This window comes from Thiohalocapsa sp. ML1, from assembly GCF_001469165.1.
Lineage (GTDB): Bacteria > Pseudomonadota > Gammaproteobacteria > Chromatiales > Chromatiaceae > Thiohalocapsa.
Genome location: NZ_JABX01000005.1, coordinates 113,722 through 169,807 on the forward strand (window position 1 = coordinate 113,722; position 56,086 = coordinate 169,807).

Annotated in this window: 53 protein-coding genes (2 of these 53 running past the window's edge); 34 read left to right on the forward strand and 19 right to left on the reverse strand. The window is 69.2% G+C overall.

The annotated features are described in order from the left end of the window. The 11 genes from ML01_RS04705 to ML01_RS04755 all read left to right on the forward strand — a co-directional run. Nucleotides 1–288 carry the final stretch of a hypothetical protein gene (locus ML01_RS04705; protein ID WP_058554244.1) on the forward strand. Its footprint begins 489 nt before the window's first position, so 288 of the gene's 777 nt are visible here — the last part of the coding sequence; its start codon lies off the left edge, out of view; it ends in the stop codon at nt 286–288. 147 nt (nt 289–435) lie between these two features. Then, complete coding sequence (locus tag ML01_RS04710; protein ID WP_058554245.1) at nt 436–651, forward strand: hypothetical protein; 216 nt, start codon at nt 436–438, stop codon at nt 649–651. Nucleotides 652–655: 4 nt separating this feature from the next. Continuing rightward, the gene (locus tag ML01_RS04715) at nt 656–1,216 is read left to right on the forward strand and encodes a DUF2934 domain-containing protein (protein ID WP_058554246.1); all 561 of its coding nucleotides are present in this window, start codon (nt 656–658) and stop codon (nt 1,214–1,216) included. Next, entirely contained in the window at nt 1,216–1,854 is a 639-nt protein-coding gene (locus ML01_RS04720) for an HPF/RaiA family ribosome-associated protein (protein WP_058554247.1), read from the forward strand. Before ML01_RS04715 ends, ML01_RS04720 begins: the two co-directional genes overlap by 1 nt. A gap of 90 nt (nt 1,855–1,944) precedes the next feature. Then, a complete protein-coding gene (locus tag ML01_RS04725; protein ID WP_216819106.1) occupies nt 1,945–2,181 on the forward strand; it encodes a YrhK family protein in 237 nt (78 codons plus the stop codon). Between the two features lie 89 nt (nt 2,182–2,270). After that, entirely contained in the window at nt 2,271–3,290 is a 1,020-nt protein-coding gene (locus tag ML01_RS04730; RefSeq protein ID WP_058554249.1) for a MoxR family ATPase, read from the forward strand. A gap of 101 nt (nt 3,291–3,391) precedes the next feature. Continuing rightward, on the forward strand, nt 3,392–4,387 hold the full coding sequence (locus ML01_RS04735; RefSeq protein ID WP_058554250.1) for a DUF58 domain-containing protein: 996 nt from the start codon (nt 3,392–3,394) through the stop codon (nt 4,385–4,387). After that, nucleotides 4,384–4,899: a DUF4381 domain-containing protein gene (locus ML01_RS04740; RefSeq protein WP_216819107.1), complete on the forward strand. Its 516-nt coding sequence runs from the start codon at nt 4,384–4,386 to the stop codon at nt 4,897–4,899. Before ML01_RS04735 ends, ML01_RS04740 begins: the two co-directional genes overlap by 4 nt. Continuing rightward, nucleotides 4,896–5,873 carry a VWA domain-containing protein gene (locus ML01_RS04745; protein ID WP_058554251.1) on the forward strand — a complete coding sequence of 326 codons (978 nt, stop codon included), beginning with the start codon at nt 4,896–4,898 and terminating at the stop codon, nt 5,871–5,873. The genes ML01_RS04740 and ML01_RS04745 overlap by 4 nt, the downstream gene beginning before the upstream one ends. A gap of 60 nt (nt 5,874–5,933) precedes the next feature. Then, entirely contained in the window at nt 5,934–8,036 is a 2,103-nt protein-coding gene (locus ML01_RS04750; RefSeq protein ID WP_058554252.1) for a VWA domain-containing protein, read from the forward strand. A gap of 207 nt (nt 8,037–8,243) precedes the next feature. After that, nucleotides 8,244–10,169 (forward strand): BatD family protein, encoded by a 1,926-nt coding sequence (locus ML01_RS04755; RefSeq protein WP_058554253.1) that lies wholly within the window; start codon nt 8,244–8,246, stop codon nt 10,167–10,169. Nucleotides 10,170–10,279: 110 nt separating this feature from the next. Here the strand turns inward: ML01_RS04755 and ML01_RS04760 are convergent, their stop codons facing one another. Then, nucleotides 10,280–11,437 (reverse strand): S1C family serine protease, encoded by a 1,158-nt coding sequence (locus ML01_RS04760; RefSeq protein ID WP_058554254.1) that lies wholly within the window; start codon nt 11,435–11,437, stop codon nt 10,280–10,282. A gap of 86 nt (nt 11,438–11,523) precedes the next feature. Here ML01_RS04760 and ML01_RS04765 point away from each other — a divergent pair, with 86 nt between their 5' ends. From ML01_RS04765 to ML01_RS04790, 6 genes are all read left to right on the forward strand, one after another. Beyond that, complete coding sequence (locus tag ML01_RS04765) at nt 11,524–12,273, forward strand: Nif3-like dinuclear metal center hexameric protein (RefSeq protein WP_058554255.1); 750 nt, start codon at nt 11,524–11,526, stop codon at nt 12,271–12,273. 321 nt (nt 12,274–12,594) lie between these two features. Beyond that, a complete protein-coding gene (gene petA, locus ML01_RS04770) occupies nt 12,595–13,215 on the forward strand; it encodes a ubiquinol-cytochrome c reductase iron-sulfur subunit (RefSeq protein ID WP_058554256.1) in 621 nt (206 codons plus the stop codon). A gap of 92 nt (nt 13,216–13,307) precedes the next feature. Then, nucleotides 13,308–14,498, forward strand: a complete 1,191-nt coding sequence (locus tag ML01_RS04775) for a cytochrome b N-terminal domain-containing protein (protein WP_058554324.1) — start codon at nt 13,308–13,310, stop codon at nt 14,496–14,498. Next, nucleotides 14,495–15,229 (forward strand): cytochrome c1, encoded by a 735-nt coding sequence (locus tag ML01_RS04780; RefSeq protein ID WP_058554257.1) that lies wholly within the window; start codon nt 14,495–14,497, stop codon nt 15,227–15,229. Before ML01_RS04775 ends, ML01_RS04780 begins: the two co-directional genes overlap by 4 nt. A gap of 380 nt (nt 15,230–15,609) precedes the next feature. Further along, a complete protein-coding gene (locus ML01_RS04785) occupies nt 15,610–16,215 on the forward strand; it encodes a glutathione S-transferase N-terminal domain-containing protein (RefSeq protein ID WP_058554258.1) in 606 nt (201 codons plus the stop codon). Between the two features lie 72 nt (nt 16,216–16,287). After that, a complete protein-coding gene (locus ML01_RS04790) occupies nt 16,288–16,701 on the forward strand; it encodes a ClpXP protease specificity-enhancing factor (RefSeq protein ID WP_058554325.1) in 414 nt (137 codons plus the stop codon). 70 nt (nt 16,702–16,771) lie between these two features. Here ML01_RS04790 and ML01_RS04795 read toward each other — a convergent pair whose 3' ends face one another. From ML01_RS04795 to ML01_RS04805, 3 genes are read right to left on the reverse strand one after another with little or no spacing between them, the layout of a single operon-like run. Continuing rightward, a complete protein-coding gene (locus ML01_RS04795; protein WP_058554259.1) occupies nt 16,772–17,113 on the reverse strand; it encodes a DUF3301 domain-containing protein in 342 nt (113 codons plus the stop codon). Then, a complete protein-coding gene (locus ML01_RS04800) occupies nt 17,110–18,246 on the reverse strand; it encodes an AI-2E family transporter (protein ID WP_082673958.1) in 1,137 nt (378 codons plus the stop codon). Before ML01_RS04800 ends, ML01_RS04795 begins: the two co-directional genes overlap by 4 nt. Before the next feature lie 9 nt (nt 18,247–18,255). Then, nucleotides 18,256–18,669, reverse strand: a complete 414-nt coding sequence (locus ML01_RS04805; protein ID WP_216819108.1) for a hypothetical protein — start codon at nt 18,667–18,669, stop codon at nt 18,256–18,258. A gap of 198 nt (nt 18,670–18,867) precedes the next feature. Between ML01_RS04805 and ML01_RS04810 the strand changes: the two genes are divergently transcribed. Continuing rightward, the gene (locus ML01_RS04810) at nt 18,868–20,112 is read left to right on the forward strand and encodes a TraB/GumN family protein (RefSeq protein ID WP_254045137.1); all 1,245 of its coding nucleotides are present in this window, start codon (nt 18,868–18,870) and stop codon (nt 20,110–20,112) included. A 22-nt stretch (nt 20,113–20,134) separates the two neighbouring features. Here the strand turns inward: ML01_RS04810 and ML01_RS04815 are convergent, their stop codons facing one another. Further along, a complete protein-coding gene (locus ML01_RS04815; RefSeq protein WP_058554262.1) occupies nt 20,135–20,713 on the reverse strand; it encodes a YqiA/YcfP family alpha/beta fold hydrolase in 579 nt (192 codons plus the stop codon). Nucleotides 20,714–21,600: 887 nt separating this feature from the next. Here ML01_RS04815 and ML01_RS04820 point away from each other — a divergent pair. From ML01_RS04820 to lptF, 11 genes are all read left to right on the forward strand, one after another. Further along, nucleotides 21,601–22,248, forward strand: coding sequence for an O-methyltransferase (locus ML01_RS04820; protein ID WP_058554263.1), 648 nt, complete (start codon nt 21,601–21,603; stop codon nt 22,246–22,248). Between the two features lie 92 nt (nt 22,249–22,340). Beyond that, entirely contained in the window at nt 22,341–22,607 is a 267-nt protein-coding gene (locus ML01_RS04825; RefSeq protein WP_058554264.1) for a hypothetical protein, read from the forward strand. 337 nt (nt 22,608–22,944) lie between these two features. Further along, nucleotides 22,945–23,883, forward strand: coding sequence for a D-hexose-6-phosphate mutarotase (locus tag ML01_RS04830; protein WP_058554265.1), 939 nt, complete (start codon nt 22,945–22,947; stop codon nt 23,881–23,883). Then, nucleotides 23,876–26,797 carry a bifunctional [glutamate--ammonia ligase]-adenylyl-L-tyrosine phosphorylase/[glutamate--ammonia-ligase] adenylyltransferase gene (gene glnE / locus ML01_RS04835; RefSeq protein WP_058554266.1) on the forward strand — a complete coding sequence of 974 codons (2,922 nt, stop codon included), beginning with the start codon at nt 23,876–23,878 and terminating at the stop codon, nt 26,795–26,797. Before ML01_RS04830 ends, glnE begins: the two co-directional genes overlap by 8 nt. Nucleotides 26,798–26,996: 199 nt before the next feature. Continuing rightward, a complete protein-coding gene (locus ML01_RS04840) occupies nt 26,997–27,917 on the forward strand; it encodes a branched-chain amino acid transaminase (protein WP_058554267.1) in 921 nt (306 codons plus the stop codon). Nucleotides 27,918–28,000: 83 nt separating this feature from the next. Next, a complete protein-coding gene (locus ML01_RS04845) occupies nt 28,001–28,228 on the forward strand; it encodes a zinc-finger domain-containing protein (protein ID WP_058554268.1) in 228 nt (75 codons plus the stop codon). A gap of 249 nt (nt 28,229–28,477) precedes the next feature. Next, a complete protein-coding gene (locus ML01_RS04850; RefSeq protein ID WP_058554269.1) occupies nt 28,478–29,875 on the forward strand; it encodes a DEAD/DEAH box helicase in 1,398 nt (465 codons plus the stop codon). A gap of 188 nt (nt 29,876–30,063) precedes the next feature. Further along, entirely contained in the window at nt 30,064–30,843 is a 780-nt protein-coding gene (locus tag ML01_RS04855) for an alpha/beta fold hydrolase (RefSeq protein WP_058554270.1), read from the forward strand. A 30-nt stretch (nt 30,844–30,873) separates the two neighbouring features. Further along, nucleotides 30,874–31,995, forward strand: a complete 1,122-nt coding sequence (locus tag ML01_RS04860; protein WP_058554271.1) for a DUF3616 domain-containing protein — start codon at nt 30,874–30,876, stop codon at nt 31,993–31,995. Nucleotides 31,996–32,039: 44 nt separating this feature from the next. Next, nucleotides 32,040–32,609, forward strand: coding sequence for a hypothetical protein (locus ML01_RS04865; protein WP_058554272.1), 570 nt, complete (start codon nt 32,040–32,042; stop codon nt 32,607–32,609). Nucleotides 32,610–32,998: 389 nt separating this feature from the next. Continuing rightward, on the forward strand, nt 32,999–34,117 hold the full coding sequence (gene lptF, locus ML01_RS04870; RefSeq protein ID WP_058554273.1) for an LPS export ABC transporter permease LptF: 1,119 nt from the start codon (nt 32,999–33,001) through the stop codon (nt 34,115–34,117). A 232-nt stretch (nt 34,118–34,349) separates the two neighbouring features. Here lptF and ML01_RS04875 read toward each other — a convergent pair whose 3' ends face one another. Further along, the gene (locus tag ML01_RS04875; protein WP_058554274.1) at nt 34,350–34,631 is read right to left on the reverse strand and encodes a hypothetical protein; all 282 of its coding nucleotides are present in this window, start codon (nt 34,629–34,631) and stop codon (nt 34,350–34,352) included. A gap of 373 nt (nt 34,632–35,004) precedes the next feature. On the opposite strand from ML01_RS04875, the gene ML01_RS04880 reads away from it, so the two are divergent. The 3 genes from ML01_RS04880 (at nt 35,005) to ML01_RS04890 (ending at nt 38,653) form a co-directional block, all read left to right on the forward strand. After that, a complete protein-coding gene (locus ML01_RS04880; RefSeq protein WP_058554275.1) occupies nt 35,005–35,991 on the forward strand; it encodes a MerR family transcriptional regulator in 987 nt (328 codons plus the stop codon). Nucleotides 35,992–36,125: 134 nt separating this feature from the next. Then, nucleotides 36,126–37,715, forward strand: coding sequence for an imidazole glycerol phosphate synthase HisHF (locus ML01_RS04885; protein ID WP_058554276.1), 1,590 nt, complete (start codon nt 36,126–36,128; stop codon nt 37,713–37,715). 17 nt (nt 37,716–37,732) lie between these two features. Then, a complete protein-coding gene (locus ML01_RS04890) occupies nt 37,733–38,653 on the forward strand; it encodes a hypothetical protein (protein WP_254045138.1) in 921 nt (306 codons plus the stop codon). Between the two features lie 100 nt (nt 38,654–38,753). Here ML01_RS04890 and ML01_RS04895 read toward each other — a convergent pair whose 3' ends face one another. The 4 genes from ML01_RS04895 to ML01_RS04910 all read right to left on the reverse strand — a co-directional run bounded on the left by ML01_RS04895 (nt 38,754) and on the right by ML01_RS04910 (nt 42,980). After that, the gene (locus ML01_RS04895) at nt 38,754–39,593 is read right to left on the reverse strand and encodes a hypothetical protein (RefSeq protein WP_058554277.1); all 840 of its coding nucleotides are present in this window, start codon (nt 39,591–39,593) and stop codon (nt 38,754–38,756) included. A 38-nt stretch (nt 39,594–39,631) separates the two neighbouring features. After that, nucleotides 39,632–40,600, reverse strand: coding sequence for a GNAT family N-acetyltransferase (locus tag ML01_RS30085; protein WP_216819109.1), 969 nt, complete (start codon nt 40,598–40,600; stop codon nt 39,632–39,634). A 248-nt stretch (nt 40,601–40,848) separates the two neighbouring features. Beyond that, entirely contained in the window at nt 40,849–42,066 is a 1,218-nt protein-coding gene (locus ML01_RS04905) for a cupin domain-containing protein (RefSeq protein ID WP_058554278.1), read from the reverse strand. Continuing rightward, nucleotides 42,063–42,980, reverse strand: a complete 918-nt coding sequence (locus ML01_RS04910) for a DMT family transporter (RefSeq protein ID WP_058554279.1) — start codon at nt 42,978–42,980, stop codon at nt 42,063–42,065. Before ML01_RS04910 ends, ML01_RS04905 begins: the two co-directional genes overlap by 4 nt. 307 nt (nt 42,981–43,287) lie before the next feature. Between ML01_RS04910 and ML01_RS04915 the strand changes: the two genes are divergently transcribed. After that, entirely contained in the window at nt 43,288–43,887 is a 600-nt protein-coding gene (locus ML01_RS04915; RefSeq protein ID WP_058554280.1) for an OmpA family protein, read from the forward strand. A 411-nt stretch (nt 43,888–44,298) separates the two neighbouring features. Here the strand turns inward: ML01_RS04915 and purB are convergent, their stop codons facing one another. Together purB and ML01_RS04925 are read right to left on the reverse strand one after the other, a co-directional pair. After that, complete coding sequence (purB, locus tag ML01_RS04920) at nt 44,299–45,681, reverse strand: adenylosuccinate lyase (protein WP_173865155.1); 1,383 nt, start codon at nt 45,679–45,681, stop codon at nt 44,299–44,301. 89 nt (nt 45,682–45,770) lie between these two features. Next, on the reverse strand, nt 45,771–45,971 hold the full coding sequence (locus ML01_RS04925) for a hypothetical protein (RefSeq protein WP_058554281.1): 201 nt from the start codon (nt 45,969–45,971) through the stop codon (nt 45,771–45,773). A gap of 348 nt (nt 45,972–46,319) precedes the next feature. On the opposite strand from ML01_RS04925, the gene ML01_RS04930 reads away from it, so the two are divergent. Continuing rightward, the gene (locus tag ML01_RS04930; protein WP_058554282.1) at nt 46,320–46,706 is read left to right on the forward strand and encodes a hypothetical protein; all 387 of its coding nucleotides are present in this window, start codon (nt 46,320–46,322) and stop codon (nt 46,704–46,706) included. 121 nt (nt 46,707–46,827) lie between these two features. Here ML01_RS04930 and ML01_RS04935 read toward each other — a convergent pair whose 3' ends face one another. From ML01_RS04935 to ML01_RS04965, 7 genes are all read right to left on the reverse strand, one after another. Continuing rightward, nucleotides 46,828–47,829, reverse strand: coding sequence for a hypothetical protein (locus ML01_RS04935; RefSeq protein ID WP_058554283.1), 1,002 nt, complete (start codon nt 47,827–47,829; stop codon nt 46,828–46,830). 5 nt (nt 47,830–47,834) lie between these two features. After that, nucleotides 47,835–48,959, reverse strand: coding sequence for a DUF3696 domain-containing protein (locus ML01_RS04940; protein ID WP_058554284.1), 1,125 nt, complete (start codon nt 48,957–48,959; stop codon nt 47,835–47,837). Continuing rightward, nucleotides 48,956–50,128 (reverse strand): DUF262 domain-containing protein, encoded by a 1,173-nt coding sequence (locus tag ML01_RS04945; protein WP_058554285.1) that lies wholly within the window; start codon nt 50,126–50,128, stop codon nt 48,956–48,958. Before ML01_RS04945 ends, ML01_RS04940 begins: the two co-directional genes overlap by 4 nt. Before the next feature lie 427 nt (nt 50,129–50,555). Then, nucleotides 50,556–53,219, reverse strand: coding sequence for an aconitate hydratase AcnA (gene acnA, locus ML01_RS04950; RefSeq protein WP_058554286.1), 2,664 nt, complete (start codon nt 53,217–53,219; stop codon nt 50,556–50,558). A 344-nt stretch (nt 53,220–53,563) separates the two neighbouring features. Continuing rightward, complete coding sequence (gene hflD / locus ML01_RS04955; protein ID WP_058554287.1) at nt 53,564–54,193, reverse strand: high frequency lysogenization protein HflD; 630 nt, start codon at nt 54,191–54,193, stop codon at nt 53,564–53,566. Between the two features lie 83 nt (nt 54,194–54,276). Further along, on the reverse strand, nt 54,277–55,422 hold the full coding sequence (gene mnmA, locus ML01_RS04960) for a tRNA 2-thiouridine(34) synthase MnmA (RefSeq protein ID WP_305825868.1): 1,146 nt from the start codon (nt 55,420–55,422) through the stop codon (nt 54,277–54,279). Nucleotides 55,423–55,548: 126 nt separating this feature from the next. After that, nucleotides 55,549–56,086 carry the 3' end of a SulP family inorganic anion transporter gene (locus tag ML01_RS04965; RefSeq protein WP_058554288.1) on the reverse strand. The gene runs 1,142 nt beyond the window's last position, so the window shows 538 of its 1,680 coding nt (coding positions 1,143–1,680); its start codon lies off the right edge, out of view; the stop codon is at nt 55,549–55,551.

The window sequence follows — 56,086 nt, forward strand, 5'->3', positions numbered from 1 at the left end:
CTGTTCCAGTTGAACGAGCACTGGATCGTGCAGGTCTGCCACGGCTGGCTGCCGGGTGTCGTCGCCGCACCGGTGGTGGCGGCGCTGATCGCGGCCGTGGTGGCCGCGAGCGTCTGGATGCTCGCCGGCACCGCGGCGGCGGCGCTCGACCTGGCCACCAAGAGTGCCGTGGACATGGTGCTCGCGGAGGTGCCGCGCGGCTTCGTCGGTGGCATGCTCGGCGGCGCCGTCACCGGGGTGGTGCTGGAGGTCCTGGGCTTTCGGCTGGAGGAACGGCGGACGGTGTGACTGGGCGCTGCCTCGATGAGGCCTGTGACTTGATGAGGCCTGCGACTTGCTTATGCTTTGGGTGAGCCCTTTCTGTGGCTCATCCGCAAGCACTCGTCGCCGTCAAGGCGTCCAGGTGCCCCCACCGCCCGGCAGGAGGAGCAGCCCATGGCCATGATTATCAGCGCCCTGTTCGATGAAGAGCGCACCATCGAGAACGCCGTGCAGGACTTGGTCGGCGTCGGCATTCCGCGGGACCGGATCGCGACGCAGCCCGAGCACAAGCGCGTCAGCGTCACCATCGGGGAGCAGGCGGAGCCGGAGATTACCGAGATCCTGAACCGCCACCAGCCGACCGAGCTGCACACGCGCACGCTGGCGTGAGCCCGTGCGGCCTCGCCCGCGGGAACGCTGCCGGCCCGCGACGCTCGGCCGCGAGCACCCGGTGCGCAGCCCGGTCTCGGCGCTTTTCACCCAAGCACCGGGCGATTTCGCACGGGCATACCCTGTCGTGCTGTCCGGCTTGGCCGCTGCGACCGACTGCGGCATGGCCGGCGGGCGGGTGGCGCGGCTCTTGCTGCCTGCAACAGGCACCCGCGTGCCGGGCGTCGGCCGGCTTGGCGGCGACCGGTTCACGCAGGTGCCGTCCTTCAATCCACTGACGGAGGCAGACCGCATGGCCCCGAGCAAGCGCATTCCGAGACAGCAGCAGCAGGCGCAGGCGATCGTTGCGCCGGACACCGTCGATACGTCTGCGGCCGAGACGTCCGCGGCATCGGACACCGCCGACGCAGCGGCGAGCGCCGCGGAGGTTCCGCGCTATACCGCCATCGCCGAGACCGCCTATTACAAGGCCGAGCAGCGCGGCTTCGAGCCCGGTAACGACCAACAGGACTGGTTCGAGGCCGAGCGCGAGCACGACGTGCACAAGCAGCAAGGGGGCACCTGATGCAGCAGCCGCTTGAGGTCAACTTCCATGACGTCCCGCGCTCGGACTGGAGCGTCGAGTTGATCCGCGAGCGCGCCGAACGGCTGGAGCAATACAACGACCACATCACCTCCTGTCGGGTCATCGTCGCGCAGCCGCACCAGCACCAGCACAAGGGCCGGTCATTCCGGGTCAGCGTCGCGGTGCGGGTGCCGCGCCACGCCGCGCTGGTGGCCGTCGAAGAGCCCACCGTCGTCGAGCAGGGGCGCGGCGAGCTCAGGCCAGTCATCAGCGCCGCCTTCGATGCCGTGGAGCGGCAACTGCGCACCCTGGGCGGTACCAACCGCCGCGACGTGCTCGCGCCCGCCGAGGGCGAGGACCGCGGGCTCGTGGTCCGGCTGTTCGAGGACGACGGCTACGGCTTCCTGCGCACGCCGGAGGGCCGCGAGGTCTACTTCCACGAGCACGCCGTGCTGCACGGCGACTTCCGGCGGCTCGCCGTCGGCACCGAGGTCCGCTTCGTGGCCGAGCAAGGCGAGGCCGGGCCCCAAGCGAGCACGGTGCAGCTCGTCAACAAGCCCGGCGAGCGCGAGACCGACGCCACCCGCGACCGCGACGACGTGCCGCCGGGCTGGCGGAACACCGACGCGCGCGCCTGAGCCCCTCGGCACCCACCGGGGCACGGCTCCCAGAGCCGTGCCCCGGCTGCCGCCTGTCGTCGATCCATCGTGCCGAACCCCGTCAAGACCTTGGTCCAGGACGATGGCTGGGTCCACCTGTCCCTCGGGCTCGCCGGGAACATCAGTTTCCTCTGCGGCAGCATCCTGTTCCTGCCGGGGGTGGAGCCCGATCGAACGATCGGCGTCTGGTGCTTCATCACCGGCTCCGGCCTCATGCTGATTGGCGCACTCGGCCGGCTCCTGGTCGAGCTGTGGATGGAGTCGCCCGGGTTAACGTCTCGTAATGCGCGGGAAGGGCGCGGTTAAGGGCGATTGCGGCACACTGTGCCCGCATATCGGCTGCGGAGCGCGCCTGCGCGCGGCCGACGTACCCTTATGACCTCTGAGGAGCACCGATGACCGACCCCAGTCCGCTCAGCGACCGACCGCGCGGCAGCGCCGCCCGCAGCGAGAACCAGGCCGCCTTCGCGCGTCTGCGGGCCGATCTGCGCGGGCGCATCGTCGGCCAGGATGCACTGATCGAGCGGCTGTTGATCGCGCTGCTCGCCGACGGCCACCTGCTGGTGGAGGGCGCGCCGGGGCTCGCGAAGACCACCGCCGTCAAGGAGCTGGCCGCGCGCATCGAGGGCGACTTCCAGCGCGTGCAGTTCACGCCGGACCTGTTGCCGGGCGACCTCACCGGCACCGATATTTATCGCGCTGAGACCGGCACCTTCGAATTCCAGCGCGGGCCGCTGTTTCACAACCTGATCCTCGCCGACGAGGTGAACCGGGCGCCGGCCAAGGTGCAGTCCGCGCTGCTGGAGGCGATGGGCGAGCGCCAGATCACCGTGGGCGGGCGCACCTATGCGCTGCCGGCGCCGTTTCTGGTCATGGCGACGCAGAACCCCATCGAGCAGGAGGGCACCTATCCGCTGCCGGAGGCGCAGCTTGATCGGTTTCTGATGCACGTGAAGGTCGGCTACCCGGACCCGGCGACGGAGCGCAGCATCCTGGACATCGCCCGCGCCGAGGCGCGCGGGCGGCTGCGACACGCCGGCGATGAGGCGCCCGTCATCGGCCATGCGCAGGTGCACGCGGCGCGCGACGAGGTGATGGACCTGCACATGGCCGAGCAGTTGGAGGAGTACCTGATTCAGCTCGTGCTCGCGAGTCGCGACCCGGCGCCCTACGACGCCGGGCTCGCGCGGCTGGTGGACTACGGCGCGAGCCCGCGTGCGACCATCGCGCTCGACCGCTGCGCCCGTGCCCATGCCTGGCTGCGCGGGGCGGAGTTCGTGACGCCGGAGGACGTACACGCGGTGGCTTACGACGTGCTGCGCCACCGCGTGCTGTTGAGCTACGCCGCGGAGGCGGAAGGCATGGATACGGATGCGTTCACCGCGGCGTTGATTGAGCGAGTCCCTGCTTTGTGAGGGGCTAGGGGCTAGGGGCTAGGGGCTAGGAGGGCCCAGCACCCAGCGCCCAGCACCTAGCACCTAGCACCTAGCACCTAGCACCTGACCCCCTAGCACCTGTGAAAGACATCCGCGTCGATGCCGATGAGCTGATCGGGCTGCGGGCTCGGGCCGAGCGGCTGCGGCTGCCGCCGCGCAGCACCGCGCGTTCGGCGCTGGCCGGTGGGCATGGCTCGCGCTTTCGCGGGCGCGGCATGGACTATCGCGAGTCGCGCCACTACCAGCCCGGCGACGACATCCGCAACATGGACTGGCGCATCACGGCGCGCGCCGGCGATGCGCACGTGAAGGTGTTCGATGAGGAGCGCGAGCGGCCGGTGGTGCTGCTGCTCGACTTCGGCCCCAGCATGTTCTTTGCGAGCCGGGGCGTGTTTAAGTCCGTGCAGGCGGCCAGGCTCGCGGCGCTCATCGGCTGGTCCGCCATCGCCCGCGGTGATCGCATCGGCGCGCTGATCTTCAACGGCGGCCACACGGAGCTGTCGCCGCGCGGCGGGCGCCGCGGCCAGATGCGGCTGATTCGGGCGCTGGCCGAGGCCGGTGATCCGCGGCGGCTACTGCACCTGGTGGAGAACGATGCCGACGGCGTCGGCGGCCGGCCCCACGGCGGCTCGGGCGGCGGCCTTGGCGACGCGCTGGTGCGACTGCGCCGGGTCGCGCGTCCTGGCAGCCTGGTCATCCTGTTGTCCGACTTCTACCGCATGGACGCCGACAGCAGCCGGCACTTGACGCAGCTCGCGCGGCACAACGATGTGCTCGCGGTGCAGATTCTGGACGCGCTGGAGCTGGCGCCGCCGCCGCCCGGGCGTTACGGCGTCAGCGACGGCCGCCGCCGCGGCCTGTTCGATGCCGCCGACCGGCGCGAGCGTGCGCGCTGGCAGTCGCACTTCGATGCCCACCATGCCGCCGTGACGGCGCTGACCGAGGGCAACGGCGTGCCGCTGGTGCGCTGCATGACCGACGCCGACCCCGCCGCGACCTTGACGGAGCTGATGCGCGCGCAGCGCCGCAGCGCGAGCCGCCGGGCCGGGGCATCGCAGCCGGAGTCCGCCGCATGAGCACGCCCGCCATGACCTCCCCGCCGCCCGGCCACGCGGCCGTCGCGCCGGCACCGCCACCGTCGCAGGAGCTTAAGCTGCGCGACATCCACGTCCCGGGCGCGCCGCCGGCTTGGCCGCCGGCACCGGGCTGGTGGCTCGTGGTGCTGCTGCTCCTGGGTGCGCTGGGCTACGGGCTTTGGCGGCTGCGCAAGCGCTGGCTCGCCCGTCGCCGCCGGGAGCGGATCATCGCGCAGCTCGATGGGCTCGCGGGCGAGCGTTGCGGCCCGGCCCTGGTCGGCGCCGTGTCTGCGCTGCTCAAGCGCGCGGCGCTGAGCCGCTACGCCCGCACCGACGTGGCGCCGCTCACCGGCGCCGCCTGGCTCGCCTTTCTGGATCGCACCGGCGGCGCCGGCGGCTTTCGCAACGGTCCGGGGCAGGTGCTCGCCGATGGCGCCTATGCGCCGACGCGCGACTGCGACGCCGAGGCGCTGCTCGCACTGGCCCGACGCTGGCTGAGGCAGAACCTGTGAGCTTCGAATTTGCACATCTTTGGGCGCTGTTGCTGCTGCCGCTGCCGCTGCTGGCGCGGCACCTGCTGCCGCCTGCCGAGACTGGCGTCGGCGCGGCGCTCTGCGTGCCGTTTTTCGGCGCGCTCATGGATGCCGAGCGCCGGCGCGTGCCTGCGCCGCGCCTCGTCGCGGTCCTCGCCGTTGCCGCCTGGGGGCTGTTGGTGCTGGCCGCGGCGCGCCCGCAGATGGTCGGCGAGCCGGTGGCGCTGCCGCTGGAGGGCAGAGATCTGATGCTCGCCGTAGACATCTCGGGCTCCATGCGGGAGGAGGACATGGTCATCGGCGGGCGCATCGTGGACCGGCTCACCGCCGTGAAGGCGGTCGCCGGCGACTTCATCGAGCGCCGCCAGGGCGACCGCATCGGGCTCATCCTGTTCGGCCAGCAGGCCTATCTGCAGACGCCGTTGACCTTCGACCGCAACACCGCCCGCACGCTCTTGTTCGAGGCCGCCGTCGGGCTCGCCGGGCGCGAGACGGCCATCGGCGATGCCATCGGCCTTGCGATCAAGCGCCTGCGCGACGCCGAGACCGACGAGCGGGTGCTGATCCTGCTCACCGACGGCGCCAACACCGCCGGCAGCATCCGCCCGCAGAAGGCCGCCGAGCTCGCCGCCGGCGCCGGCGTGCGCATCCACACCATCGGCGTCGGCGGCGACCCGCAGAGCGCCTTCGGGCTCACGCTCGGGCGCAATCCACTGGACGAGGCGACGCTCAAGGCCATCGCCGACACCACGGGCGGGCGCTACTTTCGGGCGCACGATGTCGGCGAGCTGCAAGCGATCTACTCCATGCTCGACGAGCTGGAGCCGGTGGAGTCCGACCGCGCGACCTTTCGACCCGTCGACGAGCTGTTCGGCTGGCCGCTCGGCGCGGCGCTGCTCGTGAGCGCGCTGGCGGCAGCGGGCCGCGGCGGGCTGCTCGGGGAGCTCGGCTGATGACTTCGGCTGTGTTGCTTCACCCGCTGGCCGCCGCCCGCGCGCCGAGGAGGTCCGGTCATGCTCGCTGACTTCCATTTCCTGCAGCCGCTGTGGTTCCTGGCGCTGCTGCCGCTCGCCGGCCTGCTCGTGCTGCTGCTGCGCCACCGCGGCGCCGGCGGCGCCTGGCGCGGGGTCGTCGACGAGCGGCTTTTGGCCGCGCTGATGGTCGCCGGCGACGACGGGCAGCGCCGCTGGCCGCTGGTGCTGCTCGGCGTGGGCTGGCTCGTGGCGGTGGTCGCACTTGCGAACCCGACCTTCGAGCGCATGCCGGTGCCGGCCTTTCGCGACGCCGCCGCGCGGGTCGTTGCGCTGGACCTGTCCCAGTCCATGCTCGCCGATGACCTGGCGCCGACGCGCCTCGCCCGCGCGCAGCTCAAGGTCGAGGACATCCTGCGTCGCAGCGCCGACGGGCAGGTGGCGCTGGTGGCCTTCGCCGGCGACGCCTTCGCGGTTGCGCCGCTCACCGACGACGCCGACACCATCCGCGGCATGCTGCCCGCGCTGTCGCCGGAGATCATGCCGGCGCAGGGCAGCCGCGTCGACTTGGGGATTTTGCAAGCGCTGGGGCTGCTGCGCCAGGCCGGCGCCCGCGACGGCGAGGTCGTGCTGATCACGGACGGCGCCGGCGGCCCGCGCGCCCGCGCCGCGGCGGCGGAGCTGCGCCGGGCCGGGCATCGGCTCGCGGTCATCGGCGTCGGCACGCCGCAAGGGGCGGCAGTGCCCGGCGTGCGCACGTCCCGGGGGAGCGTCACGGTGCGGCTCGACGACGGCGACCTGCGCTCCCTGGCCAGCCACGGCGGCGGCGACTATGCGCGCATCAGCGCGGATGACGCCGACCTGCGCGCGGTGTTGCGCAGCGGCGGCCAGGGCCGCGTGCGCGAGGACGGCAAGCCGATGCAGACGGACATCTGGCGCGAGCTCGGCCCCTGGGTCGCGCTGGCGCTGGTGCCGTTCGCGGCGCTCGCCTTCCGCCGCGGCTGGGCGCTGCCGGCGCTGCTGCCCGGGTTGTTGCTGCTGCAGTTGGGCCTGCTCGCACCGGCGCCGGCCTATGCGGACGCGGCGAGTGCCGCCGACGGCGGCGCGGCGCCGACGCTCATCGAGCGTTGGCGCGACCTCTGGCAGCGGCGCGACCAGCAGGCCGCCGGCGCGCTGGCCCGCGGCGACTATGAGCGGGCGCTCGGGCTGGCGGACGACCCGGCCCGCGCCGGTGCCGCCAGCTATCGACTCGGCGACTTCGGCGCCGCGGCCCAGTCCTTTGCGAGCGGCGACGGCGCAGTCGATCACTACAACCGCGGCAACGCACTGGCGCAGTCCGGGCGGCTCGACGACGCCATCGCCGCCTACGATGCCGCGCTGGAGCGCGCGCCGGACCTGGACGACGCGCGCTTCAACCGCGAGCAGGTCGAGGCGCTGAAGCAAATGCAGGAGCAGCAGCCCGATCCCGACGACAGCAGCCAGGACGGCGATCGGCAGGACGGCGGCGAGCAGGACGGCCAATCCGGCGACAGCGCCGGCCAACAGGGCGGCGAGTCCGACGGCGAGCAGTCCGGCGGCGGCGCGGACGGCGAGAGTGCCGACAATGACAGCGGCGACGGCGAGGACTCGGCAGCACCGGAGCCGGCCGATGGCCAGGGTTCGGAGCCCGCGCCGCAGCAGGCCGGCGGCGCCGAGCCTGACCGCGCCGGCGCCGGCGGTGGCGACGAGGAACAAGAAGACGAGGAACAAGAAGACGAGGAACAAGAAGACGAGGAACAAGAACAGGCGTCTGCCGACACCGGCAGCGAGCAGGCAACCGGAGACGGCAGCGGCGCGGAGCAGGGTCGCGAATCGGCCGAGGAGCGCGCCGCGCGTCAAGACCGTGAGGACCAAGCCGCGCAGGACTACCGCGACGAGGCGGCGGCAGCCCAGCCCGGCGACGGTGACAGCGCTGCCGAGGACGGCGCTGGGTCCGCCGGCGGCGACAAACTCGCCGCACGCGAGGAGCAGGAGGCCCGCCGCGCGGCGGACCAGTGGCTGCGGCGCATCCCGGATGATCCGGCCGGGCTGCTCAGGCGCAAGTTCCTGTATCAATATCAGATGCGTGCCGGCGGCGGCGGCGGGCTGGCGGAGGATCCCTGGTGAGTGATTTGCTCGTTGGCGCATTGAACCAAGGGGCAAGGGCCAAGGGGCAAGGGCCAAGGGCCAAGGGCCAAGGGCCAAGGGCCAAGGGCCAAGGAGGACTCCCTCGGCCCTTGGCCCTCGCCCCTTCCCTCAGGTGTCGTCGTGAAACTTGACTCATCGGCACGCATTCTGTGCCCCCGCGCATCGAAGATTCCGCGAGCTGGAACCATGCACAAGCTGCTCTATCCGAAGTCCCCGGCCGTTCTGCTCGCGCTGGGCCTGCTGCTTTGGGCATCCGCGGCCAGCGCCGCCGTCACGGCCCGCTTCGACCGCACCGAGGTCTTCGACGGCGACACCGTGACGCTCTTGATCGAGGCGGACGGCGTCGGCGGCGCGGCGCCGGATCTGAGCGTGCTGAACAAGGACTTCGACGTGCTCGGCACCAGTTCCGGCAGCCGTATCCAAATCGTAAACGGCAGGCAGAGTGCGACCCGGAGCTGGCAGGTAACGCTGGCGCCGAAGCGTTTGGGCGTCGTCGTCGTGCCGCCGATCGCGGTGGGCAGCGAGCGCACGCCGGCGCTGGAGCTCAGCGTCGCGGAGCAGCCCGAGACGCCGTCCGGCGGCCCCGGTGACGAGCTGTTCCTGGAGGTCGAGGTCGGCATGGACGGCGACACCGTGCTGGTACAGCAGCAGGTGCCGCTTGCGGTGCGGCTCTACACGACGCTGCCGCTGCGCGGCGGCGAGCTCAGCGAGCCGCGCCCGGAAGGGGCCGTGCTGGAGCGCCTTGGGGAGGACGTGCGCTACGAGACCACCCGCAACGGCCGCCGCTATCAGGTCATTGAGCGCCGCTTCAGCCTGAGCCCGGAGCAGAGCGGCGAGCTGCGCATCCCGCCCGTCACCTTCACCGGCGAGCGCGAGACGAGCGGCGGCCGACCCTTTGCCGACGACCGCCTCGCGCAGTTGTTCCGCGACCCCGTGTTCGAGCGCTTCGGCCACCGGCTGTTCGAGCGGGGCGAGCCGGTGCGGGCGCGCTCACGCGCCGTCACGCTCGAGGTCGAGCCGCAGCCCCAGGGCTTCGGCGGCCCGCATTGGCTGCCGGCGCAAGAGCTCGCCATCGACGACTCGTGGGAACGGGCTCCGCCCGCGCTCGCGAACGGCGAGCCGGCGACCCGCACGCTCACCATCACGGCCACCGGGCTCGCGGGCTCGCAGATCCCCGAGATCGACGTGGCGGTGCCGGATGGCGTCAAGCGCTACCCGGGCGACGTGGAGGCCGAGACCCGCACCGACGGCAAGGCGCTGTTCGGCGTCAGCCGCCAGCGCATCACGCTGATGCCGACCCGCGGCGGCACGCTCGTCTTTCCGGAGATCCGGCTGCGCTGGTGGGACGTGGATGCGGGCGAGGAGCGCGTCGCGGTGGTGCCGGCCCGGCGCTTGGAGGCCGCGGGGCCGGTGGATGGGCCCTGGCAGGCGGGCGTGCCGGAGCAGGCGGCTGCGGGAGCTGCCGCGGATGCTGGCGCCGCGGTGGCGGACGAGCCGGTGAGCCGGGTCACCGGGCCGCGGCGACCGCTCGGCTGGCTGGTGTCGATGGCGCTGGCGGCCGGGGTCGTGGGGCTGCTCTGGCCCTGGCGGTTCCGGCTCCTGGCGCTGGCGCAATGGCTGGGGGCCTTGCTGCAGCGGGGCCGGGAACGGCTCGCCGCCGTGGCGGCTCGGCCCACCGCGGCCACTGCCGATGCCGCAGCGGCAAGCAGGGTCGGCGTACCTGCCGCGGCGGCGGCCTCGTACCGCGCCGCGCGGAGCGCCGGCCCCGAGCCGCTCGCGGCAGTGCGCGCGGCCTGCGCCGCAGATGATCCACGGGCCGCGGCGGCGGCGCTGCTGGCGCTCGCGCGCCGGCGCTGGCCCGGTACGGCGCCGGCGAGCCCGGGGGCTGTCGCGGTTCGCCTCGCTGCGGAAGGCAATGCCGCTGCGCAGCAGGCTGCGGCCGAGGTGCGGGCGCTGGAGGCGGCGCTGTACGGCCCGGAACCGGGGGCATGGCGCGGTGGCGCGCTGATGGAGGCCCTGTCGGCGCTGCTCGCGGCGGACGGTCGCGCCCCCCGGCCGCCGGGCGACGTCGGCGACGCACCGCTCGCGCCGCTGTATCCGGATAGGCGCTGATCCATCGCGGATCGCTGCCGTGGGCGCCGTCGCCTGCCAGCGAGCGGACCGATTCCGGTTCGCGCAGTGATCACGGTGCCGCGCCGTGCCGCGCGCCGAGGGGCGAAGCGTCAGCAGCCGTCGCCGTCGGGGCCGGTGCAGCCGGGCCGGGCGGCGACCGCCGCGGGGCTGGGGGCAGTGACGGACGGCGCCGGGCGCAGGCCGGTGGTGATGCGGGTGGTCAGGCGCTCGCTGCCGCGCATCAGCTCGATCGCCAGCTCGGTGCCGTCGCCCGCGGCGCTGATGCGCTTGCGCAGCGCGGGCGACGACGGCACCGCTTCATCGCCGATTTTGACGATGACATCGCCGGCGCGGAGGTCCGCGGTGGCGGCGGGGCTCTCCTCCAGCACGCGCGTGACGAGCACCCCCTCGCGCGTGCGCAGGCCGAAGCGCTGGGCGAGCGTCGCATCCAGCGTGCGCGCGCCGATGCCGATCCAGCCGCGGGTGACGTTGCCGTGGGCAGCGATCTCGCGAACGACCTCCATGGCGCGGTCCGATGGGATCGCGAAGGCGACGCCCTCGGAGCGGCCGCTGTCCGACATGATGGCCGTGTTGATGCCGACGAGTAAGCCGCGGGTGTCGATGAGTGCGCCGCCGGAATTGCCGGGGTTGACCGGGGCGTCGGTCTGGATGAAGTCTTCGATCTCCGTCAGCCCGAGATCATCGCGCCCGGTGGCGCTGACAATGCCCTGACTCACGGTCTGATCCAGCCCGAAGGGGTTGCCGATGGCGAGCACGACGTCGCCCGGGCGCAGCCGTTCGGGCTCACCGACGGCGATGGCCGGGCCCACGGGCTCCGTGATGCGCAGTACGGCGAGGTCCGTCGCGGCGTCGACGCCGAGCAGCTCGGCCGCCTGAATGCCGTGCCCCGGTGCCTCGACGCCGATGGCGTCCGCGCCGATGACGATGTGGCCGTTGGTCACCAAGAGGCCGTCGTCCGACACCACCACCGCCGAGCCGCGGCTCAGGCCCGGGGTCGCGCCCGGCTGCGGCAGGGGCGTCGCGGCGGGGCCGAGCCGCTGGCCGAACACGCGCACCACCGACGGCGCCGCGCGCGCCACGGCATCGGCGTAAGATGCGGGGGCCGCGAGGTGCTCGGCGACCGGCGGGGCGCCGCCGAGCCCGCCGGCGCCCAGCACCAGCGCGAAGGCGACACAGAGCGCGCCGGCGCCGAAGCCGAGCCCGAAGGCGGCACTTAACGCGGCGATTGTTTTGAGCCGATCGGTCATGCCGGGTAAGCTAGCATGCTGTTTCCGCCGGCGCATGTCGGCCGCCGGGTGTGTCGCACCGAGTTTCCAGGCGTTGCTGTTCGCTGATGACTGACATCCATGCCATTGCCCGCCACTGCGACGAGCTCTTGGTCGTGGACGCGGTGAGCGACTACTGCCCGAACGGTTTGCAGGCGCTGGGCCGCCGGCCGGTGACGCGGCTTGTGAGCGGCGTGACGGCGAGCATGGCGCTCATCGAGGCCGCCGCCCGGGACGGCGCGGATGCGATCCTGGTGCACCACGGCTGGTTCTGGAAGGGCGATGACCCGCGCCTCATCGGCATGCACGGGCGGCGTGTCGCGGCATTGCTGACGGCGGGGCTGTCGCTGTTGGCCTATCACCTGCCGCTCGACCGGCATCCCGAGCTGGGCAACAACCGCCAGCTCGCGCGCGTGCTCGGTCTCCATGACCCCGGCCCCGCCGATGCCGACGGGCTGCTTTGGTGCGCGGAGCTCACAGCGCCGCTGTCCGGCCCGGCGCTCGCGGCGCACGTGGCGGAGCGGCTTGGCCGCGCCCCATTGCATGTGCCCGTGATCGAGCGCGATGTCCGCCGCATCGCCTGGTGCACCGGCGCCGCGCAGCGCTTCATTGAGCGTGCGGCGGACCTGGGCGCGGACCTGTACCTGAGCGGGGAGGTGTCGGAGCAGACGGTGCATCAGGCGCGCGAGCTCGGCATCGACTACATTGCCGCCGGCCACCACGCGACGGAGCGCTACGGGGTGGCGGCGCTCGGTGACCATGTGGCGGAGCGCTTCGGGCTCGTGCACCGCTTCGTGGACATCGACAATCCGGCCTGACGAAACAACTGACGTGGATGGGCTTTTCTGCTCTAAATCAGTGGTTTTGCGCTTTGTCGTCGTGCGACGAGACACTTTTGCGTGCAATGGAGGTCTCTTGGGCGGGGCGCGCAACCGTGCCGGACCGGCGGCAGGAAAACCTCATCGTCGCGGGGCCATCCTTGACCGGGGCTGGATCGATCACGGAAAATGCCCGATCCGTCGTGAAGAGCTTTCCGATATTCTGATTTTTTTCAATTCTCAGCCCGAAATTGCCTTGGATTCGGCTGGCTTAGGCCACCGGATCGCGGCAGATCGGGCCCAGCGGGGGTCGACCTGACAATGAACGCACAAGGTGTGGAGACCATGGATTCGCCTCCGGCGGATCCGAAGCGCAGACGGGTGCTGATCGCCGCCACGAGCGCCCTCGGCGCCGTGGGCGTAGGCTTCGTCGCGGTACCCTTCATCTCCTCGATGAACCCGAGCGCGAAGGCGCGCGCCGCCGGTGCGCCGGTGATGGCGGACGTGAGCAAGCTGGAACCCGGCGCCTTGCTGCGCGTCAAATATCGCGGCCAGCCGATCTGGGTCGTGAATCGCACCGACGAGATGCTCGCGGCGCTCCCGACCATGGACCCGAAGCTGGTGGACCCGGCCAGCGAGGTGCCGCAGCAGCCCGAGTATTGCCAGAACCCGACCCGCTCGATCAATCAATCCAAGTATTTCGTCGCCATCGGCATCTGCACCCACCTGGGCTGCGCGCCGACGTATCGCCCGGAGTTTGCACCGGACGATCTAGGCAAGGACTGGAAGGGCGGCTGGTTCTGCCCCTGCCACGGCTCGAAGTTCGACCTCGCGGGGCGTGTCTTCAAGGGTGTGCCGGCACCGACAAACCTGGTGATCCCGAAACACAAATACGTCAACGAGAACACCATCCTCGTCGGTGAGGATGAAGGAGCCGCCTGATGAGCAGCACTGAAACCACTGTCGGGAGCGAGCCCGGCATATCGCCGGCGCCGGGGGGGCTCCTCGGCTGGCTGGACAAGCGCTTCCCGGTGATGTCGGTCTGGAACGACCACCTGGCCCAGTACTACGCGCCGAAGAACATGGGCTTCTGGTCCTTCTTCGGCTCCCTCGCCCTGGTCGTCCTGGTGCTGCAGATCGTCACCGGTCTGTGGCTCGCGATGTCCTACAAGCCGTCCGCCACCGAGGCCTTCGCGTCGGTGGAATACATCATGCGCGACGTCAACTGGGGTTGGCTGATCCGCTACATGCATTCCACCGGATCGTCGTTCTTCTTCATTCTTGTGTACCTGCACATGTTCCGCGGACTCATGTGGGGCTCCTACAAGAACCCGCGCGAGCTGTTGTGGATGATCGGCGTGATCATCTACCTGGCGATGATGGCCACCGCGTTCTTTGGCTACCTGCTGCCCTGGGGCCAGATGTCCTACTGGGGTGCGCAGGTCATCGTGAACCTGTTTGCGGCGGTACCGGGTATCGGTCCGGATCTGTCCACCTGGGTGCGCGGGGACTTCGTCATCTCCGATACGACGCTGAACCGCTTCTTCGCGTTCCACTTTTTGATCCCGTTCATCCTCGTGGCGCTCGTGTTCCTGCACATCGTCGCGCTGCACACCGTGGGCTCCACCAACCCCGACGGCATCGAGATCAAGAAGGGCCCGAAGGGGAACAAGTGGAGCAAGACGGCGCCGGCGGACGGCATCCCCTTCCATCCGTACTACACCGTGAAGGACATCGTCGGCCTGATCGTGTTTGCGGCCATCTTCTCGCTGGTGGTGTTCTACGCACCGGACTTGGGTGGCCTGTTCCTGGAGCCGCCGAACTTCCAGCCGGCCGATCCATTGAAGACGCCCGAGCATATCGCCCCGGTGTGGTACTTCACGCCCTACTACGCAATGCTGCGCGCGGTGCCGCCCATCGGTGGCTCCCAGTTCCCGGGCGTTGTGGTGATGTTCGGCGCGATCTTCATCTTGTTCTTCCTGCCCTGGCTGGACCGCAGCCCGGTGCGCTCCATGCGCTATAAGGGCGTCCTGTCCAAGGTGTTCCTGGCCGCCTTCGCCGTGTCCTTCGTGGTGCTGGCGTATCTCGGCCTGAAACCGTCTAGCGATCTGTACACGCTGCTCGCGCAGATCTTCACCGTCGTGTATTTCGCGTACTTCCTGCTGATGCCGATCTACACCAAGCTGGAAAAGACCAAGCCCGTGCCGGAAAGGGTGACCTCATGAGACAAGCACTGATCGCAGGCCTGCTGCTGCTGCTGCCGTTGACCGCCGGTGCCGCCGGTGGCCATGGCCCGGACCTGCAGGATGCCAACATCGACCTTAAGGACAAGGCATCCCTGCAACGCGGTGCCAAGTACTTCGCCAACTACTGCTTGGGCTGCCACTCCCTTCAGTACATGCGCTACAACCGCATGGCGGAGGATTTGGGTATTCCGGACGATGAGTTGCGCGCGAACCTCATCTTCGGCGACTCCAACCCGGGCGACCTGATGACCATCGCGCTACGGCCCGAGGACGGTGAGAAGTGGTTCGGTACCGCGATTCCGGACCTGACGCTGGTCACGCGCTGGCGCAGCCCGGACTGGGTGTACACCTATCTCAAGAGCTATTACGCCGACGAGTCGCGTCCCTACGGCGTCAACAACATGTTGTTCCCTAAGGTCGGTATGCCCGATGCGCTGGCTGGCCTCCAGGGTGTTCAGAAGGCCATCTACGCGCACGGACATAGCAGCGGCGATGAGCATGTCGTCGGCGTCGAGCTGGTGGAGCCCGGCGCGCTGACGGAGCAGGAATACGACACCATGGTCAGAGACATCACCAATTTCCTGACCTACGTCGGCGAGCCCATCCGGCTGGAGCGTCGGAGCCTCGGCTTATACGTGCTCCTGTTCCTGGGTCTCATGTTCATCGTCGCCTTCTACCTGAAGAAGGAGTTCTGGAAGGACGTCCACTGACCGTGCGCTGGAGCCTGCGCTGAGCCGTTTCCCGCGCTGAGCTCAGCCCCGCGTCGGACGACCGCCGGCGCGGGCCTTCCCGGGGCAGGGCAGCCCCCCTCTTCCTGCATGGGTACCGTGCCCGTGCGTCAGCAGTCATCCCGCCAGCCCCACACTGAGACCATTGGACCGCGAGCGGTTCTGCCCTGACAGCGGATTGGATCGGTCCGGGCAGACCGATTTGCGATACCCGAAAGGGTGTATCCTAGCGATTCGAGGCCGTCGGCGGCTCTAAGCCCGCCCGCGCCGTCGAGCCTTGTCTTGTTCTGATTCTGCCGCGGGACGCCGGCGCCCGCTTCGGCATTGATGTGACGCCGGTTGCCACCGAGAGTTGAGGTGTGATGACGCTCTTCTCAGATCCCAAGTGCCCTTACTGCCATCGGGTGCGCATGGTCCTTGCCGAGAAAAAGATCAACATCGACGTTGTCGACGTGGATGCGCAGGACCTGCCCGCCGAGGTGATCGGCGCGAATCCCTACGGGACCGTGCCGACACTGGTTGACCGGGATCTCGTGCTCTACGAATCGCCGATTATCTTGGAGTATCTCGACGAGCGCTTTCCGCACCCACCGCTGCTCCCGGTCGACCCAGTGGCGCGGGCCAGCGCGCGCCTTTTCATGTTTCGGGTAGACCGCGACTGGTATTCGCTGATGGGGCAGATCGTGCACGGCGACGCAGAGACCGCGGCCCGTGCGCGGGACGATCTGCGCCGAAGCTTGACCGAATCTGCCGCCATCTTCGGCGCACATGCATTCTTCATGAGTGACGAGTTTTCGCTCGTGGACTGCTACGTCGGGCCATTGTTGTGGCGGCTGCCGGTGCTGCGGGTGGACTTGCCCGCCGCGGCGGCGCCCGTGACCGAGTACGCCGCCCGCCTGTTCGAGTGGCCGTCCTTCCGGCGCAGCCTGTCTGAGGCCGAGCGGGAGATGGTCTCCGACCTCGCCTGACGACCGCGGGCTTACCCTTTCGCGCAGCCGAGCCTAGCCTTTTCGCCATCACCGTGCCCCTCGGTGACCGTCATGACCTCGAACCGACCCTACCTGATCCGCGCCATCTACGATTGGATCATCGATAACGGCATGACGCCGCACCTGATGGTGGATGCGGAGCATCCTTCGTCCATCGTGCCGTTGGAGTTCGCGGACGAGGGCCGCATCGTGCTCAACGTTGCGCCGCATGCGGTGCATGGCTTCCACATCGGCAATGACCTGATACGGTTCTCGGCCCGCTTCGGCGGCCAGCCGTTCGCCATCGAGCTTGCCCCGCAGGCCGTGTTGGGTCTGTTCGCGCGGGAGAACGGGCAGGGCATGCTCTTTCCGGAAGAAGATCTGCCCGCCGACAACGACAGCAGTGCCGGGGACCCGGGGCAGGGCGAAGACGATAACGACGCCCCGAAGAAGCCCTCTCGGCCGAACCTCAGGGTCATCAAGTAACGCCACCGGCGCCCAATAGGAACGCGAAAATCGAAGGATCTCGCCGGTCTGACTCGATCCCCCCCCGCGCTCAGGGCTCGAAGCGCCCCTCTCCCGTCTCGGGCTCGGGCTCGGCATCACCCAGGCTCAAGGACTGTAGCCGTAGCCCAAGCAACACGAGCTGCCCGGGCTGGCGCTCCACCCCGTCCGCGCTGAGCTCGAAGCCATAGGTCCGACGCAGCTTGAGCCCGTCGGCCGTCCAGCGCAGCGCCAGAGCACGCAGCACCACCGCCTGGTCCAGCAACTGCACGTCGGCGCGCTCGCAGGCCCGACGCGCGTAGGCCAGCGCCAGCTCGTGCGCCCGGAGCGTATTCAGCCAGAGCCAGCCCGCCAGCAACACCAGCAAAAGCGCGCTCAGGTTGCCGACTGTCATACCCGTTCTGCACCTTCACGGCTGGCCTGCTGTTGGTCGCGCCGCGGCGAGCACAGCGGCAGGGCCTCGCCATGCCCCGCCGCCATCGCGGCTCGCGCCTCCTCTGCCGGGCCCAGCATGATGGCGATGGGATAGGTCTGCGGGCTCGCGCCAAAGGCGATCTTCAGCGCCATCGTCAGCGGCACCGACAGGAACATGCCGGCCGGGCCGAGCACGAAGCCCCAAAACACGAGCGACAGGAACACTACCAGCGTTGATAACCCGAGCCCGCGGCCCATGACGCGCGGCTCGATGAAGTTGCCGATGCCGATGTTCACGACCATGAAGCCGAGTGAGGCCAGCAGCGCGTCGTCGATGCCGAGCTTGATCAGCGCCAGCAGCACCGCCGGTACCGCGGCGATGATGGAGCCGATGGTGGGCACGAAGTTCAGCAGGAACGCGAGCATCCCCCACATGGCCGCGAAGGCGACGCCGAGAAAGCTGAGCCAAGCCCAGATCAGCAAGCCGGTGACGAGGCTGGTGCAGGCCTTGATGAACATGTACCGGTTGATGGTGAACATCACCTCGCGCAAGTGGTCCAGCGAGGCCTCCGGCGCCCGCAGCGCGGCGCGCAGCTTGCTCGGCAGGCTGTTGGCCTCGAACAGCATGAACATGACCGTGAGCAGGATCATGAAGGCGTTGGTCAGCAACGCGCCCAGGCCGCGGATGAGCTCGCCGGCGAAGCCGAAGATCCGCATGGGGTCGAACAAGGCGTTCAGCGATTCCCGCGAGACATGGACGCCGACGCCGTCAAGCCAGGTCACGAGCTCGCCGGACATGACCCGCACGCGCTGCTGGTAGATGGGCAGGCTCGCGTTGAACTCGTTTACGGAGCCCGCGAACATCGCGAGTACGGCACCGCCGGCCCCCACCAGCACCGCGACGATCAGCAGCATCGCGGCCCAGGTCGGCATGCCGTGGCTCTGCATGTACTTGAGCGGCGGCACCAGCAGCATGGCGATGAACGCTGAGAGCAGAAACAGTGTCACCATAGTCGACGCTGCCTTGAGCCCGGCAACGACGACAACGAAGGCGCCCGCAACGAGCAGGAAGCGCGCCGCCGACGTGAAGCCAATCTCCTGCGTGCGGTGCATCGGGCCGCGTCAGAACGCCGGCAGGCCGCTGTGCAGCAGCCAGACCTTGCGCGTGTCGTCCCAGCGCCAGTCCTGGCGGTCCAGCACCTGCTTGAGGCGCTGCTCGTCCTGCAGCACGTAGTCGATGCGGGCGAGTCGTAACGACTTCCCCTCGGGCGTAATCTCCGACGGGCCCACGACCTCATAGCCCGTCACGCGCACGTTCTTGAGCGCCGTGAGGTCTAGGTCCTTGCGCGCGTCCGCGTGCATCAGCTCCACGACTGCCTCCCAGTAGCCCCAGCGCACGGCCTCATGGTGGGTGTTGGCGGCGGCGAGCAGCGCCTCGGCGCGGCGGTCCTCTTGGATGGTGCCGCAGCCGGTAAGGCCGGCCTGCAGAAGCACAAGCAGGGCCGGCAGGGCGGCGAGGCGCAGTGAATTCGGCATGGCGTCCTGGGGGTGGTTATAGCGCATACCGGCGCTGCGGCAGCCTGGGAACGGCGGGGACGCTTGATGATAAACGTCGCCGGGTCCGCGGCCAACGGCAGGCTCCGGCACTGCTTCCCGGATCGAGACCTGCGGGCGACGTTGCGGCCGCTGCGCTATCATGCTCGGCCACCAAGCCGACCCGTCCGATCCCTTATCGTGCCAGACCTTCAGGACGACTCCACCCCCGCTGTGGCCTCCGGCGAGCCCTCGCGCCAGCTCACGCTGAACGGCAGCGAGGTGCAGCTCCTCGGCACCGCGCACGTCTCCCGTGCCAGCGTCGAGCAGGTGCAGGCGCTGCTCGCGCCCGGGCCGGCGGGTGCCGGCTTTGATGCCGTCGCCGTCGAGCTGTGCGAGAGCCGCTTCGAGGCCCTGTCCGATCCGGACCGGCTGCATCGCCTCGACCTGTTCACGGTGATCCGCGAGCAGCGCGTCTACGTGGTCGCCGCGAACCTGGCGCTTGCCGCCTATCAGCAGCGCCTCGCGGACCAGTTCGGCATCGAGCCCGGTGCCGAGCAGCGCGCGGCCATCCAGCTCGCGCGCGAGCAGGGGCTGCCGGTGCTGCTGGTGGATCGCGACATCGGCGTGACCTTGAAGCGCGCCGCCGCGAACCTGGGCTGGTGGAAGCGGCTCAATCTGTTCTCGGGGCTCCTCGCCGGCCTGTTGTCGCGGGACGAGGTCACCGAAGAGGAGATCGAGCGGCTGAAGCAGGGCGATGTGCTGGAGACCACCTTCGCCGAGTTCGCGCAGGATCGCCGCGAGCTCTATGTGCCGCTCATCAGCGAGCGCGATCGCTTCATGGCGGCGCGACTGCGCCAGGAGCTCAAGGGCCATGGCTATCGGCGCGTGCTCGCCGTGCTCGGCGCGGGGCACCTCGCCGGCGTCGCTGACCACATGCAAGACCCCGCCGCGCCCGATCCGGCGGAGACCATCGCCGCGTTGGAGCAGGTGCCGACGCCGTCTGGGTTCTGGCGTGTGTTTCCGTGGCTCGTGGTCGCCGTCATCCTGGGCGTCTTCGCCTACGGCTTCACGCGCAGCCCGGAGCTCGGCTGGAACCTGGTCTGGGACTGGGTGCTCATCAATGGCGCGCTGGCCGCGCTCGGCGCGGCCATTGCGTTCGCGCATCCGCTGACGGTGCTGCTCTCCTTCTTCGCCGCGCCGCTCACATCCCTAAACCCAACCATCGGCGCTGGCATGGTGGCGGGTGCCGCCGAGCTGGCGCTGCGCCGGCCGAGCGTCGGCGACTTCGCGGCGCTGCGCGATGACGTGACGACGCTGCGCGGCTGGTGGCGCAACCGCGTGTCGCACGTGCTGACGGTGTTCATCCTGGTCAGTCTGGGCTCCGCCGTCGGCACCTACGTCGCCGGCTTTCGCATCGTCGGGCGGGTGATCGGTGCGGAGTGAGGCGTCGCCGCCGTCGTCGCCGTCAGGTTGCGTCGGCCGCCGCCCGGATCAGCGGCAGCGCCGGGTCGAGGTGCTGGAAGGCATGGTCGCCGCCGGGGAAGGCCACCACCCGCGCGCAGCCGCGATAGAGCGCCACGGATGCGCGCTGGTCGATGAGCTCGTCGCCCAAGTCCACCAGCAGCGTCGTCGGCGCGAGTAGCTGCGCGCAGGGGCGGGCAGGGGTGTAGGCGCGCGTCTGATCGATGCGCTCGCGGGTCAGCACGTAGCGCTCACCCGCCGCCGTCTGCTGTTCGCTGCCGATGAAATCGCGCAGATCCAGCCAGGGCCGTAGCGCCGGGTTGATCATGAACAGATGTGCGCAGGGTACGCGGGTGATGAGCCAGCGCCCGTAGAACCCGCCCATGGAGCTTCCCACCAGCACCGGCGGGCCGTTCGCGGCCGCCACCTGCTCCAGCATCGCGGTCAGCTCGGCGACCGCGTCGTCCGGCCGGTGCGGCGCGTAGTCCGGCGCCAGCACGGGTCGTGGCGCGAGCAGCTCCCGCAGCCGGGTGGCCTTGGCGGACAGGCTGGAGCTGTTCAGCCCGTGCAGGTAGACGATCATCGCGTGACTGACCCCGAGCGTTGGGACTCCGCATTTTAGCGAGGCTTCACCCCAGCCGACGAGTCATTCACGACGACAAGGCGCTTGCAGGCAAAAGGGCCGAGGGCCAAGGGCCGAGGGAGCCCGCCTCGGCCCTTGGCCCTTGGCCCAATGCGCCGACGAGCGGGCTGCGCAAGACGAGGCGCCGTGCCCTGGTCGGTCTGAGGCGCTGCCTGCCTAGATTGCTTGCCAGCGCCGAATGCTTGCAGATGAGTCAAGTTTCACGACGACAAGGCGCTTGCAGGCAAAAGGGCCGAGGGCCAAGGGCCAAGGGAGCCCGCCTCGGCCCTTGGCCCAATGCGCCGACGAGCGGGCTGCGCAAGACGAGGCGCCGTGCCCTGGTCGGTCTGAGGCTCTGCCTCGCTTGTGCTTCGCTGCCAAAATCCCGAGACCGTGGTTTTATCGTTGTCGTTGTCGTTGTCGTTGTCGTAATCGAACGTGCGCCGCGTTGACGGGCGTTGACTGGAGTGTTGACCTCCAGGTCAACACGGCGACACGAGCCGACCGGGAGGTCGGCTCTCCGGCCCGGCCCGGGCCGCTCTGGATCGGTTACCGACCCGCCCGCGACGACCCAAGACGGTCTCAAGACTTCCGCGCCGCTGCATTAGCCAGTCCAACGCCCCGTTCGAAACGTGACTCCTCTGCACACATTCGGCGCTGTCACGCATTCGGCGCTGTCACGCATTCGGCGCTGTCACGCATTCTAGCGGCGGACGCCGCTTGCGTGCGCGCCGACATGGCGCATTCAGCCGACGATGGGACCTTGCCCAGGTCTTGGAACGCGCAACGTGCTCATTGAGGTTGCTCCGGGACCACCGGAGCCCACGCCGTCTCTATCGGAGCCCCAGATGCCGGATACCGTGCTGCCGCTGTTGTTGCAGTCCTACCTTGATGAACTGGTGCCGGATCGCCCCCCCGAGCTCCGGGCGATGGAGGCGGTTGCGGTCGCCGAGGGCTTTCCGATCATCGGCCCCGCCTGCGGGCACTTCTGCTATGTGGTCGCGCGCATGATCGGGGCGCGGCGGGTGTTCGAGCTCGGCTCCGGCTTCGGCTATTCCACCGCGTGGTTCGCCCGCGCCGTGCAGGAGACCCACGGCGCCGCCGGCGAGGTGCACCACACGGTCTGGGAGGCGGAGCTGTCCGCTCGCGCGGAGCGCCACCTGCGGGCGCTTGGGCTTGCGTCGCAGGTGCGCTTCCACGTCGGCGAGGCGGTTGCGGCGCTGGCGGACGAGACGGGCGGATTCGACCTGATCTTCAGCGACATCGACAAGGAGGGCTATCCGGACTCGTTGCCGGTCATCGAGCGGCAGCTCCTGTCCGGCGGCGTGCTCATCGTCGACAACATGCTCTGGGGTAACCGGGTGCTCGACCCGCGCATCGATGATCCGGCCACCGCGGCAATCCGCTGCTTCACGCGTCTCGTTACCGAGAGTCCGCACTGGGCCGGCAGCATCCTGCCTCTGCGCGATGGGCTCCTCCTGGCGCTCAAGGCCTGAGCGCAGAGCGGCCTCGGCATTGTGTGGGTTTTGGCGGGAGGTCGGCTTCCGCCGTCGCTATACTGCTCGGCGAATCACGTCGGAGAGTCAAGATGGCCAAGCGTCAGCCGAGTCCCACCGAGCGCGTTGAGGCACTGTTCCACGAGCTGGTCGACCACTACGGGGCTGGCGATGAGCGCGAGCTGCGCGCCGCCGCCAAGCTGTTGCTGGTGGCGCTCGCTAAGTTCCGCGCCCACGGCGGCGAGCGCTGGTCCGCGTTGCTGGACGAGTATGTCGACATCGTCAAGCGCGACCCGGCCCGCTTCGAGCGCATGCTGAGGTCCAACAGCGGCACCTCGCCGGACGAGCTGCAAGCCTGAGTCGCGGGGGGGCGCCCCGGTGCGGCGCCGTGCCGGCTGACGGCCATGGCGACCGGCGCGGCGCTGCGCGCCATGGCCGACGGTGAGCGACATCGCACGACACAAGGGTTTCGCACTGCGACGCGGCTTGAGCCGGGATTCTGATTTTGATCCGGATACGGATACGGATACGGATCCCAATGAGTGGCGCGCAACGTCTGCTGCGCTTGGCCCTTGCGCGTATACTGCCCGCGCTCGCCGGGCCGCTCGCGTCGGGCGCGATCGCCCCCATCTCCACTGCGTCCGTCATCTTCCGACAACACTATGGCCCGCGGTCTGCGCCGCGCCGGGAGCCCCCATGGACATCACCCAGGCGAACGACGAGTTTGGCATTCCAGGTGTGCTCAGCATCTGCGCCGGCAACGGCGGCTTTCCGCTGATCTGCATCGACAACGACCATGCCCGTGCCGAGATCTCGGTGTATGCGGGGCAGGTGCTCGCTTACCAGCCGGAGCAGGAACAGCACGACCTGCTGTTCGTCAGCGAGCACGCGTTGTTTCAGCCCGGCAAGGCCATCAAGGGCGGCATCCCGGTGTGCTGGCCCTGGTTCGGCCGCGACCCCGACGACCGCGGTCGGCCGGACCACGGCTTCGTGCGCGCGCGCGGCTGGAAGCTGCTGTCCACTGAGACCATGGTCGACGGCGCCACCCGTGTGCGGCTCGGTTGCCGCGACGACGAGGCCACCCGCGCGCTGTGGCCGTATCGCTTCGCGTTGGAGCTGGAGGTCACCGTCGGTGCGACGCTGGCGGTGGCGCTCGTGACCCGCAACACCGGCCCGGCGCCGGTGACCATCACGCAGGCGCTGCACACCTATTTCAACGTCGGCGATGTGCGCCGCGCGCAGGTGCTCGGGCTCGCCGGTCACAGCTACCTGGACAAGGTGGCGCTGAGCGACCCGACGGCGACGCCGGCGGCGGACCCGGACGCCCCGGTGGAGCAGTCCGGCCCCATCAACTTCGACGGCCCGGTGAACCGTATCTATCTTGATACGGCTGATCGGCTCATCATCGACGACCCATCGTTTGGCCGGCAGATCCAGATCGACCGCGAGGGCAGCCGCTCCGCCGTGGTCTGGAATCCGTGGATCGAGCAGTCCCGGCAGATGGGCGACTTCGGCGATGACGAATACCTCGGCATGGTCTGCGTCGAGACCACCAACGCGGGCACCGACGCGGTGACCATCGCGCCCGGCGCCAGCCACCGCATGGCGAGCCGCTACGGCATCCTGCATGACTGACAGCGCCGGCGAAGGCCCAACCCATCACCAACAGGACCCGCACTGGTCAGTCTGGCTCGACTGGGCGCGTGCACAAGATGTCGCGGTGCCCGAGGATGCTGCCTTCGCGGACGCCCGCCAGCGGGTCTGGGCGGCGAGCGAGTTTGCCGCGCTCACGGCGGCGCGCAGCCCCGAGACCCTGGCCGCGCTGCTCGCCGACGACGCGCTGACACGGGCACCGACGGCGGCGGAGCTGGATCGGCTGCTCGCCGACGCGCTGGCGCAGCTCGCGCCCGAGCGCGCCGCCGAGCCCGCGCTGGCGCAGGCGCTGCGGCGCTTTCGCCGCGCACAGATGCTGCGCATCGTCTGGCGCGACCTCGCCGGCTGGGCCGATCTCGACGAGACGCTGGAGAGCCTGTCGGCGCTGGCGGACACCTGCGTGCAGCGGGCGCTGGACCTGCTCACCGCCTGGACCGAGGCCGAGCTCGGCGTGCCGCGCGACGCCGCGGGCCACCGGCAGCGGCTGCTGGTGCTCGGCATGGGCAAGCTCGGGGCGCGCGAGCTCAACATGAGCTCGGACATCGACCTCATCTTCGCCTTCCCGCACACCGGTAGCACCGTCGGCGGTCCGCGGGAGCTGACCTGCGAGCAGTTCTTCACGCGCCTCGGCCAGCGGCTGGTGCAGGCGCTGGATCAGGTCACCGCCGACGGCTTCGTGTTCCGCGTCGATACGCGGCTGCGGCCCTTCGGCAGCGCCGGACCCCTCGCCATGAGCTTCGATGCCATGGAGGGCTACTACCATTCGCAGGCGCGCGAATGGGAGCGCTACGCCATGACCAAGGCCCGCGTCATCGCCGGCCCAACCGGGCCCGCGGCGGAGCTGGCGGCCATGCTCAGACCCTTCGTCTACCGGCGGTATCTGGACTTCGGCGCCATCGAGTCGCTGCGCTCGCTCAAGGTCATGATCGCCCGCGAGCTCAAGCGCAAGGGCATGGAGCACAACATCAAGCTCGGCCCCGGCGGCATCCGCGAGATCGAGTTCATCGGCCAGTCGTTCCAACTCATCCGCGGCGGGCGCGAGCCGGAGCTGCGCATCCGCCCGATCCAGCCGGTGCTGAGGCTGCTCGGCGACAAGGGGCTGTTGAGCGCCATCGACGTCGCCGCGCTGACCTCGGCGTACCGATTCCTCAGGCTCACCGAAAATCGCCTCCAGGCCTGGCAGGACCGCCAGACCCATGTGCTGCCGGAGACGCCGGACGCCAGACTCAGGCTCGCGCGCAGCATGGGCTTCGACGGCTGGGATGCCTTTGCCGAGGTGCTCGGCGCCCACCGCGCGCGGGTGCAGCGATGCTTCGAGGCCGTGTTCGCCGCCCCCGTCGGCGGTGAGCATCCCTTAACCGTGCTCTGGAGCGGGCGCCCCGAGCCCGAGGAGGCGCACGCCCTGCTCACCGCGCATGGCTTCGCTGAGCCGGCGGCGACCGTCGCCGTCATTGCACGCTTCCGCGACGCCGCCGAGCGGCGGGGCTTGAGCACCCGCGCCGCCGAGCACCTGGAGCACGTGCTGCCGGCGCTGCTCGCGGCCGTCGCGGACAGCGACGCGCCGGACCTCGCCCTGCCGCGGGTGCTGACGGTGCTGGAGTCGGTGCTCGGGCGCACGGCGTATCTGGCGCTGTTGTCCGAGAACCCGGACGTGCTCCGCCAGCTCGTGCAACTGAGCGGGAAGAGCCCGTGGTTCGCCCAGCGCACGGCGAAGCAGCCGCTGCTGCTCGATGAGCTGCTGGACCCGCGGCGGCTGTTCGAGCCGCTGCGACGCACGGATCTGGAGCACGAGCTCGACGTGCTGCTCGGCACCGTCGGCGACGACGACCTGGAGCAGCGCATGGAGCGGCTGCGTCAGTTCGTCCAGGGCAATCAATTGCGTACCGCCGCCGCGGACATCACCGGCGTGGTCTCGCTGATGGTGGTCAGCGACTATCTCACTGAGATCGCCGAGGTGGCGACCGAGCGCAGCCTCGCCATCGCCTTCTGCGACCTGACCCGGCGCCACGGCGAGCCGCCGGGTCGTTCGCTGACGGAGCCGGGTTTCCTGGTGCTCGGCTACGGCAAGCTCGGTGGCATCGAGCTCGGCTACAACTCGGACCTGGACCTAGTGTTCTTGTACGACGAGGCGCTGGCCAGAGAGCCTACCGCCGTCTCCGAGCCCGACGGGCAGCGCTCGGTGACGGGCTCGCAGTTCTACGTGCGCTTGGCCCAGCGCATGATCCACATCATGACCACGCCGACCTACTCCGGCGTGCTGTACGACATTGATGCGCGGCTACGCCCGGACGGCGACAAGGGCATGATCGCCCGCACGCTGGCCTCCTTCGCAGGCTACCAGCGCGAGGAGGCCTGGACTTGGGAGCACCAAGCGCTGGTGCGCGCCCGGCCGGTGGCTGGCGACGCGGGCCTTGCGGCGCGCTTCCGCGCGGTGCGCGATGAGATCCTGCGGCTGCCGCGGGACCCCGACAAACTCCGCACCGAGGTGCGCGACATGCGGGCGAAGATGCGTGCGAGCCTTGACAAGACCCGCGGGGGGCGCTTCGACCTGAAACAGGGCCGCGGCGGTATTGCCGATATCGAGTTCATTGTTCAATATTCGGTGCTGCGCTGGGCCGCGACGCATCCCGACCTCACCACCTGGACCGACAACGTTCGGCTGCTGGAAACCCTGGACCGCCTCGCGCTGTTGCCGGGCGGAACCGCCCAGGACCTCACCGATGCCTACAAGGCGCTGCGCTTCGCCTATCACCGCCACGCGTTGCAGGATTCGCCGGGGCTGGTGCCGGACACCGAGCTCGCGGCCGAGCGCGAGGCGGTGGCAGGTTGCTGGCGGCAATTGATGGAGGGCCGAGGGCCGAAGGCTGAGGGGGAAGGGCCTGCAGCCGAGGGCTGAGGAGCGAGCTTCTAAGCCCCAGCTCGTTGGGGTTGCTTCGCCCACCAAAGGCTTTCGATCCGCAACAGTAGTAAATTTGTCCCTCGCCTCGCGGCTAGGCTCTAGGCCGTTGTTTCCGGCCTCGGCCCACGGCCCTAGGCCCTTATTCCCGGCCTCGGCCCTCGGCCCTCGGCCCTTCTTCCCTGAGGAGTATCAAGCAATGACCATGGCCGACCGCGACGGCGTGATCTGGCACGACGGCGAGCTCGTGGACTGGCGTGAAGCCAAGACCCATGTGCTGACTCACACGCTGCACTATGGCATGGGCGTCTTCGAGGGCGTACGCGCCTATGCCACCGACCGCGGACCGGCCATTTTCCGGCTCCAGGAGCACACCAGGCGGCTGTTCAATTCCGCGCACATCCTCGGCATGCGCGTGCCCTACGATCAGGACACGCTAAACGCGGCACAGCGCGCCGTGGTGCGCGAGAACAACCTGGACTCGGCCTACATCCGGCCGTTGTTCTACTACGGCGCCGAGGGCATGGGTCTGCGGGCGGACAACCTGCAGGTGCATGCCATCGTCGCCGCGTGGAACTGGGGCAGCTACCTGGGCGAGGAGAACATCAAGCACGGCATCCGCATCAAGGTGTCGTCCTTCACCCGCCATCACGTCAACGTGACCATGTGCCGGGCCAAGGCCACGGGTAATTACATGAACTCCATGATGGCGTTACAGGAGGCGCTGCGCGACGGCTACGACGAGGCGCTGCTGCTCGATGCCGAGGGCTACGTGATGGAGGGCAGCGGCGAAAACGTGTTCATCGTCCGCGACGGCGTCATCTACACCCCGGACCTGACGTCGGCGCTCGACGGCATTACGCGCAAGACGGTCGTCGCGCTCGCCGCCGAGATGGGGCTTGCCGTGATCGAGAAGCGCATTACCCGCGACGAGGTGTACATCGCCGACGAGGCCTTCTTCACCGGCACCGCGGCGGAGGTCACGCCCATTCGCGAGGTGGACGGCCGCAGCATCGGCAGCGGTACCCGCGGCCACATCACCGAGCAGTTGCAGAGCAAGTACTTCGACGTCGTGAAGGGCCGGAGCCCCGAGCACTTGGAGTGGCTCAGCGTCATCTAGCCGCTTCGGCGACGCCGCCGCCGCCCGCCGACAGCGCCGTCGAGCCGCGGCGCCCGCCCATTGCCTTTGTAGGAATCGAAGCCATGCGCAAGCTCATCCGCGATCCGGCCCTAGACACTTCCGGTGCCGCGCCGCCGCCGGCGCCCGGCGGTCCGCGCCTCGTCAGCCGGAAAGATCTGCCGTTGTCCTGCCCGCTGCCGGACGCCGAGGTCTGGGACATGCACCCGCGCGTGTATCTGCCCATTGAGGACGAGCCTGATCATGAGGCGACATGCCCGTATTGCGGGGCGCGGTATAAGTTGAGGGACTAGGGGGATCAGGTGCTAGGTGCTAGGGGCTAGGGGGCTTCGCGTCGGGACGACGACTCCTGTCATCGCTATCGACATCGCTATCGAAATCGAACCGAGTGGCAAACCGATCCCGATCCCGATTTCGATTTCGACCCCGATCCCGACGCACTTGGTCAGTCCGACGCCCCGATCTAGGGTCTACCCCATGACCACAACAACGCAGGAACCCCGATCGCGGGATTTCCGCAGCGAAGCACCACGGCTGATGCCATGATCGAACACGAGCTCGCCGACGCCGCGAACGCCTTTGCGACCCTAGACCTCGCCGAGCCGCTGCTGCGCGGCATCGCCAAGGCCGGCTTCGAGACGCCGACGCCGGTGCAGGCGGCCGTGCTGCCGGTGGCGCTGCAGGGTCGGGACCTCATGGCCGCCGCCGCCACCGGCTCCGGCAAGACGGCCGCATTCCTGCTGCCGATCATGCAGCGGCTGCTGGACGAGCCGGCGCCGCGTGCCGGCACCCGCGCGCTGGTGCTGGTGCCGACGCGCGAGCTGGCGAGCCAGGTGCTGGACCACTTCCACGCCGTCGCCAGCTATACCAGGCTGACCGCAGCGGTCATCGTCGGCGGTGAGCCGCGCAACCATCAGGTGAACGCGTTGCGGCGCAACCCGGAGATCCTGATCGCGACCCCCGGGCGGCTCCTGGAGCACCTCGACACCGGCGAGGCGGACCTCACGGACGTCAGGTTCATTGTGCTCGACGAGGCCGACCGCATGCTGGACATGGGGCTCGTGGAGGAGGTCGTGGCCATCCTGAACCACGCCCCCGGCGAGCGACAGTCGCTCTTGTTCTCGGCGACGCTGCACCGGCGCGGCATCATCGAGCTCGCGGACTACCTGCTGAAGGACCCGGTCAGCATCACGCTGGACCATCCGCGCACGGCGCATCCGCACATCGACCATCAGATCATCCTGAGCGACGACGCGGCGCACAAGGCAGCGCAGTTGCAGCGGTTGCTCACGGCGGCGGAGTTCGACCGGGCGCTGGTGTTCGCGAACACCCGTGCCGGTGCGGAGCAGGCGGGCGCCAAGCTTGTCGCCGCGGGCGTTCGCGCCGTCGTGCTGCACGGGGAGCTGGATCAGCGCGAGCGCAAGCGCGTCATGGCCCTGTTCCGCGCCGGGACCGTGTCGGTGCTGGTGGCGAGCGACGTCGCCGCCCGTGGGCTCGACGTGCCCGGCACCGAGCTGGTGGTGAACCTGGACGTACCCCGCAGCGGTGACGACTACTTGCACCGCAGCGGGCGCACCGGGCGCGCCGGGCGCCGCGGTCTCGCCGTCAGCCTGGTCAGCGCGCCGGAGTGGAACCGCATGGAGAGCATCGAGCGCTATCTCGGCATCAGCGTCGAGCGGGCCGTCATCGACGGGCTGAAGGCCCGCTTCCAGGGGCCGCCGAAGCGTTCCAAGCCGGCCAAGAAGGTCGTGAAGAAGGTCGTGAAGAAGCTCGCGGCCAAGCGCGGTGCCAACGCCGCCGACGGCGCGGCCGACAAGCCGAAGCTCAAGGAGCGGCTGCGCGAGCGCAAGAACATCGGCAAGCGCCGCAAGCCGAGCGCGAAGCCCGCGGCGGGGCAGGGCGTCGACGCCGGCTTTGAGCCGCCGAAGCGGCGGGGCTGAGCAGGCAGCACGCCGCTCGCTCGGTCACGCCCCGAGCGCCGCGCCGCAACAGGGCAACGCCCGCGACGTCGAGACGGTGCTGCCCCGTTGCCCGAACCCCTGCCGCTGCCGCGCCGGCAGCGCCCGGACTTGATCCAGACGCTGCTTGTCCGCAAGCTGCCGATCCACCCCAGGAGGAGATTCGCGACATGCTGCGATTGCCGGCCGACAACGAGATATTCCGCACTATCACGGCGCCTCTGCGTCTCGCGCTCGAGGCCCGCGCGCCCTGGGAGCTCGGCGCCGGTTTCGCGGCACAACCGCTGCTGACGCTGGCGCCGAAGGGCGACGGCCATCCGGTGCTGGTGCTGCCGCTGATGTTCGGCACGGACATCAACACGCTGCCGCTGCGGCGCTTTCTCGCTGGCCGCGGCTATGCCGCGTCGGCTTGGGGGCAGGGCCTGAACCTGGGCCCGCGGGCCGGCGTCTTCGAGGCCTGCCGCGAGCGGCTCGCGGCGCTGTCCGATGAGGGCAGGCAGCAGGTCAGCCTGGTGGGCTGGAGCTTGGGCGGGCTCTTCGCCCGCGCGCTGGCCCTGGCCGCGCCGGCCGAGGTGCGGCAGGTGATCTGCCTCGGCACCCCCATCGCCGCCGACCCGCCGCCAGCGGCCCTCTGGCGCACCTACGAGCAGCTCACCGGCGATCCCATGGGTCTGCCGCCGGCCCTCGGCGACCTGCACGGCCGGCTGCCGGTGCCGGCGACGAGCATCTACAGCCGGAGCGACGGCATCGTCGCCTGGGCGCAGAGCCGGGAGCCGGACGGGCCGCAGGCAGAGAACATCGAAGTCGAGTCGAGCCACCTGGGCCTCGGCGTGCACCCGCTCACGCTCTACGCCGTCGCCGACCGGCTCGCGCAGCCGCTGGGGCAGTGGCAGCCGTTTCGCCGCGACGGGCTGCTTGGTCTCCTGTATCCGGAACCGGGGCGCGGCTGAGCCGCGCCAGGCCGCCAAGAGCTCGCGCCGATGATTGCCACGCCCCTGCTGCAACCCTTGCTCCGCTTCACCGGCGCGGCGGATCCGGACCGGTTCCGCGACGACCTGTCGGCCTGCTGTTTCGACGGCCGCGGGCGGCTCTGGTGCGCCAGCGACGAGCTCACCGGCCTGTCTTGCCTGCCGCCGCAGCCGGCGGCCGCCTCGGGTGCTGTCACCTTCGGTTCGCACCGGTTCATGAACCTAGCGCCGCTGTTCGATCTGCCGGACGGCCCGCACGAGGAGCTGGACCTCGAAGGCATGGACGCCACCGACGATGCCCACGGCCGCGAGCGCATCTGGTTCGTCGGCTCCCACACCAGCACCCGCGGCAAGCCGCGCGCCGACGAGCCGGAACGCAAGCAGTTGAAGGCGCTCCGCGACGTAAAGCGACGCCTGAACCGCTTCCTGCTCGGCTATCTGGAGCCGGCACAGGACGCGGCCGGGGCACAGCAGACCGCGCAGTTGCCCATCGGTAAGCGCGGCAATGCGCTGAGCGAGGCATTGCGCGACGACGAGCACCTGGCGCCCTTCCTGCGCTGCCAGGACGCCGGCCGCGGCTGGCCGCAGCTCGCGAGCAAGGAGAACGGCTTCGACATCGAAGGGCTCGCGGCCCGCGGCGCGCGGCTCTTCCTCGGACTGCGCGGGCCGGTGTTGCGCGGCTGGGCGCTGCTGCTGGAGGTCGAGATCGACGATGCCAGGGCGCCGAAGCTCAGGCTGAACCGCATCGGCCGCGGCAAGCGGCGCTATCGTAAGCACTTCATCCATCTCGACGGCATGGGCGTGCGCGATCTCGTCTGGCATGGCGACGATCTGCTGATCCTCGCCGGCCCAACCATGGACATCACCGGCCGCCAGACGCTGTGGCGCCTGCGCGATGCCGCGGGTCTCGCCGACGACAGCCTGACCGCGCGGGGGCCGGCGCTCACGGCGTTGTTCGACGTGCCCGTCGAGGCGACGGGTGACAAGGCGGAAGGCCTTGCGCTCTGGCCGCAGCCGGCGCGCGACGCGGCGGCGGGGGCCGTGCTCGTCGTCTACGACGCCCCCGTGGCGGCCCGCAAGGTCGAGCCCTGCGGCGTCAAGGCGGACGTCTTTGCGCTGCCGGCCGCGGGCTGACTGACGGCCCCGGCTCCGGCCGTTACTCAGGGGACGCTCGAACCATGCGCACCAGCGCCACCGACCCGATCCGCATCGATGCCGTGCAGGTGGCCACCGGCGGCCGCCTCGGGCTCACCTTCTGCCCGGGCAAGCGCGACCCCTACGCCCGCGGCGGCGGCTGGTGGCGCGATCTCGATGCGGATCTGGACGCGATCGTCGCCTGGGGCGCTTGTGCCGTGCTCTGCCTGCTGGAGCCGCACGAGCTGGAGCTGCTCGCGGTGCCCGGGCTGGCGGACGGCGTCATCACGCGCGGCATGGACTGGCATCACCTGCCGATCCGCGATGTGGACGTGCCGGACGACCGCTTCGAGCAGGGCTGGCCTGCGGTCCGGGACAGCCTCGGCACGCGGCTTTGCGTCGGCGAGGCCGTCGTCGTCCACTGCCGCGGCGGGCTTGGGCGCAGCGGGCTCGCCGCCGCCCGGCTCTTGATCGCGCTCGGCACGATGCCGCGGGACGCAATCCGGCAGGTGCGCGCGGTGCGCCCCGGGGCCATCGAGACCCTTGCCCAGGAGCGCCATGTGCTGGCGTCTGCGGAGGCTGCCGCCGGGAATGACCAAGGCGGGGCAGGATAGCCTCGGCGCAGCCCTGCGGATCGGTCCGCCGCAGGCGTGTGGCTAAGGCGATTCCTGTCAAAAAACATACCGCCTGGCTTGTCTTTTCGCCCGCCTTCTGCGTCGCGGCAGCGGGTGCATCGTTCGACTATGCACCCGCTGCCGCTCCTTGAAGGCGGACGAAAATCCTGCGCCATTCGGTACGTTCTTTTCCGGCAATCGCCTAAGCTCGGCACCGCGCTGCGCGTGCGCAAGTCGGTGCGGGCAGCCACGGCTCGCCGTCCCGCGCAGAGCGCCAGAGCGAGCGGCGCGAAGCACCGGTGCCAGGCCCGCCGGTGCTGCTCGCCGGCGTTGCGCAGCATGCGGGCAAGCGCGGACAATGCGCGTCCCGCCGCCGGAAGCGTCTTCGCATGTGGAGTCTGGTCGACCGCTATTTTCTGCTTGAGATCTTCAAGGTCTTCGCGGCCATCATGGCCACGCTGGTGCTCGTCGTGGCGAGCATGCTGCTGCTGCGCACGCTGGAGCAAGTGAACGTCGGCGCGTTGCAGGGGAGCGCCGTGCTGCGATTCTTGGGTTTGCAGCTATTGCGGGATACCGCCACGCTGATTGCGCCGGCGGCCTTTCTCGCCGTGCTGATGGCGCTCGGGCGCATGGCGCGCGACAGCGAGCTCATCGCCTTCACGGCCGGGGGCATGGGGCCGTCGCAGGTGTTCCGCGCCGCGCTGCTGTTTGCGCTGCCGGTGGCGCTGCTGACGGCATGGATGTCGCTTGTGGTGAAGCCCCATGCCTCGGCAGAGATCCAGCTCATCGAGGCGCGCAAGGACGACGAGGCGACCCGCATCAGCGGCTTGCAGGCGGGACGCTTCTACCAGCAGGCCGACGGGGCGGTGACCTTCTATGCGGCGGTGGTGGATGCCGAGAACCGCTTTGCCAACGTCTTTGTGCAGGACCGCCGCAGCGATCCCCCGCGGGTGCTGTTGAGCGAGCACGGCTATTACCGGGAGTCGCGCCGCGATGGCGCTCAGGCGGTGGTGCTGGAGGAGGGGCGGCGCTTCGACGGCACCCCGGGCAACCCCGCCTACACCATGCTCGACTTTGATCGGCTGACTTACTTCGTCGCCAGCGCCGATCCGTCGCAGGCCGCCAATTTCCGCCGCGCGGCGACGCCCACCGCGCTGTTGATTGCTGCCGGCGAGCTCCGCGACTGGGCGGAGGTGCAGCATCGGCTCGCCGCCGCGCTCGGCGTTGTCACCCTCGCGGTGCTCGCGGTGCCGCTGACCCAACTGTCACCCCGGCGGCGGGCTAGCGGCCGACTGTTTGTGGCGTTCCTGGCCTATTTCGCGTTCTTCAACGGCCAGCGCCTCGCCGAGGAATGGCTCGTCAACGGTATCACGCCGCCCTGGCTCGGCATGCTCTGGTACCAGGGCGTCATCATCGCCGTCGTGTTCGGCGTGCTGCTGCCCGGCAGCTATTGGGCGCGGCGGGTGCGAGCTTTTTTCAGGGGCTGGGGTCTAGGGGCTAGGGGCTAGGCTGGCCCGTAGCTTGCATGAGGGAGCCGAACGTTTGTGGATAAGTCGAGTTTCACGACGTCACGACGCTTGCAGGCAAAAGGGCCGAGGGCTAACGGAGCCCGCCTCGGCCCTCGGCCCTTGGGATCAGTCACCGCTCGGTTCGATTTCGATAGCGATTTCGATGGCTCGGTCTGAAGTGCAGCCTCGCTAGCCCCTAGCCCCTAGCCCCTAGCCCCTAGCCCCTAGCTCACTAGCCGCTGGGACCTGCCTCGACCCCCAGCAGCTTGGCCGGCACGCTTACGCCTGTCCGGTCCGTGATCTCCGCCATCGCCGCGCGCAGGGCGGTGGCGACGCTGAGCGCCTGCACGACATCCCCGGCGCTGGCGTGCTGGATATCGGAAAATTCCTCGACGAGCTTTAGCACGCGATGGAGCAGCAAGGCGACGTGCTCGGCGTTGTCGGTGCCGGGCGCTAGGGGCAGCTCAAGATCGAAGCCGCGCAGGGCGTCGGTGTTCAGCACGGTTTGCAGCATGGTTCTCGCTCCTGTGGGGCGCGGTGGGGTCGGACCGCGCGATCGGTTGTGGGCGCCTTGCGGCCGCTGCGGGCTATTTGCCTTTAGCGGACGCTGAGGGCGCGTCGCTTCTCGCGGGCTGGACAGGGTAGCTAGCGTAGGGATTATCCTGTTCAAAACTTGGACGCGGCCGGTCTGGCACCATCTTCGAGCCAGACGCTCACCGAGGTAACCGGGTCTCTCGCGGGCGTCTGCCTGGCTGTCTATGTTTTGACCAGGTTCTCCGTGCACGTGAGCTACAACTTAGACCCAAGGCTCCGCGTTGTCAATATTCTGTCTGCACTAAATATGGACAAAAGATCTACAAGTCCGCTGCTGCGCCGGGGGCCTAGCCGTGAGTGACGCCGACGAGTCCGAGGTCGGCCAGACCTATCGCATCGGTGCCGTCGCCAGGCTGACCGGCATCCCGCCGGACACTTTGCGGGTCTGGGAGCGACGCTATGCCGTCGTGACCCCGGTGCGCTCGGACGCCGGCACACGCCTGTACCGAGCCCTGGACGTGAGCCGGCTCAACCTGATCAAGCGGCTGGTGGACAACGGCGATGCCATCAGCCATGTCGCACGGCTGTCGCTGGAGCACCTGCGCGAGCGCGCCCAGGGGCTGGACAGCCCGTCACCGGCGGCACCGGATCAGCGCCCCTGCCGGGTCGCGGTGCTCGGTCCGTCGCTGCCGTTGCTGTTGCGGCATCACGGGTCCCTCACGGAGGCGGCCAGTGCGGACGGCGATGGGGTGGAGCTGGTCGGGCTTTTCACCGAAGAGACACTGTTCCGCGACCGTGTCCACCAGCTCGGTCTCGACCTCCTGGTGCTGGAGTGGCCGACACTGCACGAAGACGAGCTTCGCCACATCACGGACCTGGCCGCCCGCTCCGGCGCACCGCGTACGCTCGTGGTCTACAACTACGCGAGCCGTGAGGTCATTACCCGGCTGCAGGCCTTGCACATGCAGCCGAAGCGCGCGCCGGTGGACCCGGCCGAGCTCAAGCGCTGGTGTCTTGCGCTGCATGCCGCCGGGCGGGGCACCGGGGCAGCGTTCGTGGATTTCGATCTCAGCGCACCGGTGCCGCCGCGGCGCTACGACACGGCTGCGCTGAGCCGCATCGCCGCCGCATCGCCGGCGGTGAAGTGTGAATGCCCGCACCATCTGGTGGAGCTGGTGTCAACGCTGGTGGCGTTCGAGGCCTATTCGCGGGAGTGCGAGAGCCGCAACGTCGACGATGCCGCGCTGCACGCGTTCCTGCACGCGGCGACGGCGCAGGCGCGCGCCACCATGGAGGCGGCACTGGCGCGGGTCGTTGAGGCCGAGGGCATCGAGATCTGAGCCCCGCGGCGCGACGCGCGGCAGGCCTGGCGCCATGGCGGCGCGCTGCGCCGACCGGCGCAGGACGGGCGGCTGCGATGCGAGTATGACGGGCTGGTAAACTCTCGCCCGTTTCCCGACCACGGCCGCACGCGATGATCTCTCTCCTCGACTATGGTGCCGGCAACGTGCGCAGTCTGCGCAACGCCGTCGCGCGCCTGGGCTTTGCGCTCACCGATGTCCGCACCCCCGCGGACATCCTGGGCGCCGAGCGCCTGTTGTTTCCCGGTGTCGGCGCCTTCGGTGCGGCGATGGGGCGGCTCCGCGAGCTCGGTTTCGCCGAGCCGCTGCGGGAGTATCTGCTCGCGGACCGGCCCTTTCTCGGTATCTGCATCGGCTTGCAATGCCTGTTCGAGGGCAGTGCGGAATCCCCCGGCGTGCCCGGTCTCGGCGTGCTGCCGGGGCAGGTGGAGCGTTTTCCGGCGGCGGCGCTGTCGGTACCGCACATGGGCTGGAACGGGCTGCGGCCACGGCGTGAGTCGGCGCTGCTGGCGGAGCTCGAGGCCGAGCGCTTCTACTTCGTGCACTCCTACTGCGCGCGCGCTGATGCCGGCACCGCGGACTGGCTGCTCGCCGAGACCGACTATGGCCAGCCCTTCGTCGCCGCCGTGCAGCACGGGCAGGTGATTGCGCTGCAGTTCCATCCCGAGAAGAGCGGCGAGCCCGGCATCGAGCTGCTGAGACGTTTTTTGGCGGGCGAGGTGTCGGTGGGCACCCCCGGCAGCACACCGCCGCCTACGCCGCCGACGCGGCTGGCCAAGCGCGTCATCGCCTGCCTCGACGTGCGCAGCAACGACCAGGGCGACCTCGTGGTCACCAAGGGCGATCAGTACGACGTGCGCGAGCAGGGCGAGGTGCGCAACCTGGGCAAGCCCGTGGACCTCGCCGCGCGCTACTACCACGAGGGCGCGGATGAGATCACCTTTCTCAATATCACCGCGTTCCGGGATTTCCCACTGCGCGACCAGCCGATGCTGGAAGTCCTGAGACGTACCTCGGAGCAGGTCTTCGTGCCGCTCACCATCGGCGGTGGCATTCGCGCCTTCACCGATGCCGACGGCCGGGCGCACAGCGCGCTCGACGTGGCCGCTGAGTACTTCCGCTCCGGTGCCGACAAGATCTCCATCGGCTCCGATGCGGTCTACACGGTGGAGCAGGTGCGGGCGCGCGGCGCCGACGGCACCAGCGCCATCGAGCAGATCGCCGCGCGCTACGGCAACCAGGCCGTCGTCATCTCCATCGACCCGCGGCGGGTCTACGTGGATGCCCCGGACGCCACGCAGCGGACGGTCATCGAGACCGCCATCCCGGGGCCTAACGGCGAGCGCTTCTGCTGGTTCCAGTGCACCGTGAGCGGCGGACGCGAGGGGCGCGATGTGGACGCCGTGGAGCTCGCCCGGGTCTGCGAGCAGCTCGGCGCCGGCGAGATTCTGCTGAACAGCATCGACCGCGACGGCAGCGGCGCCGGCTTCGATCTGGAGCTAGTGCAAGCTGTGCGCGGCGCCGTGCGCATCCCGGTCATCGCCTCCAGCGGCGCCGGCAGCCCGGCCCATTTCGTCGAGGTGTTTGCCGAGACCGGCGCCGACGCGGCGCTCGCCGCCGGCATCTTCCATCGCCGCGAGGTGCCCATCGCCGCGGTCAAGGCGGCCTTGGCCGACGCGGGCGTCCCGGTTCGCCGCGCCTGATAGAGAGGTGCTCCCCCATGCAGCAGCAGGCAACAGCGCATCGATCGAGCTCGCAGCGCCGCGGGCGCGGGCAGCGCCCATCGAGCGTCGGACCTTGGGCGGGCGTCGTCGCGCTGGCCGCGGCGCTGCTCTTGGGGGGCTGCGCCGGGCTTGGCGTCGGCGGCAAGTCGGCGCTACCGGCGGGCATGGAGCGCGATGAGCTGCTCACGACCATCGCCGCCTGCCACCTGCGCCGTGTCGTGCAGAACGAGGACCGCGGCGCCACCGATGCGGTGGTCATCGCCGCCGTCGAGCGCTACGGTATCGAGGTGGAAGACATGGTGGAGCGGGCCAATGCGCTGACCCTGGCGGCGGCGGACCCCTCGGCACGCGCATCGCTGCGGCGCCTGACGCTAAGCGCCTGCGAGAAGCTCGCGACGCTCACCGGCACCACCCCGAGCCTGGTGCGCTTCGACGGCGCCGGCAAGATCGGCAACACCTGGATCGTCGTCAATGGCGAGATCCGCGACGGCTTCGCCGATGATGTCATCGACAAGCTCCGCACCGAAAAGGCCATCGGGCTCTTGATCTCGAGCCCCGGCGGCTCGCTGTACGAGGCGCGGCGGCTCGGCCGTTACCTGCGCCAGAACGGGCTCCGGGTCGGCGTCACCGGCATTTGCACGTCCGCCTGCGTCGATGTGCTGGCCGGCGGCATCGAGCGCTACGTGACCCGGCGCGCGCAGCTCGGCATCCACCAGAGCAAGGTTCCGCGGCACCTGAGCAGCCACGAGGGCGGCCAGCTCTCGGTGGTGGCCGCGGCGCTGTACCTGCGCGAAATGGGCATCGACGACACCGTCGCGCTGGCCGCGGCCTCGGTGCCGAACAACAGCATGTACTGGATCTCGCTGGCCGAGGCGCTGGAGACGGGGCTCGCGACCAAGCTCGTGGACTCGCTGTAGTGGAAGGGCCGAGGGCCGAGGGCCGAGGAGGGCTCCCTTCGCCCTTGGCCCTTGGCCCTCTTGGCCCTTGGCCCTCAAGCGCCTTGTTCCCTCAAGCAAGCTAATCGGCAGCCCTCACCCGGATCTCAAGCTGCGACAGGTCGCCCGTCGTTTCCTGCCCGCGGCCGGCGATGCCGGCGGCCCCGCGGCGCCCGGTCGCGTCGGTGCTGCCGAGCGGCAGCCAGGCGCCGAGCGGACCCGTCACCTGGGTCTGCACGCCACCGCCGCTCACCTGCCGGCCGTCGAGCACCGCGGTGCGCTGCGCGATGTCTACTACCACGCGCTCGCCCATGACCCGCGGGGTCACGCTGAAGCCGCTGCCCGTGTCCACGGCCGTGATGCTGTCGCGCTGCCAGGCGCCGCCCGGCGTGCGCCAGTGCTCGCGCAGCGGCACCGGCGTGGTGGTGCCGAGCTCGATGCGGGCGCTGCCGCCATCGACGACGCGGACCTGCTGCAACACCTGCCGGCGCTCCCCGCGCTGGTCGGCGCGCACGTCGATGCCCGTCCTGCCGCCGGGGCCGATGACGACGCGGCCCTGCTCGCCGACGGGCTCGTCCACGCTGATGACCGCGCCGCGGCGCTGCGCTTGCCGGTCGAGCACGCTTCGGACCTCCACCAGCAGGTTCCGGGCCGGGCGGTCCAGCACGTCGAGCGCGCGGCGAATATCCGCGAGCCGCGCCGGTGACGCCCGCACCAAGAGCAGATTGTTGGCGCCCGTGACCACGCCATCCGGGCCGGCCAGCGGCGCGAGCTGCGGGATCAGCTCCGCCGGCAGCCGGTGCTGAGGCTCGATAATGGTGAGCGGCGGCTCGGCGGCGACGCTGCCGACGGCGAGCAGCAGCAGCGCGCCGAGCCAGCACCGCGGCCGCGGCCGGGCTTGCGGGCGGGGATTCAGGTTCATAGCGTTACTTTCACGGGTACAGCTTCACAGGTACAGCTTCACAGGTACAGCCGCCGCAGGCCGGGGTGCAGGTCGCTCTGCTGCCAGAGCTGCTCGAAGCGCCGCCGCAACTGGCTTGCCCGGGCGCCATCGGCGAAGTCCACGACCAGGCTGTCCGGGGCCGACACCCGGCGTAGCGCATAGCCGCACTCATCGGCGATGAGGCAGGGCTCGGCGGCATCGGCCAGCTCCTCCGGCAGACAGCGCAGCGCAATGGCGGAGCTGAGGCGCCGCGAGAGCTCGATGAGCCGGTGGCCGCGCTTGGTCGGTGCCTCGGCGTCGGCGAGCAGCACCCGCACCGGCAGCCGGCCGCGGCGCGCCACGGCCAGGCGGGTCATCGCATCCAGCACCGGCCGGCGGTCGTACAGGGCGGGCTCCAGGTTCGGCGTAATGACCAGGAGCTCGGTCTGCGCCTGCGCCGCCAAGCGGCTCGCGGCGTCGCTTTGGGCATGCAGCGAGTCGAGCCGCAGCGGTCCAGCGCTGGCGCCGAGCAGCCGCTGGGCGAGGTCCGCGGCCTGAAGCTGCCCGGCATCGGCGAGGTGCATGCGCCGGTGCGGGATGCCGGCCTCGTCGAATGCCTCGCCCTCGGGCGCGAAGCCGAGCCTTGCGTAGAAGGGCAGGGCGTGGGTCTGCGCGTTCAGGAACAGGTCCGGCAAGGCGTCCGCGCCGGCGCTGCGCACGAGCTCCAGCAGCAGCGCCCGGCCGATGCCCTGCCGGCGGTGCGCCGCCAGCACCGCCATCCGGCCGATCTGGCCGGAGGGCAGCAGCCGCGCGGTGCCCAGCGGCTCGCCGTCGGCGCCCTCGGCGATGACGTGGACGGCCTCGGTATCGAGGCCGTCCCACTCCAGCGCCTCGGGCACCTGTTGCTCGCGCACGAAGACCTGCCGGCGGATGGCCTGCAGCGCCGGGGCATCGCGCTCCCAGTCGGCGCGGCGGATGCGGTAGGTGGTGTTGGACGGATCAAGCATGCTTGGTTGGGAACCGTTCAAAAACCCACTCATCCCCGACACTCACGTTCCGCCAGTGCCGTTCGCCGAAATCGAAATCGGGATCGAAATCGGAATCAAGATCCAAACTCTAACCCCAACCGCATTCGTCCGCTGTCGCTCACCATCGATAGCAATCGCGATCGCCCCACGTTGGGTTCCACTGCGGACGGTTGCACCATCAGGCTTCGGCAGAATTGCTGCCGATCGGCGAGAACGCAATCCAGCAATCAGTCCGGCAGCCCGTCGTCCGGAATCACGAAATGCCCCGCGTTGAAGAGCGCGGCCAAGAGCGCGACGCAGGCGGCGTCCGCCAGCCACCGCTCGGCGTCGGCGGCGAGCAACCCCGGGCGCCGGCAGAGCGCGGGCAGGAAGCCGCAGCGCCCGGCCGGGAGCGCATGGCAGTCGCCGTTTGCGAACAGCAGATCGGGCTCGTCCGCGCCGACGCCGCGCAGGTAGAGGAGCCGCGACGCGCCGTCGCGTCGGAGCTCGCCCCGGGCGCGTAGCAGCGACAGCACCTCGGCACCCGGCCAGGCGGGCTCCGGCGGCAGCAGGGCGATGTTCGGCTTCTGCTCCGTCAGCGTGGCGCCGAGCCAGCGCCGAAATAGATCCTCGTCCGCGTCGGCGACGAGCCGCTCGATCTCGCTGCGCATAATCCGCGGCAGCGACGCCGGCAGCTCCGCCGGATCAGGGATGCTCGCCGCGGGCTCGGGCTCGGGCGGGTCGCGCCAGCGGCTGTCATCGGCGCGCGTCTCCAACAGATGCTGGAACCAATCCGCCGCGAGCTCGTGCCAAGCCGGCGCCCGCAGCCCGACGGACCAGGTCATGCACGGCCCCTCTGCAATGCCCCAGTGCGGCACGCCCGGGGGTAGGTAAAGCACATCGCCGGGGCCGAGCAGCCAGTCCTGGTCCGGCTCGAAGTCGCGGAGGATGCGCAGATCCAGGTCCGGCAGTATCCCGGTGGGTGGATTCGGCCGGGTCACGATGCGCCAGCGGCGGTGGCCCTGGACCTGCACCAGAAAGACATCGTACTGGTCCAGGTGCGGTCCCACGGAGCCGCCGTCCTCCGCCCAACTGATCATGATGTCGTCGAGCCGCCAGGCGGGCAGGAAGTCGAAGCACGCCAGCAGCTCGGCCACCGCCGGTACATGCTTGTCCACGTCCTGCACGAGGAGCGTCCAGTGCGTCTCGGGCAGGTTTGCGAACACGGCCTCATCGAAGGGGCCGTGGCTCACCTGCCAGGGCCGCTTGGGGTCGTGCTCGTGAACGATGCGCGATTCCACGTCCGGGTCGCAGGCGAGACCGGCGAGCTCGTCGGGCTCCACCGGCGAGCGGATGCCGGGGAACGCCCCGGGCAACAGCAGCGGACGGCGCTGCCAGAAGTCCCGGAGGAACCGCGCTGCGTCGAGGCCATCGGGCCAGCGCAGGGTCCGGGGCAGATCGATCATAGTCCCCTCCCGGCGACAGGCGCCGCCTGCCGGCCCACCAAGCCCGGGCGGCGCGTAGAGCGCGCCGCGAGCAGCCCGGCCAGCGCGATGAGCAGCGTGCCGAGCATGGTGCCGGGCGTCAGCGGCTCCGCCCACAGGAGCCAGCCGTACGCGGCACCGAACACCACGGCGGAGTAGCCGAACACCCCCATGCTGGACGCGGGCGCCAGCGACAGCCCGCGCGTCAGCGCAAGTTGGCCTAGCGTGGCCGCGATGGCGACGCCGACCAGGCCGAGGGCGGCGGGCAGCGACGGCGTCTGCCACGACCACAACAGCGGAACGGCCGAGATGGCAGCCGCGATCAGCGCGAAGTAGAAGACGATGCGCGTCGGCGGCTCGCTCCGCGACAGGCGGCGCACGGTGACCTTGGCCAGCGCCGCGAGGATGCCGCCGAGCAAGCCGATCAGCGCGGCCGGCGAGACGCTGATCCGGCCGTCGGCGAAGCTCGGGTCGAGGATGACCGCCACGCCGGCGAAGCCGATGCCGAGCGCGAGCGCGAGCGCCGGCGTCACGCGCTCATGCAGCCACAGCACGGCGATCACCGGCATGAAGATGGGCGCGGTGAGTTTCAGCAGCATCGCCTCGGCGAGCGGCATCACCGCGATGGCGTAGAAGAAGCAGTACATGGCCGAAACGCCGGCCACGGCGCGCAGCAGGTGCAGCGCAGGCAGCCGGGTGGCGAGGTTGCCGAACCCGCGGTGCGCGAGCCACGGCAGCAGCAGCGCGAGGCCGAGCAAGTTGCGTGCGAACACGATCATCTCGTTGTCGAGCTCCGTGGACACGAGCCGGATGCAGACGCCCATGGTCGCGAAGCACAGCTCGCCGAGGACGATGAAGGCCGCGCCACGGACCAGCGATTGGGTGCGATAGGGCATGGCTTGTCGTGTCTAAGCAACAGTGGTGGCGATTCTGTGGTGCTGGTGTGATATAAAAAGGTCAATAAAATAAATCGTTTATCGAATACAGCTCAGAGTGATGATGCAAGAAGCCCGAAAGAATCAAAAAAGTTGCACTAATGCCGCTGACATTCGCTACACTATTGGAGCCGATCCTTGTACCCCTGCTCGGCGAGCGCACACCTGCAACCTGACGCATTGCGATAGAAACCGGTTAAACGCGGCCTCTTGCAGCAGCACTTGCCCCTGCCCATTTTGTCACCACGCAACACTCGGGAGTCTAACGATGCGATATCTCCAAACCCTGCGCACCCTCGCGCTGGCGGTCCCGGCCGCCGCGGCCCTCAGCTTCAATGCCGTCGCCCAGGAATCGGACGACACCTATTGGTACGCCTCCGGTGACCCGACGGTTCCGGATGGCCAGCTCTGGGTCACCAGCTACGGCGAGTGCTGGCAGTCGGCCGCGCCGGATGGCCCGAGCAACCTGCCGCCCTGCGAGTGGGCGGTCACCGAGCCGCTGGTGCTGCGCATCCAGTTCGCGCTGGACCGCTACGGGATGGACGACATCCTGAACCCCGAGGTGCTGGCCAACCTGGACGACTACATCGAACAGCTCAAGGCTTCCCCGGTTCGCGAGCAGCTCAAGATCGGCGGCTTCACCGACAAGCTCGGTAGCTGGGAGCATAACCTGGTGCTGAGTGAGAACCGTGCCGACACCATCCGCAACTACATGATCGACCGCGGTGTTCCGCCGGAAGACATCGGCCGCGTCACCGGTCACTCCTGGGAGGTCCCGACCGAGTACGAAATCGGCGACCTGGGCCCGCTCGAGAACAACCCGCTGCGCCGCCGCGTCGTGGTGCTGCCGATTCCGCCCGTCGAGTAAGCCCATCGGCTCGGCACAGCCTCTCGGCCACCAGCGCCGAGAGCAGCCTGCCCAAAAGCCCGCCACGTTCTGCGTGGCGGGCTTTTTTTGTGCCGTTTGCGCCCTTCCTGGACCGGCAGGGCATGGGATCTGCTGAGGACCCTCCTCGGCCTTCGGCCCTTCTTCGACTCGCGACACCGCTCCAGCGGTGTCGCGCGTCTGCGGGCGCTCCGCGCCCCGGTGCGCCGAGGTACCGAAATGGCGGAGGGATCGGTGCATTTTGACGGGTGCCGAGGCAAGACCGCGGCATTTGAGAGAAGTCCGGAGACCGTCTCAGTTCCTTGTCGTTGTCGGTGTCGTCCGCTCGGATATTCGATTACGACCACGACCACGACCACGACCACGACAACGAAGGAAGCGTTGACCGAAGCGCTACACGCTGCGCGCCTGCTCCGCGGCATTGCCGATGTAGCGGGCCGGGGTCAGCGCTTTGAGCTCCGCCTTGGCATGCTCCGGGATGTCCAGGCTGTCGACGAAGGCGGCCAAGGCATCCGGGCCGATACGCCGCCCGCGCGTGAGCTCCTTCAGCTTCTCGTAGGGCTGCTCGACGCCATAGCGGCGCATGACGGTCTGGATGGGCTCGGCCAGCACCTCCCAGTTGGCGTCCAGGTCCGCGGCTAAGCGCTCCGGGTCCGCCTCCAGCTTGGCGATGCCCTTCTCGGCCGATTGCAGCGCGATCAGCGTGTGGGCGAGGGCGACGCCGAGGTTGCGCAGCACCGTGGAGTCGGTCAGATCGCGCTGCCAGCGCGACACCGGGAGCTTGGTGCCGAGATGGCCCAGGATCGCGTTGGCTAGCCCCAGGTTGCCCTCCGCGTTCTCGAAATCGATGGGGTTCACCTTGTGCGGCATGGTCGAGGAGCCGACCTCGCCGGCGACGGTGCGCTGCTTGAAGTAGCCCAGCGAGATATAGCCCCAGACATCGCGGCAGAAATCCAACAGCACGGTGTTGAACCGGGCCTGGGCATCGAACAGCTCGGCCATGGTGTCGTGCGGCTCGATCTGCGTGGTGTAGGGATTCCAAGCGAGCCCGAGCGACTCGACGAACGCCTGTGCGAAGCCCGGCCAGTCGATGTCCGGATAGGCCGCGAGATGGGCGTTGTAGTTGCCGACGGCACCGTTGATCTTGCCGAGCAGCCGGACCCCGGCGACGGCATCGCGCTGGATGCGCAGCCGGTGCACGACGTTCGCCATCTCCTTGCCCAGCGTCGTCGGGGAGGCCGGCTGGCCGTGGGTGCGCGAGAGCATCGGCTCGTCCGCATACCGATGGGCCAGCGCACGCACGCCATCGATGACCGTGCTCATCGCCGGCAGCAGAACCTCATCGCGCGCCGCCCGCAGCATCAGCCCATGGCAGAGGTTGTTGATGTCCTCGCTGGTGCAGGCGAAGTGGATGAACTCGGACACCGCCGCCAGCTCGGCGTGGTCGGCCACGCGCTCCTTCAGGAAGTATTCCACCGCCTTGACGTCGTGATTCGTCGTGCGCTCGATGGCCTTGACGCGGGCGGCGTCGTCCACCGAGAAGTCCGCGGCGATGGCATTGAGCAGGGCGTCCGCTTCGGCGGAGAAGCGCGGCACCTCCGGGATGTCCGCGCTCGCCGCGAGCGCCTGCAGCCAGCGCACCTCCACCAGCACCCGGTGCCGGATCAGCCCGTACTCGCTGACGATGGGCCGAAGCGCAGCGGTTTTTGAGCCGTAGCGGCCGTCGATGGGAGAAACGGCAGTGAGGGTGGAGAGATCCAGGTCAAACGAGGGCATGGCGCAGGCGTGAAGGTCGGTGGCGGCGGCACAAGCCGGCAATGGTACAGGGAGCCCACCAGTCCTTCACGGTTCGCGGCGCCGCCGGGTCATTTCCGGCTGCGCATGGCCTCCAGGGCTGAGCCGGCTTGCCAGATGCCGCTGTGCCGGCGGTTGAGCCGATGCAGCAGACACAAGCGATGGAACAGATCCCGGGTGTTCGCCGATGCCGCCAGCTTCTGCTTGGCCGTGGTCCGCATGGCCAGGCCGTCGAGTACCGGCGGGTTGTGTGGGACGCTGGCGAAGCTCATGGCAGCAGCTCTTCGAATGGGCTGAAAGCGCTCGCGCCGAGCGAGGCGGGTGGGGCCTCATCGGCGCGGTCGCGCGACGCCGGCATCTTCTGCGGGTAAGCGCACGGCGTCATTGTCGCAGCGCAACCGCCCCACAAAAAATAGGGAATTTGAGCGCCAAGGAGCACGCTGTGCGTCCGGCGCGGGGACTGACATGAGGTCGGGTGTTGGGCGGCGGGGGCTCGTTGGGTCCGGCTTGCCGCCGCGATCCGCCGCACGCGATGATGCGCGCGCCGGCAAGCCGCGCCGACCTTGCCGACCCCGCCTTGGCCTGTTACCGCAACTGTCCCATGCCTGGAGACGACCCCGATGCCGCCTGTGGTCGAGTCCATCGCGACCGCCGCTGCCCTGTTCGTTGGGCTGCTCATCGCCCAGCTCATCGGCCACTCGATCGGCCGACGGCAACACCGGGCGAGCGGGGGCGTGGAGAAGGTCGCCAGCGGCGTCATCGACGGCGCCGTGTTCGCGCTGCTCGGGCTGCTGCTCGCCTTCACCTTCTCCGGCGCCAGCACGCGCTACGATCTGCGCCGGGACCTGCTGGTGGACCACGTCAACGCCCTCGGCACCGCGTGGCTGCGGATCGACATGCTGCAGGCAGAGGATCAGGCCGCGCTGCGGGCGCTTTTCCCGCGCTACCTGGACGCGCTGATCAGTGAAAAACAGGGACGGACCACGTTTTCTATTGATAGAGCGTGAAAAACAGCGTGAAAAACAGGTGAAAAACAGGGACGGACCACGTTTTCTATTGATAGAGAACGTAGTCTGTCCCCATTTTCTCCGGTCCCCATTTTCTCCGCTTTCCCTTGGATCTCCTGCCTCACGTGTCGCCTGGCAGCGGCAAATGCGCGTGAAAAATGGCGACGACCAAGCGCTCGCCGGATTCCGGTACGGGCGGGTGAATGTGTACGCGGTTGATGTGCGGCGCGATCTTGACATGCCATTCGCAGTAGAGGGTTCGGCCATCGACCACCCGCTCCCGAGGAGCACTAAACCGAGACGTTCGCGCAACGCTCGCTTTCTCCGGCGCGACGTCCAGTCCGACCGCCTGAAACCGCTGCTGGATCAGCAACCGGCCCGGTTCGCCAGATTCGCGCGGGAGTTCGTCGGTGGGCTGCAACTTTGGTGGCGGTTCCGTGAAGGCCCATTTACCGACGTCATCCAACACCGCGAGAATGCGACGCAAATCCTTGCGTACCCGGGTATAGCCACCGGCAAATGCGGATAGCTCCCGCCAGATGCCAGCGACAAAGCACAGGTCTGGAAACGCGTGCGATGACAAGCGCTCCAGCGTCTGCTCACTGTCGCGCTCGACATCGATGGCTGCCCGGTAGAATGCCCGGTGTTCGGCCTCGTCCACGATCCAGTGAACCTGCGCTGAACCGGCATCAGTGGTGGTCTTGAAGACGCCGCGACGCCGGAGCCCAAGGCACGCCACCGCGCGGTCGCCGCGCACATGATGATGCGCCCAGGCCACGTCCTCGTTCTCAACGGGCAGGTCATCACCGATCGCCACCCGGGTAAACTCCATGCCATCCGGCCATGGCTCCTCGTCCAAATACCCACCCAAGGGCCGAAGCATCGCGGCAAGTTCTCGCCCCAACTCGACCGGCAAATGCAGTGGGGACTCCTCTGACCAGAGGCTCCAGACGTCCAGCGGCCCCAAGACCGATCGGGACTGAAGGTCGTCGCCAATCCACACATTCTCTCCGCGGCTGCGAGCCACATCGACCCGCTCGGACAGGTGCCCGAGCGCTTGATCGATATCGTCGGCGCTCCAACCATCGAAGGCCCACTCGCTGCCGTCGATGACGAACGACATGGCGTTCAGCGCCGCCGCCGCAGCCGCCCGAGCGCCGCGACGTCAATCTGATACTGATCGAAAAAACCGGGCGGCCAATCGGACACGCCGCCTGACGCCGTGAAGCGCAGAGGCACCGCTACCCGGGCCTGATCGGCCTCCCCGCCCTCAAAGAAGTGGACGATGGCGTTCTTATGGTCCAGAAAGCCGAGCTCGGCGATGGCTCTGCAGATGCCGTTCAGCACATGGTCCGAGTGTGTTTCGAGCACTACCTGAACCCCCTTGCCCGCGAGCCAGGCGAGAAAGACGCCGATTCGCGACTGCCCGGCGGGGTGCAGATGCGCCTCCGGGTTTTCGACGATCAACAGCCCGCCTGGTCGCGCGACCAGACCGGCCAGGATGATCGGCAGCGCGTACGAGATGCCAAAGCCCATGTTGGGGGCGCGGACCAGATCGCTGCCGGGCGGACCGAACCGCAGCGAGGCGACCAGGCCGTTGGCGTGTAGCTCCGGCTCCACCCTGATCGGGCACACGATCTCGCTGAGCCATTGTTCTAGCTCGTATTTCAGGAACGGGACCGCGTCCATGGCCGCGTTCGGATGCCGTCGATCCAGATACTCCAACGGTCGTTCGCCGAACTCGGCGAGCACCTGCGCCGAAAACTCGCCCCGCACGCCGACTTCGAGCATCGAGCCGGCGGTGGCCGCCGACTTGAGCAGGGCGCGGGGACCGAAGCGCTCGGCGCTGAGATAGGTAAAGCCGCGCGGGACTGCATCCAGCACGAATGCCTCACCAAACGGGTCTGGGCGCTCCGCCACGACAAGATAAAGGCTGTCCGGCGTCGACTCGGGCACGGCGAAACGCCACTGCGCAACAGTGGGGTCATCGGCGGTCATCATGCGGATGCTGATGTTGCCGACCGATGCCCGGTTGTGGACGTCTTCCGCCGTGCCAAGCTCCAGACCGAACGGCCCGCCATTCAGGCTGACCGTTTTCGCCTGGCTCGTCATCGCCTCGCGACACAGCAGCAGCGCCTGGAGCATCGAGCTCTTGCCAGCGCCGTTCAGCCCGCAGAGCACCACCAACGATGCCAACTCGAAGCAGCTAGCCGTGAAGCGCTTGAACCCTGCTATCTCAATGCGTGCGATCATCGCACTATCTCGGCGACGAGCCGCCGATTCGTGCTGAGACGACGATCGACCGCGACCGGGTCGCCGGTGGCGACGGTTACCGCCTTCAAGTAGTCGGGGTCATCGAAGGCTTCCAGAAACGCGTCCTTTATGTCGTCGGCATGCGGCTCCAAGACCTCAAAAGAATGGGTCGAAAGGGCGATACTCTGAGCCTCGAAGATGGCGCGATTCATCGGTCCGCGGCGCCCGGTCTCCGGGTGGACGCGGCGAAACGCCTCCTCACCAAGGATCGCGTGCGCATTGAGCATGGCCCGATCGAACGCGGTTGCAAGATCATCGAGGTCATCGTCCGTCAATGGGTCGGACGCCGTGGCGGCGCCGTCGATGCGGCGCGTAAAGTCAACGAGAAATGCATCAAGGTTGGCGGACTGCCGATACGCCGCAGCGGCAACGCGAAACGCGCAGAATCGTAGCACCAACTCCCGATCCGCCATGCGTTTGCTGTCCCTGACGGGCTCGCCGCTGCCCTTTCTGAAAAAGTACGAGCAGGTTGCCCGGTCGAACGATGGAAGCTGCACCAACCCCTTGAGGAATTTCCGCGAGCGGGCCTTGCTCATCGCGTGCCGAATCTCTTGTGCCGACAGGGGTTCTCCGAGCGTGTTGACCCGGCTGAAGATGTCGTATTTGATGTCTTCCGGGGTTTGTGGCTCGATAACGTGGACCACGATCTGGGTCGTGCGCAACCGACGCAGCAGCGCCGGGTCGAGGTCGTTAAAGGCGTTGCCGTCGAGCTCCTTAAGATATTCGAGATCATCCACCGCGAGTCGAGGCAATCCGCCCATGAAGTCCCGGATCGTCGACAGGCGTTGCACCCCGTCAACCACCTGGAACTTACCTTCGGTGTCCTGGTTGAAATAAAAGGCAGGCAACGGGATACCGAGCAGGATCGACTCGATCAGGCGCGTCCGCTGCCTTTGCTTCCAGACGAACTCCCGTTGAAAATCGGGCGCTAGCTCGATATCCCCTTCGCCAATCTGATCGACCACTTCGCGTAACGTGAAGCTCTTGGTCGTGATACGGATCTTGCGGGGATCCCAAGGCTTTACCAGCGCCGCGTTGGGGCCGGTATCCTCCGGTTCCAGGCCGTCGCTGGCGCGTTCCGGCTCGAATGTCGGGCTGTCGGTTGACATGGGTTGCGTGGTCTTTGGTTCGAGCCATCTAGTGAAGGGCTCAAGATTGGACGATCTCCGGCTGTCAGTTCTCAGCCGCCTCGTGCCCCCTTGGCGCCTCGCTCGCTCGATGCCACCGGCAAGTGGTCTACCGATCGCGGGCAGGCGGGGGGCGACGTTGGCGTCGTCGGTATTCCGCCCGACGGTGCTGGCGTAACCCGGCAACCTGCCGCCGATGGGGAAACCGACGGCGATCGAGCGGCCGGGCCTGTCGACTCTCTGGCGATTCTGACCTGATACCCTTCGCTCACGATCGACGGGGCAACGCTGATCCAAGTGATGTCCGGCTCGACTCCTCCGCGACCGGTGGTTGAGCCACGCTATGCAAAAAGCATAGCGGGCTCGAATCCTGTCGTCGTCTCCTCTCGGTGCCGCGAAGCGCAGCCGGCTACGCCGCCAGCTTCCGCAGCACGTAATGCAGGATGCCGCCGTGCTGGTAGTACTCCACCTCGTTCGGGGTGTCGATGCGCACGCGGGCCTGGAACTGCTTGGTGCTGCCGTCCTCCGCGGTGGCGGCGACGGTGACCGCCTTGGCGCGGCCGTCGTCGAGCCCTTCGATGCTGAAGGTCTCGTAGCCGGTCAGCCCCAAGGCCTCCGCGCTGTCGCCGGGCTGGAACTGGAGCGGCAGCACGCCCATGCAGACCAGGTTGGTGCGGTGGATGCGCTCGTAGCTCTCGGCGATGACGGCACGCACGCCGAGCAGCAGCGGACCCTTCGCCGCCCAGTCGCGCGAGGAGCCGGAGCCGTACTCCTTGCCGGCGAGGACGATGGCGGGCACGCCCTCGGCCTGGTAGCGCATGGCCGCGTCGTAGATGGACATCTGCTCACCGGAGGGCTGGTGCAGCGTGACGCCGCCCTCGGTGCCCGGGGCCATCTTGTTGCGCAGGCGGATGTTGGCGAAGGTGCCGCGCATCATCACCTGATGGTTGCCGCGGCGCGAGCCGTAGGAGTTGAAGTCCGCCGGCTGCACGCCGTGCTCCACGAGATAGCGCCCGGCCGGGCTGTCCGCCTTGATGTTGCCGGCGGGAGAGATGTGGTCCGTCGTCACCGAGTCGCCGAGCAGCGCGAGACAGCGCGCGCCCGCGATGGCCGCCACCGGCGCGGGCGTCATGCTGATGCCCTGGAAGTAGGGCGGCTCCTGCACGTAGGTGCTGCTGTCGTCCCAGGCGAAGGTCTTGTCCGTGGGCGCCTGGAGGCCCTGCCAGCGGGCGTCGCCGTCATAGACGTTGGCGTAGGTCCGGGTGAAATCGTCCTGGCCGAGGAAGCTCGCCACCGTATCGGCCACCTCGCCCTGGGTGGGCCAGATGTCGCGCAGGAACACCGGGTTGCCGTCCGGGTCCGACGCCAGCGGCTCGTTGTACGGGTCGAAGCCCATGCGCCCGGCGATGGCGTAGGCCACGACCAGCGGCGGGGAGGCCAGGTAGTTCATGCGCACCTCCGCATGCACGCGGCCCTCGAAGTTGCGGTTGCCGGAGAGCACCGAGGCCACGGTGAGGTCGCCGTCTGCAATCGCCTTTGAGACCTCCGGCCGCAGCGGGCCGGAGTTGCCGATGCAGGTGGTGCAGCCGTAGCCCACGACGTGGAAGCCGAGCTGCTTTAGGGGCCCCATGAGGCCGGACTCTTCCAGGTAGCGCGTGACGACCATGGAGCCCGGGCCGAGGGAGGTCTTGACCCACGGCGGCACGCGGAGTCCGCGCTCGACGGCCTTCTTGGCGACGAGTCCGGCGCCGAGCATGACGGTGGGGTTGGACGTGTTGGTGCAGGACGTGATGGCGGCGATGACGACGGCGCCGTCGCCGATCTCGACTTCCTGGCCGTCCATGCTGGTCTTGACCGGCGGTTTGGTCTCGACGCCGCGCTCGGCGTTGACCTTCTTCAGCGCCGCCTCGAAGCCGGCCTTCACGTCGGTCAGCGCGACGCGGTCCTGCGGGCGCTTGGGGCCGGCGAGGCTCGGCACGACGGTGCCGATGTCCAGCGCCAAGGTCTCGCTGAAATCGGCCTCGAAGCTGCCGTCCGCGTCGAACATGCCCTGCGCCTTGGCATAGGCCTCCACCAGCGCGACCTGGTCCTCGGACCGACCGGTGAGGCGCAGGAAGTCCAGCGTCTCGTCGTCGATGGGGAAGAGCCCGCAGGTGGCGCCGTACTCGGGCGCCATGTTGGCGATGGTGGTGCGATCGCCCATGGGCAGCGTCTTGACCGCCGGGCCGTAGAACTCGACGAGCTTGCCGACGACGCCGTGCTTGCGGAGCATCTCGACGATGGTCAGCACCAGGTCCGTGGCCGTCGCGCCCTCCGGCAGCTTGCCGGTCAGCTTCACGCCGACCACCTTCGGGATCAGCATGGAGACGGGCTGGCCGAGCATCGATGCCTCGGCCTCGATGCCGCCGACGCCCCAGCCGAGCACGCCGACGCCGTTGATCATGGTGGTGTGGCTGTCGGTGCCCACCAGCGTGTCAGGGTAGGCCTGCAGCACGCCATCGACTGCGCGGCCGAAGACGACGCGGGCCAGGTACTCCACGTTCACCTGGTGCACGATGCCGGTGTCCGGCGGGACGACTTTGAAGTTGTCGAACGCCTGCTGGCCCCACTTCAGGAACTGATAGCGCTCCTTGTTGCGGGAGAACTCCAGCTCCGCGTTGAGGCCCAGCGCCGCGTCGGAGCCGTACTTGTCCACCTGTACCGAATGGTCGATGACCAGCTCCGCCGGCTGCAGCGGGTTGATCTTGTCCGGGTCGCCGCCCAGCGCGCGCATGGCATCGCGCATGGCGGCCAGGTCCACGACCGCCGGCACGCCGGTGAAGTCCTGCATCAGCACGCGCGCAGGGCGGTACTGGATCTCGGTGTCCGGCTCGGCCTGCGGGTTCCAGTTGCCGACGGCCTCGATGTCCGCGCGCTTCACGGTGACGCCGTCCTCGTGGCGCAGCAGGTTCTCCAGCAGGATCTTCATGCTGAAGGGGAGCCGCGCGCTGTTGGCGACGGCGTCCACGCGGAAGATCTGGTAACGCTTGCCGGCGACGTCGAGGTCGGCCTTGGACTTGAAGCTGTCGTGCATCGGTGGCTCCGGATGTGCTTTGTTGCGGTGCAGGATGCGCCGGATTCTAGCGACGCGGGCGGAACGGCGCATCCACGCCGAAGTCAATTGTTTCGATTGGGTGACTGGTGAGGATTCCGATCCCTAGCGCAGCGGCGCGTACGTCTCACGACCGTCTCGGCCGGAGCCGGGCCGGAGAGCCGACCTCCAGGTCGGCTCGGCACTCGCGATATCTGTGCACCCCGCTCTGTCGGTGTTGACCTGGAGGTCAACACTCCAGTCAACGCCCCGGTCAACGCCCCGGTCAACGCCCGTTGCGCCGGCGCGGCGCGCCCGGCGATGCCTTATTTGCAGACCGGCCGTATTCAGACGCGCTCGGTGTCGCGCAGATAGGCGCGGGCGGCGTCGAGCATCTTGCGGCGGCCGAGCAGAACCTGCCAGCGGGTGCCGCCGCACTGGCGCCACAGCAGGGCGCCGCGGATGCCGGCCAGCAGCAGCGCGCGGATGCGGTCCTGGTTGTCGGGGTTCTGCAAGTACAGCGGGTTGCCGCGGACGATGATGCGCGGCGTGAGCTTGCTGATGGTGTCTTGATAGATGCCGGCGAAGCCCGCGAGCACCTCCCGGTCGAGCAGCGGCAGGTCGCCGCGGGCCGCGCTGGCGCCCTGGATGCGCCGCGCGATCTCCTTCTGCATGGCGCCGCGGCCGGCGAGGTTGCGCTCGTGGCGCATCAGCGCGATCACGTAGCGGGTCAGCTCCATCTCGCGCGCGGGCTCGCCCGTGAGCTGCGCCACCACCTGGCGGGCACCGGTGGCGACGGCGCCGGGCTCGCCGTAGACCGACGGCACGTCCGGCGCATCGATCTCGAACAGGCTATGGATGCAGGGCTCCATCTGCGCGATGTCGACGCTGCCGCGGTTGGCGATGCGCTGCACGCAGTAGGCCGCCTGGTGCAGGCCGGCAAGGGCAATGAGGCGGTCTTGGTCGGAGTGTTCCATGGACAGGGGCTAGGAGCTGGTGACAGGGGCTAGGGGGTAGGGTACCGAGTTGGCCTGCGCGTCTTTGAACATGCGCCCAAACGTCATCGTTCTCTACCCCGTTCGACGAGCGACGCGGCGGTGATGACGGCACCGCCCAAACACTCGACGCCGTGGTAGAAGACGATCGACTGGCCGGGCGTCACGGCGCGCTGGGGCTCGGCGAAGTGCACGCGGCAAGAGCGGCTATCGTACTCGACCAGCGTGCAGCGCATAAGCGGCTGTCGATGCCGCAGCCGACCCAGGCAGTCGAACGGCAGCGCGCCGGCCGGCACCGGCGGGGCGCCGCCGATCCAGTGCAGTTGCTCGCCGCGGAGCCCGTCGGCGTAGAGCAGCGGATGGTCGGCACCCTGTACCACCACGAGCACGTTGCGTTCGGCATCTTTGGCGGCGACGAACCAGGGCGCCTCGCCCGCCTCGCGCACGCCGCCTATCCCTAAGCCCGAGCGCTGGCCGATGGTGTACCACGCGAGCCCGCGGTGCTCGCCGAGCTTGAATCCCTCCGGCGTTTCGATGGGGCCGGGGTTGTCCGGCAACCAGCGCGCCAGAAAATCCGCGAAGCGCCGCTCGCCGATGAAGCAGATGCCGGTGCTGTCCTTCTTCTCGGCATTGTCGAGCCCGAGCCGCCGCGCGATGGCGCGGACCTCCGCCTTGGTCAGGTCCGCGAGCGGAAACAGGGTGCGATCGAGCTGCGCAGCCGTTAGCCGATGCAGGAAGTAGGTCTGGTCCTTGTCCGCATCCCGCGCGAGCAGCAGCCGGGCGCCGCCGGCACCACGGGCGACGCGGGCATAGTGGCCGGTGCCGATCCAGTCCGCGCCCAAGCCCAGCGCATGCTCCAGAAAGGCGCGGAACTTGATCTCGCTGTTGCAGAGCACGTCCGGGTTCGGCGTGCGCAGCGCCCGGTACTCGGCCAGAAAGGCCTCAAACACCCGGTCCCAATACTCGGTGGCGAAGTTGACCGTGCGAAGCTCAATGCCGAGCCGGTCCGCCACCGCCCGGGCGTCCGCGAGGTCCGCCGCCGCCGAGCAGTAGCCGGGCGCGTCGTCCTCCTCCCAATTCTTCATGAATAGCCCCGCCACCGCATAGCCCTGCTCGCGCAGCAGGTGCGCCGCGACGGCGGAATCCACGCCGCCGGACAGGCCAACGATAACGCGGGGGGCGAGGGCGTGCGGCAAGATCAGGGCGGTCAACTGGCAGCGGCGAAGCGTGTGGCCGGCAAAAGACGATGATCGGCGCCCATCCGCCCGCTTGGGCCTGCGGGCATCAAGCCCGCGACGGATGGGGCCTGACTGGCATCGGCGTGCCGGGGGTGCAGCTTACGCCGACGGCGTCTGTCCGGCGCGCTCGGCGACGGCGCGCTTGAGCGCCTTGGCGCGGGCGTCCACCCAGCGCTCGGCGGGCACGACGCGGCTCAGGCCAAGGGCCTCCAGGCGCTTGCGTGCCTGCGGTTGCAGCCCGGCAAGGTAGACCCGGCAGCCGTGGCTTGCGGCGTCGCGGACGGCGCCCTCGATGGCGAGCGAGGTGGTGACGCCCAGATGCGGCACGTCGGTGAGGTCCACCACCAGGCTGCGCGCTCCGGCGATCTCGAGCTGCAGGCGCGTGATGGCCTTGGCGGCGCCGAAGATCAGCGGGCCGCTCAGGCACAGCAAGGCGATGCCGTTGCCCGGGTCGGACAGGATCTTGCGCTCCTCCTCGGTGCCGTTTTTGCACTGCATGTCGTCATCGACGGGTTCGGACAGGCCCAGCAGCTTGACGCCCTCCGACTGCAGGTCCGCAAGCCTGCGGATGGTGAGCACGTTGGCCACGAACAGCCCGATGCCGACGGCGGTGATGAGGTCCACGAAGACGGTCATC

What these genes read in the sequence shown, in the direction of transcription:
- petA (WP_058554256.1), top strand. Translation starts at nt 12,595, where the DNA reads ATGAACGCACAAGGTGTGGAGACCATGGATTCGCCTCCGGCGGATCCG.
- ML01_RS04905 (WP_058554278.1), bottom strand. Translation starts at nt 42,066, where the DNA reads ATGATCGATCTGCCCCGGACCCTGCGCTGGCCCGATGGCCTCGACGCA.
- ML01_RS04815 (WP_058554262.1), bottom strand. Translation starts at nt 20,713, where the DNA reads ATGATCGTCTACCTGCACGGGCTGAACAGCTCCAGCCTGTCCGCCAAG.
- ML01_RS04795 (WP_058554259.1), bottom strand. Translation starts at nt 17,113, where the DNA reads ATGACAGTCGGCAACCTGAGCGCGCTTTTGCTGGTGTTGCTGGCGGGC.
- ML01_RS04915 (WP_058554280.1), top strand. Translation starts at nt 43,288, where the DNA reads ATGCGATATCTCCAAACCCTGCGCACCCTCGCGCTGGCGGTCCCGGCC.
- ML01_RS04760 (WP_058554254.1), bottom strand. Translation starts at nt 11,437, where the DNA reads ATGACCGATCGGCTCAAAACAATCGCCGCGTTAAGTGCCGCCTTCGGG.
- ML01_RS30085 (WP_216819109.1), bottom strand. Translation starts at nt 40,600, where the DNA reads ATGCTTGATCCGTCCAACACCACCTACCGCATCCGCCGCGCCGACTGG.
- ML01_RS04945 (WP_058554285.1), bottom strand. Translation starts at nt 50,128, where the DNA reads ATGTCAACCGACAGCCCGACATTCGAGCCGGAACGCGCCAGCGACGGC.
- ML01_RS04765 (WP_058554255.1), top strand. Translation starts at nt 11,524, where the DNA reads ATGACTGACATCCATGCCATTGCCCGCCACTGCGACGAGCTCTTGGTC.
- ML01_RS04720 (WP_058554247.1), top strand. Translation starts at nt 1,216, where the DNA reads ATGCAGCAGCCGCTTGAGGTCAACTTCCATGACGTCCCGCGCTCGGAC.
- lptF (WP_058554273.1), top strand. Translation starts at nt 32,999, where the DNA reads ATGTGGAGTCTGGTCGACCGCTATTTTCTGCTTGAGATCTTCAAGGTC.
- ML01_RS04925 (WP_058554281.1), bottom strand. Translation starts at nt 45,971, where the DNA reads ATGAGCTTCGCCAGCGTCCCACACAACCCGCCGGTACTCGACGGCCTG.
- ML01_RS04825 (WP_058554264.1), top strand. Translation starts at nt 22,341, where the DNA reads ATGGCCAAGCGTCAGCCGAGTCCCACCGAGCGCGTTGAGGCACTGTTC.
- ML01_RS04830 (WP_058554265.1), top strand. Translation starts at nt 22,945, where the DNA reads ATGGACATCACCCAGGCGAACGACGAGTTTGGCATTCCAGGTGTGCTC.
- ML01_RS04750 (WP_058554252.1), top strand. Translation starts at nt 5,934, where the DNA reads ATGCTCGCTGACTTCCATTTCCTGCAGCCGCTGTGGTTCCTGGCGCTG.
- ML01_RS04755 (WP_058554253.1), top strand. Translation starts at nt 8,244, where the DNA reads ATGCACAAGCTGCTCTATCCGAAGTCCCCGGCCGTTCTGCTCGCGCTG.
- ML01_RS04940 (WP_058554284.1), bottom strand. Translation starts at nt 48,959, where the DNA reads ATGATCGCACGCATTGAGATAGCAGGGTTCAAGCGCTTCACGGCTAGC.
- ML01_RS04730 (WP_058554249.1), top strand. Translation starts at nt 2,271, where the DNA reads ATGACCGACCCCAGTCCGCTCAGCGACCGACCGCGCGGCAGCGCCGCC.
- ML01_RS04805 (WP_216819108.1), bottom strand. Translation starts at nt 18,669, where the DNA reads ATGCCGAATTCACTGCGCCTCGCCGCCCTGCCGGCCCTGCTTGTGCTT.
- ML01_RS04865 (WP_058554272.1), top strand. Translation starts at nt 32,040, where the DNA reads ATGCGCACCAGCGCCACCGACCCGATCCGCATCGATGCCGTGCAGGTG.
- ML01_RS04790 (WP_058554325.1), top strand. Translation starts at nt 16,288, where the DNA reads ATGACCTCGAACCGACCCTACCTGATCCGCGCCATCTACGATTGGATC.
- ML01_RS04930 (WP_058554282.1), top strand. Translation starts at nt 46,320, where the DNA reads ATGCCGCCTGTGGTCGAGTCCATCGCGACCGCCGCTGCCCTGTTCGTT.
- ML01_RS04820 (WP_058554263.1), top strand. Translation starts at nt 21,601, where the DNA reads ATGCCGGATACCGTGCTGCCGCTGTTGTTGCAGTCCTACCTTGATGAA.
- ML01_RS04885 (WP_058554276.1), top strand. Translation starts at nt 36,126, where the DNA reads ATGATCTCTCTCCTCGACTATGGTGCCGGCAACGTGCGCAGTCTGCGC.
- hflD (WP_058554287.1), bottom strand. Translation starts at nt 54,193, where the DNA reads ATGGAACACTCCGACCAAGACCGCCTCATTGCCCTTGCCGGCCTGCAC.
- ML01_RS04860 (WP_058554271.1), top strand. Translation starts at nt 30,874, where the DNA reads ATGATTGCCACGCCCCTGCTGCAACCCTTGCTCCGCTTCACCGGCGCG.
- purB (WP_173865155.1), bottom strand. Translation starts at nt 45,681, where the DNA reads ATGCCCTCGTTTGACCTGGATCTCTCCACCCTCACTGCCGTTTCTCCC.
- ML01_RS04895 (WP_058554277.1), bottom strand. Translation starts at nt 39,593, where the DNA reads ATGAACCTGAATCCCCGCCCGCAAGCCCGGCCGCGGCCGCGGTGCTGG.
- ML01_RS04840 (WP_058554267.1), top strand. Translation starts at nt 26,997, where the DNA reads ATGACCATGGCCGACCGCGACGGCGTGATCTGGCACGACGGCGAGCTC.
- ML01_RS04780 (WP_058554257.1), top strand. Translation starts at nt 14,495, where the DNA reads ATGAGACAAGCACTGATCGCAGGCCTGCTGCTGCTGCTGCCGTTGACC.
- ML01_RS04775 (WP_058554324.1), top strand. Translation starts at nt 13,308, where the DNA reads ATGTCGGTCTGGAACGACCACCTGGCCCAGTACTACGCGCCGAAGAAC.
- ML01_RS04910 (WP_058554279.1), bottom strand. Translation starts at nt 42,980, where the DNA reads ATGCCCTATCGCACCCAATCGCTGGTCCGTGGCGCGGCCTTCATCGTC.
- ML01_RS04800 (WP_082673958.1), bottom strand. Translation starts at nt 18,246, where the DNA reads ATGCACCGCACGCAGGAGATTGGCTTCACGTCGGCGGCGCGCTTCCTG.
- ML01_RS04890 (WP_254045138.1), top strand. Translation starts at nt 37,733, where the DNA reads ATGCAGCAGCAGGCAACAGCGCATCGATCGAGCTCGCAGCGCCGCGGG.
- ML01_RS04845 (WP_058554268.1), top strand. Translation starts at nt 28,001, where the DNA reads ATGCGCAAGCTCATCCGCGATCCGGCCCTAGACACTTCCGGTGCCGCG.
- glnE (WP_058554266.1), top strand. Translation starts at nt 23,876, where the DNA reads ATGACTGACAGCGCCGGCGAAGGCCCAACCCATCACCAACAGGACCCG.
- ML01_RS04875 (WP_058554274.1), bottom strand. Translation starts at nt 34,631, where the DNA reads ATGCTGCAAACCGTGCTGAACACCGACGCCCTGCGCGGCTTCGATCTT.
- ML01_RS04935 (WP_058554283.1), bottom strand. Translation starts at nt 47,829, where the DNA reads ATGTCGTTCGTCATCGACGGCAGCGAGTGGGCCTTCGATGGTTGGAGC.
- ML01_RS04710 (WP_058554245.1), top strand. Translation starts at nt 436, where the DNA reads ATGGCCATGATTATCAGCGCCCTGTTCGATGAAGAGCGCACCATCGAG.
- ML01_RS04855 (WP_058554270.1), top strand. Translation starts at nt 30,064, where the DNA reads ATGCTGCGATTGCCGGCCGACAACGAGATATTCCGCACTATCACGGCG.
- acnA (WP_058554286.1), bottom strand. Translation starts at nt 53,219, where the DNA reads ATGCACGACAGCTTCAAGTCCAAGGCCGACCTCGACGTCGCCGGCAAG.
- ML01_RS04740 (WP_216819107.1), top strand. Translation starts at nt 4,384, where the DNA reads ATGAGCACGCCCGCCATGACCTCCCCGCCGCCCGGCCACGCGGCCGTC.
- ML01_RS04850 (WP_058554269.1), top strand. Translation starts at nt 28,478, where the DNA reads ATGATCGAACACGAGCTCGCCGACGCCGCGAACGCCTTTGCGACCCTA.
- ML01_RS04785 (WP_058554258.1), top strand. Translation starts at nt 15,610, where the DNA reads ATGACGCTCTTCTCAGATCCCAAGTGCCCTTACTGCCATCGGGTGCGC.